The sequence below is a fragment of the Desulfonatronum thiosulfatophilum genome (assembly GCF_900104215.1).
GTDB classification, from domain to species: domain Bacteria; phylum Desulfobacterota; class Desulfovibrionia; order Desulfovibrionales; family Desulfonatronaceae; genus Desulfonatronum; species Desulfonatronum thiosulfatophilum.
Genome location: NZ_FMXO01000013.1, coordinates 1 through 57,671 on the forward strand (window position 1 = coordinate 1; position 57,671 = coordinate 57,671).

A 57,671-nucleotide genomic window follows, 5' to 3' on the forward strand; every position below is an offset into this window, starting at 1 on the left:
AGGCCTTTACCCCACCAACAAGCTAATGGGACGCGGACTCATCCATTGACGGCAGCTTGAAACAGAGGCCGCCTTTTCTCACACATCTCCAAAATGCGTAAGCTTATCCGGTATTAGCAGCGGTTTCCCACTGTTATCCCGAATCCATGGGTAGATTATCCACGCGTTACTCACCCGTGCGCCGCTCTACTCAGGGACCGAAGCCCCCTTTCTCGCTCGACTTGCATGTGTTAGGCACGCCGCCAGCGTTCATTCTGAGCCAGGATCAAACTCTCCACTTAAAAATACTCAAAATGAAGCATGGCTTTAAAACCATGTTCTTTCTCTCCCCCTCGCTATTCCATTGTCAAAGAACTCACTCGCCGCTGTTGCGCTTCATCGAAGCGCCGTGATGCGCGGCGAAGAAGCAGGTTCTATAGATACCCCTGCTCAGTGTCAACAAAAAAAATTATTTTTTTTAAAGTTTTTTTTGTCATGGAAATTCAAACAATTGAAGCATAGCATGTCTTGGTGTTTTTCGATGAACACCAATACGTTTCAACAAGCTGAACACAAGATAAATTTTAGAAAAGAAATCCAGTCGGTTAAAGAGACAATGCAGGCAAACTAGAGACAACCAATTAATATAATGTAACTTATTTTCAACGTTACAGCGACCCTTCTTGATTTCAGCAGCAAGGCTCCGAAATATGGCCTTTAGAGCACTCGGGATTATCTGGGTTCGCGTTCATCCCGCCCTGTCGTTTCCGATCCTCTGGAGTTGTATCGAATTTCAACCGGCAATATCCAAAAGCATGTTGTCGCGATGCACTGCCTCGGAATAGGGGCACTGCCCCAGGACCGATGCGATTTCCGAACTTTTGCGACCCATGACGCGTTTCAGTTCCGCGGCCTTGTAGTTGGATAGGCCGACCCCAATGGGGCGGCCCTCAAAATCCATGATCCGGACCAGGGCGCCGACACCAAAATTTCCCGACACGTTCACGATTCCGGCCGGCAACAGGCTTTTCCCCCCCTGCCGCAGCGCTTTGACGGCGCCGGCATCAACCCATAATTCGCCGTCCGTCTCCTGATTATAGGCCATCCAGAACTTGCGTCGGGAAATGCTTTTTTCCTGCGGCACGACCCATGTACCCAGCATTTCTCCGTCGAATACCTTTTCCAGGCTGAACTTTTCCTTGCCGGAGACAATCAGCGTCGGCACTCCAAGCTGGGCGGCCCGTTTTGCGGCCAGCAGCTTGCTGTACATCCCGCCGGATCCGGCTCCGGTCTTGCCGCGACACAGCTTTGCCGGCTCAAGGGTCAAAATGTCCGTGATGCATTCCAGGCAACCGGCATCAGGATTATCGTCCGGATTATCGTCAAAAACTCCTTTTGCCGAGGTCAGATTGATGAACAGGTCCGCCTCGACCATATTCAGCAACAGGCTGGCCAGGCTGTCGTTGTCTCCAAACTTCAGCTCCTGTACGGCCACGGAATCGTTCTCGTTGACGATGGGTATGGCCCGCCATGTCAGCAGCGTCTGAAATGTATGCCTGGCGTTCAAAAACCGCGACCGGCTGCGCAGATCGTCCTTGGTCAAAAGAATCTGGGCAGTAACCTTGCCGAACCGCTCGAACGCCTCATCATAGGCGTGCATCAATCTGCTCTGCCCGATTGCCGCGGCGGCCTGCTTCTCCGGCAGATGCGCTCCAAGACACAAACTTGAGATGACTTTTCGGCCGGCGGCCACGGCTCCTGAAGAGACCAGAACCAGATCCAGCCCGCGATCGTGCAGCGACGACATCTGGTCAGCCAAACGCGATACAACACGCAGATCGAGACCTTGTTCCGACGTCAACACGGCACTGCCCACCTTGATCAGCACCCGTTTGGCGTTCGCCAGCACCTGACGGCGATGTTCCTTCCAATCACTCATAATTATCTTCCTTGGCAACTATTCAGCATTTTGATCACAAGACAAGAACTAGTCCGGCATGTCCTGATTTTTCGGCCTCGAATATTGACTGAGCTAACTTCGTCCATCCTGTTCATCCCTATGCATGCCGATGCCGTTTTAAGCACTTCGGGATAGGCGCAAGGGTTCAAAAGGTTGGAGAAGGAGTTCGTGAAGTCGCAAAATCATTCGCCCTGCCGCAAAATTGAAAATACAAAAGTTTTTCGCGGCCATTGATGACTAGGATGCCTTAACGACGAAACCGTGAATACTCATTGAAATGCCGGATGAAAAGCCCTTGCATTGTGCAGCCGCTCCCCCTCCCGATCCCGGATACGAAAATAATGCAACCGGAACGGATGGAATTTCTTGCATCTCACAAGACTGAATAAACAAAAAAAGGAACACCACCTTCGTGCTGCTCCCTGATTTTGTTGGCTTTTTAATTGAAAAAAGATGATTGGTGGAGGCGGCGGGAATCGAACCCGCGTCCGAGAACGGTCCGCCAGCGACGTCTACAGGCTTAGGACAGGTTTAATTCTCGTCTTGAAAGCTGCCCCTGTCCAGGCGGCTCCAAGGCCAGTTCGTCTGTGTCTCGCTATGATTCCCGACGAACAAAGGAATCAAGCCAGCCTGAGGTGTCGTCGCTTCTATCGGCTTACCAGGCGATGGGCCGTAGAAGCGCTGGCTGTCTTAAGCAGCCAGGGCGTATTCGCGATCGTTGGCAGTTGAATGCCTGCTGCGTGTTTAACGAGGCCTCGCAGCACCTCGGCCTGCAGCCGTGGTTTCATCATCCCCGTCGAAACCAGGGCGCCCCCATGTGCGGAAGAACACTATTATATGTTTTGAGACTGATTTGGCAAGTGGCATTGGAATAGTAAAAACTTGAATGTGTGAGTGCTGCATTTTCATCAAATAGAGGCATGTCGAGCGCCAACGACCCATATCACAAGTTTGACCTTGATTCGGCATCGGATGGTGTTGGGACGGGTTTCGTCATCAGATCATTGCCGGACACACTCACGCAAAAGCTGTTCATTCACGCAAGGATACGATGATAGACGGCGGGAGAATGAATTTTCGACCCCCAAATAACCGGCTTACCTCTGCTCAAACGCCCTTCGAGGTTGTTTTCAGAGCCTCGAAGCTTACTTAACTGATTACAAATCACAGTCACAGGCTCTTCACTCAGGGCACATCGGCCAACTGCGGCAACAATTTTATGTCGCCCCAGTTCCTGGAACTTAAACATGATGAACAAATACGCGTGCCTGCTTTCGAAGACACGGATCCACGATTTACAACATGAAGGCCGTCACCATTAAGCGACGATAAAAAATGGATGACGAGTCCGCGGGGGCTGTTATGATCAACGGTGTTTCCATGAAGCAGTTCGTGCTTGATCTCAACCAGGAGATCAACAACGACAATGTCTACAACGGCGCCGCGGCGCTCGGGTACTACCTGACGCTCGCAATTTTTCCGGGCATAATCCTTTTGATGACCATTATTCCCTATCTGCCCATCGACCGGGTAGATGAGGCGATCATGGATCTTCTGGGGCAGGCCTTGCCGGAAGAGGCCTATGACATGGTAGCCGGGGTAGTGACCGATGTTACGGCAAATCGGCGCGGGGGCCTCCTGTCCTTCAGTCTTCTCGGAACTATCTGGGCGGCCTCCACGGGGATGTACGCAATCATGCAGCAGCTCAACATCACCTATGGCGTCAATGAGGCCCGCAGCTTTATTCGTGCTCGAGCCACGGCGTTGATACTCAGCCTGCTTTTCGGCCTGCTGGTCGTAGGGGCATTCTCACTTATCGTTCTCGGCGGCATTATTGAGGACTGGATGGGGACCCGTCTCGGAATGAGCGACACCCTGATTATGGCCTTTGCCGCCTTCAGATGGGTGGTTATTGTGCTGGCCTTGTTTTTGGGGTTCGCCTTGATCTACCGTTATGCGCCGAATGTTGAACAAAAATTCAAGTTTATCACCTGGGGCAGCGTGTTTGGCGTGACCATGTTGATCATTGTTTCTTTAGGCTTCTCCATCTACACTAGCAATTTTGCCGACTACGACGCGACCTATGGCAGCATTGGCGCGGTTATCATTTTGATGTTATGGCTCTACGTCGCAGGACTGGTGATCCTGGTCGGTTCGGAAATCAATGCCGTGCTTGAGCACTACAGTTCACACGGCAAGCGCAAGGGTGAAAAAAAAGAGGGGAATCACAAGGGCAAGAAACTAACGGACCGATAGCAAGGAGATGGTTCCAGGAACCGAGGGGCAGCAATCAGAGCAGCCACTCAATGGGCAACCTGGAAAGAATCCAAATCACGGACCGTTGCAAAGTGGTCGTGCCCGGTTCGACATCATGGCGAATCAATTTGCCTTCTTGCAATTCAAGCCAGTAGAGATGCCCCTCGTCGTTCAGCCGCACTTCATATGCGTTGGCCGGTATGGTCGTTTCAAACGCGTTCGATATTTTCTCGGCCAAAGATGTACTGTCGATGACGAAACCAAGTTCTGTGTTCAGCTTGGCGGAACGGGGATCAAAGTTGAACGAGCCGACAAAAACGCGTGAGGCATCCACGGAAAACGTCTTGGCGTGCAGGCTCGCCCCGGAGCTGCCGAAGGGACCGGCCTTGCCCGAGTATGGCTGCATCGTGGACGAAAGCTTGAACTCGTAAAGTACGATGCCGGAATCGAGCAGATCCTTGCGGCGTTTGGCATAACCGGCATGGGCTGGAAAAACATCGGTGGCCTCCAGGGCGTTCGTCAGGACCTTGATCTGAACACCCTTTTCGGCCATGGCCGCAAAAGCCGCCACCCCTGTTTTGGTGGGTACGAAATAAGGTGAAATCAAATCCACTTCCCTGGTCGGAACACCGACGACATCCCGGAGTTGGGGGATGATTAAATCTTCGGGAGCACTTTTTTGCAGCACCTTGTCCGGGTCGTCACTGACCATGCGAACGTTCGTCCACTCCAAGGCCAAATTTCCCGCTGCCAGATCACTCATAAACCGGGAATCGCGCACAGCGTCCAAAAAATACTCCACTTTCGCGCTTTTGTCGGGATCAAGTTCCGGCATTCCCACAACGGCCGCGTCTGCCTGGGCCACGATGGCTTCCAGCGGATAGGCCGCCCTGCTGTCCCAGTAGCGATCAAAATTAGCGGACACTTCGCGGACAACGTAACCGACTGTCAAGACGTCCAGGTCCGCGAAGAGGTTGTCGTTGGTCGCTCCGAAATACTCATCACCGATGTTCCGCCCACCGACAATGGTGACCATGTTGTCCGCGGTGAAGGACTTGTTGTGCATTCGACGATGGGCACGTGAAAAGTCCAAAATGAAGTCTAACGCACGGAAGTTGCGGAAGACGAAGGGGTTGAACAACCGCACTTCTAAGTTGGGATGCGCGTTCAATGCCGCCAGGGTCTCGTCCAGACCGGCCGTGGGCAGGTCGTCCAGCAGCAGCCTGACCCGGACTCCACGTTCGGCGGCATGATGCAATGCCTCAAAGAGCAGGTTCCCGGTCAGATCATTGCGCCAGATATAATATTGAACGTCCAGTGTCCGCTCCGCGACCGAAGCCAGAACAATTCGCGCCGCAAATGCGTCCTTGGCTGTTTGCAAAGCGAAAACGCCGCTCACTTCGGGATGCGCGTCAAGCAATGGCCCCACAGCCTTGCCCAAAGGCGTTGCCAGTGCCTCGTCATACGTCAATGCGGAACTGCTGGTTCGCGAATCCAGTGCCGGCAAGGAACTGCATCCCCCTCCCCAAAGGCCGGCCAGGAGGATCAGTCCCAGAAAGACACGTTGCATGAAGCGGGACGCTCGCTGAGTTGGGCGCGACTCCGGAATGACAGGAAAGGCTTGAGAAGCTTCGTTGTTATGGCGCAAACGCATCATTTAAAAATTCTCGTAACACACGATATTCAATGCAAAAAAAGGTTGGTGCGGCTTGCCTTGATTTTGCGGTCTCGCATATTTGATCGAGAGCCAGGATTCGTTCATCGAACCATTGCACCACATTCGGACAAAATGATGTATCACGTAATGGTTCGATGTTTTGAGGCCGAATAAGAAGTTTGCGAGTTCGCAAGCGCAAGGCAGGATAAGCTGGATCACAGCTGAATAGTTATCAATCCTCTCGGGTCAAGTCAGAATCAACGAAGTATGAGACGGGTTGAGGGTTAAACCTGGTGACGCATGTGGATGCGTAACTGAAATTATGAATCTGGCAACTTCTTGGAAACAGCCACGGCTTTTTCCAGGGCAGCATAGACTTTCTTCAGGGAAAAAGGCTGCTCCACGACATCGACCATCATCAACCCTCCGGCCCAGTAAGGAATCTGGGTCGTGTATTGCGAAAGCCAGACACAAGGTACTCTGTCCAACGCCTGCAATGTTTTCAGTGATAACTCATCCGGTCTGGAAATGGAGCAGATGAGAACATCCAGATTGGTTGAAGTCTCAGGGGAACCATTCACCACCATTGGCCGGTAACCTCGATCCAGAAGAACGTCTTTGAGCAAACGGCGCAAGGAATCGTCAGGACAAAGCACGCCGACATTGCATTTGTCGCCCTTGATGTTCTCCCGAAACCTGCATGCAAGTTGCGCCAAACGTTTTCCCTTAAGAGCCAGATCATCCGAAAGTCCAGAGATGAATGACAAGTCTTTCGGCTCAAGTTGCTCCAAATGTCTGATGCCAAACTCAAGTGATTTGATTGTCTCCACTGGAGACTGCCTCTTGCCGGATGCAATGGCTGGAGGCAAAGTCCCACTGGCTCCTTGTTCTTCCTCAGTTCCAACGCCGGTGGTTCCCTGCAGCAGATGCACCAGCGACTCGCTCCAGAAGTCGCTGGCTTCGCCTTGCAACACGTTCAAATCCGTTCTGCCGCTCAACAGCGAGGCGACTCGTTTTAACGCACTGGCTCCGGGGGACGTCCCGGACATGTTCACCGGCAATTTCTGATGCGCCGCCGCCGCGCGAAAAACAGGATCATCCGGCACGACCCCAAGCGTGAGAAGACGGAGCTTCAGATGCTTCTTGCAGACAGCGGCAAAACGTTCCAGAAGCAGTTGATGGTTGAAATGCGGTAAAACCCGATTCAGCAGAATGTAAGGTGGTCGTCGCAGTCCGTTCTGATTGAGAACCTTGATCAGGGCATAGGCGTCGGTGACCGAGGACGGCTCGGGATTGATCACGATAATATGCTCTCGGGCGGCCAGACAAAAAGAAATGACCTGACGATGAATGCCCGCGGAATTGTCCAGCAGCAGGAAGTCATAGCCGTTCAGGGTTTTGATTTTTTCAATAAAGGCCCTGCGTTGGTCGCGGCTCAAGTCGGTCAAGGCGGCGATGCCGGAACCGCCTGAGATCACGTCCAGCCCCGGCCTGACCGGTGTCAGAACATCTTGCGCGTTCAGATCATTCACCAACAGGTCGCTCAAGGTGTATCTGGGTGTCAGCCCGAGCAGGACATCCACATTAGAAAGCCCAAGATCAACATCCACGAGACAAACTTTCTTGCCGTTTTCAGCGAGTATCCAGGCAAGACTCGCAGCCAGGGACGTCTTGCCCGCTCCGCCCTTTCCGCTTGCAATGGCGACAACTCGGGTGCGTGGGGTGCTCATGATCAAGTACGCAGACGATCTTGGACTTCAGCCAGAAGGCTTTTGATGTGAAAGGGTTTGCGAAGACACTTGCAGCCGTGTTTCCCGGCTTCCTCCACCTCTTCCCGCGAGGCCATGCCCGTAATTGCTATGACAGGCAAGGTCGCCCCACTGCGGCGAACCTCACGAAGGAGGGTCAGACCGTCCACAAAGGGCATTTTGATATCCATCAACATGAGGTCGAAACTGCCCTCCGCCAGGCGTTGCAGCCCCTCCCTTCCGTTTTCCGCGGTGACCACGATCATGTTTTCGTTCTCCAGGGCTTCCTGAAGAACCCGGCGGATGTGTTCCTCGTCGTCCACCACCAGAATTCTGGGACGAACAGCCATGATTAGCGGGCAAGAAGGTCCCGAGGTGGAATTCTCCGGGCGCAATGCCGTGATGTCCACCGGCAACTCTACGGTAAACGTGGTTCCTTTACCAACTTCGCTTTCTATTTCGATCTTGCCGAAATGATTGTTAACGATGCCTATGGATGTGGAAAGTCCCAAACCGGTTCCCTTGCCCTGCTCCTTGGTGGTGAAAAACGGGTCGAAAATCTTTTTGAGATTGTCCTTGGAAATACCAACGCCCTGATCCTGAATCTTGACGAGAATGCCTCGCCCCTCACGAATCATTTGTGTGGAAACTGTAAGGTCGCCACCGGATGCTTCCATGGCATGCTGGGCATTAATTGACAGGTTGAGGAAGACCTGTTCCAACTGGTTGGGATCGGCCTTGATGGGGATCATCTGGGGATCATAGTTCTTGCGGATGTTAATGGCATGCTTTCGATATCCAGTATTCATCAGTTCCAGCACCCGATCCAAAACAGCATGAACGTCAACGGATTGCAGCTTCGGCGGACAAGGCCGGGCAAAGTCCATCAAATTAGTAAGAATTTTACTGATTCTCTCGATTTGTTCGGAAATCAGGGCTAGCTCGCCTCTGCGTTTTTCATCCTGCTCCTTGCATTCCATCAGCTGAGCCCGGGCGGAGATGATCGCTAAAGGATTGTTAATCTCATGGGCGGCTCCGGCTGCCAACTGCCCTACAGCGGCCAAACGTTCCGCCTGAATGAGCTGGAGATTAACCTGTTGATTATTCCATAAAGCCAGGGCCAAATCTTCCTGCTTGGCCTGGAGACGTTCCAGAAGCATGACGTTTTCAATTGTTGATCGGAGCATCTGGGCGATCTGTAAAAAATTCGTCCAGACCTCCCCACCCTGGTCCTGTGCATCTTGTTGCAGGGAAATGACCAGTTCTGCAAAATATGTTTCAGGATCTCCGAAACTGTAGATTGTGAACGGAGAACAGGCGTTCGGGGTGATAGTCCGCGTGTCCAGCATTCTCAGTTTATAATTCGCCAAGACTCTGCGCAGTTCAGCAGGCAAACTCTGATCTTCATGCTCCCATACGGGTTCCCCGTCGTGGTTGGTGAAGCAGAGCAATTTCCGACGTCGACCACCGTCGACCCAGACTATGCCTTCCAATTCATGAGTTTGATGGTCAATGGCATAAAAGATGCCGATAGGGACGGAGGAAAAACCTTTAAAAGCTAGGGCCACCTCTGAGAATAGTTCCTGTCTGGTACGCACGGTCCCAAGCTGGATCCCTAATTTTCGGGATAACGTCAGACAAGAATTCAACTTGGAAAGCGTCTTGTTCTTGGAGTCAAGGTCAAGGCCCAGCTGGGACAGCTTGCGATTCGCACCCTGTATAACGTCATGAAAAATCATGTCCAAATCGTTTTCCAGGTTGAAAAAAGCGGCCTTTCCTTCATATTCCCGGATCGCCTCCTGCTTGATGCCAGCGAAGTCCTCCTGACTCAGATCGAGTGCGTTCAGTAATGTTGAAGACATTGTTTTCATATCGAGCCAGCAGGGCTGCTCACAAAACAAATCCCTGGCTACGGAGTTGGCCAAAGCAATGATATTTCGGATTTCCCAGTTCAGGGAAGCTGTGTTCGTGGCGTAAAACTTGTCGTGATGCATCCAGATACAATCCACCAGCGAGTTCGGCAGGTTCCATGACTCCGCGAGAATTTTTCCCGCCAAACAGTGGGTTGTCCCCAGAACCAGTTGTTCGGCTTCCTCTGAAGACAGGCGTTTTTCATCACGAACCTCTTCAATACTCAGGGCTGCATCCGGAAAAACATCCATGATCACCACTTTTCCGATATCATGCAGCAAACCTCCGACAAAGGCCGTCTCCTGAAGCTCGGGAAAGGTTTTTTTGGCCAGCAGCCGAGCTATAATCCCGGTCATCAGGCTATGAGTCCAGAGCGATTTAAATTCGGCTTGTACCCGTTGGGAAACATCCGGGAGGTACTCTCTGATCAAAACACCTAAGAGAGCACATCGAACCTGGGTTAACCCGGCCAGGGCCACGGCTTGATTGACCGTGCCGACCTTGCTGCGCAGGCCGGTCTGAACGTTGTTCACCAATCTCAAGATCCTGGCCGTAAGCACCGGATCGGATTCCATGATCCGAGATAATTGCCCAATGTCGGCATCGTCTTGCATGGAAAGGGTCAAGGCCTGAACGGCCACGGTGGGTAACGTGGGCAATTCTTCGATTCTGCGAATCATCGAGCGCATGCCGGCCGGGTCCGCCATGGGATCGTCCTTCTTCATACGTTCATGAAGCATATGTGAACTCCAAATCCAATAGGTGAGATGGGGTCGTCAATTCAGCATCGACACGAGCTTTGCCACCGCCACTTTCCCTGATGTGATTTCAATTCACACACCATCAGCCAATGCTCATCTTCCGCAAAGCCTGATACAGAGCCTGGGTGCCATCACGACCATGCCCCAAAGCCGAAGCCTCTTTATATATCCGTTCCACCAGATCCAGACCCGGCAGACGGATGCCCATGCGCCGGGCTTCTTCTAGAGCGATGCCCATATCCTTGATGAAATGATCGATCATGAAGCCCGGAGCAAAGTCACCCTTGAGGATGCGGGGCGCGAGATTTTCCAGAGACCAGCAGTAGGCGGCGCCCTTGGTGATGGACTCCAGCACCTTGGTGGGATCAAGTCCGGCTGCCGCTGCATAAACCATGCTTTCGCAGACGCCGATCATGGTGCCGGCAATGACGATCTGGTTGCACATCTTTGCATGCTGCCCGGCCCCGGCCTGTCCCTGATGGACGATGTTCCCCCCCATAAGCCGGAACAGCGGCAAAACCGCCTGAAACACCGCGTCGTCCCCTCCGACCATGATGGACAGCTTGGCATTTCGCGCTCCCACATCCCCTCCGGAGACAGGCGCATCCAAAGCAAAAGCCCCCTGCCCGCGGGCGGCATCGGCAATCTCCACGGCCAGACTTGGACTTGTCGTGGTCATGTCCACGCTGACCGCTCCTGACTTCAGACCCCGCAAGACCCCCTGCTCTCCAAAATAAACCTCACGTACATCCGGAGGAAAGCCGACAATGGAAAAAACCACGTCCGAATTATGGGCAACTGCCATTGGGGATTCGGCCCAAACCGCGCCTTTGTCCAGCAAAGCCTTGGCTTTGGACTTGGTCCTGGTGAACACGGAAACTTTAAATCCGGCATCCAGCAGGTGCCCGCACATGGACAAGCCCATCACTCCCGTCCCGATCCAGCCGATCCGGGTGATTTCATGCGATACGGGCGTCAACTTATCCGTCATGTTTTCCTCCTTGAATGAAATTCAGCCCAGCATGGAACAGACGCCAGGCCAAAAACAACCCATGCTCCAGATGCATGTGATAAACAGCTACCCATGAAAGCAGTTACCCTTGAAAAGAAAACGTCCAGACCGCAAACGATGCAGCCTGGACTTGAAAAACGGCAAGGTAAGCTATGAACAAGATGGTATGCCCCAAACCATATATAACCCATTCGCCGTGTAAGCTTGACGAGTTTATGGATAACTGATCAAAAATTTGCGGCAATGGCCTGGATACCCGGTCGCAGGCATGATGTGCTTGAAAAAGCTTACCCATTGAAGTCATTCCCGCGAAGTCGGGAATCCAGTTTAAGGAAATTCGCAGGCTGTGCCCGACTTTTTGAAGCAGTTACGCTTCAGGCTATTCCTTGCCTGTTTCTCCGGACGCCTCGGCCATGGCCAGAATTGGCTTAATGATTCGATTCATGGCCTGGGCAGTGGGGCCCTCCTGGTGCACGCGCAAAAACGCGAACCCTTCGTCTCCGGCCCGTACCACCTCCGCATCCAGGGGAATGCGGCCCAAAAACGGCACGCCGGTCTCACGGGCAAGGGCTTCTCCCCCGCCGCTACCGAACACGTCGTCAACCTCTCCGCATTTGGAGCAGATATGACCGCTCATGTTTTCCACGATGCCCAGGACCGGATTGCCCACATCCGCGCAGAAGGTCACGGAACGGCGCACGTCGTCCACAGCCACACCCTGGGGCGTGGTGACGATCAAGGCCTTGGCTTCGGGACCCAGCAACTGGAGCACGGAAAGAGGTTCGTCGCCGGTTCCCGGAGGGCAGTCCACCACGAGAAAATCCAAATCGCCCCAGCGCACGTCACGGAGAAACTGCTTGATCATGCCCATCTTCACCGGACCGCGCCAGATCACCGCCTCCCGGTTGCTGGGCAGCAGGAACCCCAGAGACATGACCCATAGATTAGGGCCCGCATTGATCGGTTCCATGCGGTCTGCATCGACCCGCGGTCGTTCTCCTGACAGGCTGAGCAGCCTGGGAACGCTGGGACCATGCACGTCCACATCCAACAACCCGGTTTTCTTACCGGCCATGGCCAATGCCTGGGCCAGGTTCACCGCTACGGTGCTTTTTCCGACGCCTCCCTTGCCGGACAAGACAACGATCTTGTTCTTGATCCGGGCCAAGTTAGCCTGTAAAATCTTCTCTTCCTCGCTCGGACCGCTGCAATCCTTGCCCGAACAGGATCCGCACGCATGATCGCCCATGTGCCATACTCCTGAAGTCAGATGTTAAAGTATTCGATGCTTATGGCTGAAACCATTCACCTGAAATGGATGAGTCTCAACCATCAAGCTTCAAGTGCCGGTCGCGCCGTGGCCTACCGTGCCATTCGTGTCCCAACCCGTTGTCATAGTTGCCAAGCCACGAATGCGGCGAACATACGGCAGGCTATCGGATACGTCCAGAGCAAAAAAATTACCTATTCAATCAGTGTGCAACCTTCAACTGCCGTCAACAAGACAGGTCAACCCTACGTCAAGAATTGAGGCGATATCGCCGAAAAATTCACGGACTTGGTAGATTCGTGCAGTTAATGATAATCTTTGCTTTCTCATTTTCCGAAAAAATTGGCCCATCATGCTCACTGAAGGTACATCATGATGAGGTTTGGCTTTCAATGAGATTACGCTTGACATTACGGAAAAAAAACAGTGGGAAAGGTGGCGGCGCTTCATTGCCGATAGTTCGGGAATGATATAATACAAAGTTCACAACAGGACAGAATCACATCATCTTTCCTCAACAAGGAAGTCCCTTTCGGGAGGATACAAAAATCATGACGTTTCCCAGTTTATCTTTCGGGGATATGATTGCCAAAACGCCAATCGTACAAGGCGGGATGGGCGTCGGCATTTCCCTTTCCGGTCTATCATCGGCCGTGGCCAACCAAGGCGGCATTGGCGTCATCTCTGCCGCCATGATTGGCATGAACGAGCCTGACCTTGCCAAGAATTACACCCAAGCCAATATCCGGGCCTTGCAAGATGAGATTCGCAAGGCCAAGGCAATGACCAAGGGGATTCTTGGCGTGAACATCATGGTCGCTCTGAGTAATTTTGCCGATCTGGTCCGCACCTCTATCCAGGAGCGTATCGACATCATCTTTTCCGGAGCCGGGTTGCCCTTCGACCTTCCGAAATATCTCACGGAAGATTCTCACACCAAACTTGTGCCCATTGTCTCCTCCGGCCGCGCAGCCGCCATTATCTGCAAGAAATGGATATCCAAGTTCAACTATGTTCCGGATGGCTTTGTCGTCGAAGGCCCCATGGCCGGCGGCCACCTGGGCTTCAAGGCGGAACAGCTGGACGATCCCGAGTTCCAGCTCGAAAACTTGGTTCCCCAGGTCATCGAAGCGGTGAAGCCTTTTGAAAGAGAACATAACCGCTCCATCCCCGTGATCGCGGCCGGAGGCATCTTTTCCGGAGCGGACATCTGCAAGTATCTACGAATGGGCGCCGCCGGCGTCCAGTTGGGAACCCGCTTTGTCGCGACCCACGAGTGCGATGCGGACATGGCCTTCAAACAGGCCTTCATCGACGCCAAGGAAGGCGATGTGACCGTGATCAAAAGTCCGGTGGGCATGCCTGGACGGGCGCTGAAAAATGTTTTCCTGGATGATGTGGATGAAGGCAAGCGCAAGCCCTTTAAATGCCCCTACCACTGCATCGTCACCTGCGATATCAAGAAAAGTCCGTATTGCATTGCCCAGGCTCTGGCCAACGCCAAGAAAGGGCGCATGAAACTGGGCTTCGCCTTTGCCGGTCAGACAGCGCACCGGGTGGACAAACTGCTCTCGGTCAAGGAATTGATGGATTCCCTGGAAGCCGAATACAACGAGGCCTGCGCAGGACCGGCTCCTACCGGAAACTGAGCGCCTCAACCAGATCAACCTGAAGACGATTGTTCAAGCCTTTCTGAATGACGGGCTTTCTTTTAGTTCTGAGTTTCTAAAAAACATCAAGACGGGGGACTGGTCCCCCGTCATTTTTTTCGCCGGGGCCGACGTATGTTGCACTAAGCATGTGAAGCCGACCCGGTGGACGCAGAGTTTTGCCTCTTGTATTCATAGAGGAAAAAAGATAGAGCCGCGTTGAGCTTTGGCGGCGCTTTCCCCACAGTTCAGAAATTTGCCGTTGCGAACCTTTACTGGGAGCACTCGGCACAACTTCATGCAAACAATAATTACGTCGGCTTTTTCGCCGGTCTTGACGGAGCCAATAAGAAATGGACGATGGCAGTAGTAGTACCCGAAAATCTCAACCTCCCTCAGCCTTGCCCAATGGTCCTCAAAGGACGCCGCGCCACGCTGGAACGTTCCACTTGTAAATCTTAGATCGTTCCTGTCCGGGTTTACCTCCGCCGCGTCCCTCATGACCACGGGCTTGGAGGCAACCCATGAAAGATCCTCTCCTCATCAATACTCTGCGTGCGTATATTGACGCCGAAAATCCCATAGCACTGCGGGATTACTCTGCGTCCCTGCACCCGGCTGACTTGGCCGACTCTCTGGATGAACTGACGCCGAAAGACGCGTCTTACGTTCTGGAGACATTATTTTCTCATCAGAGCGCGGAAGTGCTCGGCCAGCTAGATTCGGACCTTCAGATGGACATCGTACTCCGGATGTCCGACCCCCGACTGGCGGATATCATCACGAACATGTTCTCCGACGAGCGGGTGGACCTGATCCAGCTCCTGCCGGAGGAACGGCGCCAGAATGTTCTGCGTCTGCTGGCCAGGGCCGAACGTGAAGACATCATCCGCCTGGGAGCCTACGAGGAAGGGACTGCCGGGGCGATAATGACCTCGGACTATGCGGTGCTCAAGCCCACGCTGACCACCCGCCAGGCGCTGGACAAGCTGCGCCTGGAAGCTCCCGACAAGGAAACCATCTACTATGCCTATGTAATTGATGAACAACGTCGATTGCTGGGCCTGATCTCCCTGCGCGATTTGATCATGGCCACGCCGGAAAGGAAGGTCGAGGAGATCATGCGCCGCGATCCAGTTCGCGCCAATGTCGCCGACGACCAGGAAGACGTGGCCAAGACCATGGCCAAATATGACATTCTGGCCCTGCCGGTGACCAACGGCAACGACGCCCTGGTCGGCATCATCACCTTTGACGACGTGCATGACGTCATTGAAGAGGAAGCCTCGGAAGACTTTCACCGCATGGGATCCATTGCCGAGGGATTCGGACCGTCGGCATCCGACCTGAGTGGGTTCAAGCCGGCGGATATATATTATCTCTTCCTGAAGCGCGTGCCCTGGCTGCTGGCCCTGGTCTTCGTGAACATCTTTTCCGGCGCCGGCATTGCCTTTTTTGAAGATACCATCCAGGCTGTGGTTTCCCTGGTATTTTTCCTACCGCTGTTGATCGGAAGCGGCGGCAATGCGGGTTCGCAGTCCGCCACGTTGATGGTCCGCGCCCTGGCCACGGGTGAGGTGCACATGAAGGATTGGTTCAAGCTGCTCGGCAGAGAGATCATCATCGCCCTTGCCATTGGCCTGTGCATGGGCTTTGCTGTCTCCCTGATCGGCATATTTCGGGTCGGTCCGGATGTGACCGTAGTGGTCGCCTTGAGCATGATTACCATTGTGCTCATGGGCTGTCTGATGGGGATGTCCCTGCCCTTTCTGCTGACCCGCCTGAAACTGGACCCGGCCACGGCCAGTGCTCCGCTGATCGCCTCCCTGGCCGACATCGCCGGCATCGTGATCTACTTCGGCATCGCCACCTGGTACCTGGGCCTGCAGTACTGACCGCGGATTCCCATTCGACGCAATCTCAATCGCAATCGCAATCGAAATCGAAATCGAAATCGATTGTACCACGAAGACCACGAAGTAACACGAAGGCTGGAGTCAATGAAGATTGAATCCACCCTTCGTGGTGAAAAAACGCCATGTGATCAAGCAATAACTTGATCACGCCGCATTCCGGCGCGGTGCTTTACTTCTCGAGGAAATACATGCCGCCACTGGGGTGCGGCGGTCCCGGAACCATACATCAGACACCTCGGCTGGGCAGTTGCAATTTCGAACTCGATTTCGATTGCGATTTCGATTGCGATTTTTGTTCGTTACGGCTTACTGTTAGAACGGCGGAGAAGCGCTGGTGTAGAGGTAGCGCTTGATTTTGTGGGTTGGGGTTTTTTCGAAGGGTTCGGTTTGTTCGATGACCTTGGTGATCCGGGAGAAGGATGAAAGACCGGCATTGGTTCGGGTCCGGATGTCCTCAAGCAGGGTTTCCAGCTGTTTGCGCGCGTCGAATTGGCTCATGCCCCGCCACGCGAAGACCTCGTCCAGCCGGTCGTAATCCAGGAAAACCCGGGCCGCGACCTTGCCGTCAAGTTCAAAGACCAGTGATTCCAGCACAAAATCCTGTTCATTCAGGGCGATTTCAATTTCTTCCGGGTAGATGTTCTCACCGCTGGGACCGAGGATCATATTCTTCAGCCGTCCGCGGATGAACAGATAGCCGTCATTGTCCAACACGCCCAGATCACCTGTTTTCAGCCATCCATCCGCGGTGAAGACCTCCGACGTCAGTTCCGGCTCCTGGAAATAGCCTTGCATCACGTTGGGACCCCGGACCTGGATCTCGCCCACGCCTTCTTCACCGGCCTGCCGGACGCCTTGGTTCTCCTGCCCGGCTCCCTGATCAACGGCAATGCGCACTTCCACGCCGCTCAACATACGACCGCAGGAACGCCGGCGGACCGAGGCCGGACCGGTGCCGGTCACCAGGGGGGAGGCTTCGGTCAGTCCGTATCCTATGGCGTAGGGAAAACCGGCATCACGCAAGAACGCCTCGGTTTCCACGGCCAGAGGCGCTCCGCCGATGCAGAAGCCTCGCAGACAGCCGCCAAAGGCCTGGAGCAGTTTCTTTCCGGCTGCCTTATGCAGAACTTTTCGACCCGGGGCAAAGCGGTACAACATCCGGCCCACGGCACTTCCCGTGAGTTTTGGCTGGATGCGGCGCTTGAATATCTTTTCTATCACCAGAGGCACGCTGAGCATGAAGGTCGGTTGCACCTTGCCCAGGGCGTCCATCAGGGCCTGAGGCGAAGGCACGCCCTGCAGATAGCGAATCTGGGTGCCATTGATCATGGGGAACAAAAAGCCCAGGGTGAACTCGATGGTATGGGCCAGAGGCAGAATGGAAAGCATCCGGTCCCGCGGGCCGAGGTCGACGAGCTCCCGGGTCATCCAGGCATCGGATATCACGTTGCGATGGGTGAGCATCACTCCCTTGGCCCGACCGGTGGTGCCCGAAGTATAGACGATGGAAGCCAGGTCATCCTCTCCAGGTTCCGTGGGCACGGATTCACCGGTCAGATGCCTGGCCAGGGACTGCAGGTTCTCCCGATCCTTGAAGCTGGAACGGATGACTCCTTTCACTCGTCCGGCCAGGGATTCCGGAGGCAAAATCCGGTAATCATCAAGAACGATCACGGTCAGGTGTTGTTGGTTCAATCCCTCCAGCTTGCCCAGACAGCGCTCCGAAGCCAAAAGAACCTTTGCCCCGCTGTGCCGCAGGATGTGATGCACCGCGGACGGGTGAAACTCCGTCAGAATCGGCACCGCAACCGCGCCCAGAAAACTTGCCGCGAAGTAGGCCACGGCCCAGTCCGGACGATTTTCACAAAAAATCGCCACACGGTCCCCATGCCCCACGCCCAATTGCGCCAAGGTTTCGGAATGCTCCTGGACCTTTGAATACAGTTCGGAATAGGTGAGCGCGTCTCCCCCCACATCTCCGACAGCCGGACGATCCGCAAAAAGGACCGCACCACGGGACAACACCTCGGGCACGGTTCGTGGAGAAACATTGACGTCAAATTCTACTTTCATTTTTTTCGGCATGGTGGTCATGGCGATTTCCTTAAAGTTATTGAAATATGATTTGCTGCGGGATACTCATCCCGGCGTCTCCCCCATGTATTGTTGATCGTACAACCGCTTGTAGACGGCGGAGGTCAGATACAATTTTTCATGATCGCCCTTGTGTGTGATCTGCCCGCATTCAAAGAGAAAAATACTGGAAGCCAGACGGATGGTGCTGAATCGATGGGCGATGATCAGCACGGTCTTGTTCCGGATCAGTCCGGACAGGGCCTGCTGGATCATCTCTTCGCTGGTGGCGTCCAAAGCCGATGTCGCCTCGTCCAGTATCAGAATCGGGGCGTTGCGCAGGAAGGCCCTGGCCAGAGCCAGGCGCTGTTTCTGTCCCCCTGAGAGCCGCATGCCCTTCTCCCCGACAACGGTCTCATATCCATGCGGCAGATCCCGGATGAACTCATGGGCAAAAGCGCGCTCCGCCGCATGCTCCACGGCTTCGGGAGACGCGTCCAGGTCTCCCGCCATGATGTTGTAACGGACGGTGTCGTTGAACAGCACGGGATCCTGGGGCACGATGGCCATGGTTCGGCGCAGATCCTCCTTGCGAAGGTTGCGTAGGTCATGGCCGTCGATCCGGATTTTTCCGGCGGAAACATCGAAGAAACGAGGAATCAGGTTCGCAAAGGTCGTTTTTCCGGCCCCGCTCGGCCCTACCAGCGCGACCACCTCGCCCGGAGCGATCGTCACATTGATGTCTTGCAGCACCGGAATGCCCTGATCATAGGCGAAAAAAACCCGCTCGAACCGGATCTCCCCTCGCACCTTTTCCAGGGGCAGCGATTCCGGAACATCAGGATCGGGCACGCTGTCTTCGGTGGACAAGATATACTCCAGACGCTCCAGCGACGCCTCGCCCTTGCGGATTTCATTGTGAATCCGGCCCAGTTTTTTGACCGGCTCGTAGGACATGTACAGCGCGAAGATCAAAGGCAGAATTTGATCCAGGCCGACGCCCCTGGAGGACGCATAAAAAACGGCCCCGGCAACGCCGAATGCCGCTACGACTTCAATGGTCGGCGAGAGAATGTGCGAATACTTGACCACCTTCATGGCCCGGCTGAACAGTTCCCTGGCCGCGTGCTCGAACTTTCGGATCTCGCGATTTTCCAGGCTGAAAGCGCGTATTTCCTTGGTGGCCGTAAGATTTTCGTTGAGAATGGTGGTTAAGTCGGCGGTCTGCGCCAGGAAAGCGTGCGCCCGGTGCAACAATTTCTTGCCGATGATCCGGATGGGCAGGATGCAGACCGGCACCAACAGCAAGGTCAGTAAAATGAACAACAAATCCTGCTGCTTCAACGATAGATAGACAACCGCGCCCACTGCTCCGACAAAGGTCAGGGGCTGCTTGATCAGATCATTGGCCACGTTGGTCACGACGCCCTGCAACTGGCCGGTGTCGTTGATCACCCTGGCCAGCAGGTCGCCGCTTTTATTCTTCTGATAGAATGCCAGGGGCAGAGTCTGGAGCTTGATAAACACCCGCACTCGCAGGGCTTCCAGAACCTTGCCGCCGCAATAGTGAATCAGATAGACATTCAGGAAGCCGCTCACGCTGCGAAGCAGAAAAACCGCGGGAATGAATGCGGTCACGGCGATCAACACCGACAGGGGGGGCGGTTCCGGTCCGAAAATGATCGGGAAGACGCGGTCAGCCATGAACGGCAACCCGAATCCACTGGCTACGCCGAAAATGACCCCGAAAAAAATCGCCGCGGCAAACTGCTTTCGGACCGCCCCCAAGAGCGAAAAGTAGGGCAGAAAGCGTTTGAACAACCCTTCGTTTTGCTTTACTCGCATCAGGAGGAAACGCTCCTCCGGAAAAATCCTTGACCGGGGATGTCCATCCCAGACATCGTTCCACACCCAACAGGCACTTCAACACAAAACCGTTCCATGAAAACTCCCACTTTTCTCATCATCAAGCCGTCATCCCTTGGAGATATTGTTCACGCCCTGCTCGTGGCCCAGATGATCAAACGTGGATTTCCCGAATCCCGAATCGACTGGGTCTGCCGGGACATTTTCGCCCCGTTGATCCACGCCTGTCCCTTTGTGGACAATGTATTCCTCTTTGAACGGCACGGGGGCATTGCCGCTTTCCTGAGACTGATCCGAACTATCCGGCGACAACGCTATGACTGGATTCTGGACATGCAGGGCTTGGCTCGCAGCGGACTGATCACCGCGCTGAGCAGAGCCGAAACCTCCATCGGCCGATCCGACGCCCGGGAAGGCGCCCGGTTCGTCTACACCATGCGTGCTCCCCTTCCGCCCACGGGCGTTCAATCCCATGCCGTGACCATTCTTAGTGAGTTCCTGCCCCTGCTTGGCCTGCCCAGAGATGTCGTCCCCCGTCTCGCCATCCACCCTGACAACGTGGACTTCCGTAAAGACTTGGCAATGCCTTCCGCTCCGATACTTTTGTTTCCCGAAAGCCGCCGCGTGGAAAAGAACTGGCCTTGTTTTTCCAGACTGACACGCGATCTGCGGGAAAGCTTTCAGGACGTCCCGGTGGCCTGGGCCGGCGCCGAGGCCATGCCTTCCCCTTCGGATGCTTCTGAAAGAAATTTCCGCAACCTGACCGGCAAGACATCGCTCCAGGAACTGCTCAAACTTCTTTCTGAAGCCCGCCTTGTGATCGGCAACGACAGCGGGCCCTTGCATCTTGCCGCGGCCTTGGGCGTGCCCACCCTGGCCCTCTTCGGCCCCACGGACCCGGCCCGCTATCGCCCCTACCCCGGCGACGACCGGCTAAACCGCATCCTGCGTGCCCCCGAGGGCGACTTTCACCGCCTTCAGCCGGAAACGGTCCTGGAAGCCATACGGGAAATTCTCACGTAGTTCTTCACAAGCAACGGATTCACGAGGTGCCTACTCAGCTTGAGCAAGTAAAGGTGGCTTTTCAAAAACTTGTGGCAAGCATGACCTGGATTCCCGCCTTCGCGGGAATGACTTGATTTTCCAGAGCCGTCTTTGAGTCAGTCATCCCGCAAAGTGGGTTATCCTGTCCGTTTCCTCGGATGAGCTGCATGGTTACTACCAGACACATTCTGATCGAAAGCGAGAACTGGTACGGCTGAGAGTTGCCCGCTCCCCCTAGCTGATGTCATGTCTCAGGATCACCGCCCCGTCAGTTCATCGAGTGCGGTCAGTGTTCGTTGCGCCGCGCCCTTGCCGGATTGATGCCACCGCCTTGCTGCCCGTCCCCGCTCCTCCCGCGCCGCCTGGTCCTGGAACGAAGTACGGACCCGGTCTGTCAGCTCCTGCTCTCCACGTACAACCTCCCCTGCTCCGGCCGCTGTCATGGAAGCTGCAATGGCCCTAAAATTCTGCATGTTCGGTCCGAAGAGCACCGTCTTTCCCAGAGCCGCGGCTTCGATAGGATTCTGCCCTCCCCGATGGGGATCCATGCTCTTACCCACAAAAACCACATCGGCAATCTGCAGCAGCGCGACCATTTCCCCGGTGGTATCAGCCACGGCCACGTTCACGGCGGCTGTTGCCGGACCGTCAGTCCGAAAGTGAACACCCCCTTCCCTCCAGGCAAGCATCTCCCGTAGAGCGTTGCGACGCTCAGCGTGCCGGGGAATCAGCAGCAGTTTGCACGGCTGCCCGTGCTCGCGCAGCGATGTCGCCACCCGCAACAGCATCTCCTCCTCCCCGGGCCATGTGGAGGCACCGGCCAGGACAAGCGGCTGCCCCGCGTTTCTCGTTTCCCAAAAACCCAGCTCACGGCGCAATTGATCCAGCTCATGGGCTTGTAAAAGCGGTCGGGGAGTGAAATCCAGCTTGAGATTGCCGCTGACCACGATTCTGTCTGCAGGCGTACCAAGTCCGGCATAGCGTCGGCCATCCTCCTCCGAAGCGGCCACGACCTTGTCCAGCATGGCAAACGGCTTACGGAGACACCTTGGCAGGACTTGCCAGCGCACAAAGGAACGCTCAGACATCCGGGCATTGATCAAGGCCACGGGAACGTTTCGCTGCCGGGCCTGATGGAGATGTTCCGGCCAGATTTCGCTCTCCATCAGGACGCAGAGATCCGGTTGCAGCCGTTTCCAGACGCGATGGCTGACAGGCCAGAAATCAAGGGGAAAATATCCGAGATGGGTCACATCGGCGCCGTATTTTCGCTCAGCCAGAGCATGGGCCGTGCTGGTAGTTGTGGTGAGCACGATCTGAACGGATTCGTCCTGGCGCAACAATTCCAGCAGCGGTGCCAAGGCAAGTATCTCCCCGACACTGACCGCATGGGCCCAGATACGCCGCTCGCCGTGTCGTTTGGGTGCCAGCACGGGAACCATTCCCAGGCGCTGCGCAAAATGTTCGCCGTAGCCGCCGCGCCGCAACATCCTGGGAATATAAAACGGCAGAACCAAAAAAAGGGCCGGCAGAAACAGCAATCGGTAAAACAGCAGCATCACGCCTTCCGGTTATCGGACTCGTCCGCGGCAACAGCCTGTGCGACAGCCTGTCACGACGAAAGGGTTATGCCGTTGTCCCGCAGGTCCTGGATCAAGAACTGCCGCATCCGTTTGCTTACCGGTCCGGGGCGAACGTCGTGAATGGGCTTTTTATTAAAGCGAACCACGCTCAGGGCGTCGATGGTCGTCCCCAGCAGGATGACTTCGCGGGCCAGGTAGATGTCATTTTCGGTAACTTTGCGAAATAGTACGGGCATGTCTCCCGTTACCGCATCCAGAGCGCGCATCAAGGTCGTGCCGGTCAGTGCATTGCTCAGTTCGGGAACGATTACGCGCCCCCGATCGTCGACAATACAAACGTTCTCCACGGCGCCTTCGGCCAGAAAGCCCTGGTCGTCGAAGCACAGCGAATAGTCGCAGCCGGACTCCACCGCCTCACGTTTCATGAGCACATTGGGCAGGTAGTTGACGCTCTTGATCTTGGCCATCAGACCGTTCTTCGCGGGCATGGAACAGCGGGAGGCCGTGACTCCCTTCTTATAGGCTTCCTCGGGTCGTGGATGCAGTTTGTACACCACGATGTACAAGCTGGCCCGGGGACATTCCCGGGCATCGATTCCGAAGCCTCCAGGGCCGCGACCGAGCAGAACCCGGACCATGCCCTGTTGGGCGGATGCCGCACGGGACACATCCACAATCATCGTCTTCAGTTCATCCCAGGTACAAGGCGGTTCGAGAAAAATCGACTGTGCCGAGAAGGTGAGCCGCTCCACATGCGGTTCCATCTGATACAACTTGCCGTCCACGAATTTCATGGTTTCAAAAACACCGTCCCCTCGGTGGACCATGTGGTCGTCCAGCGGCAGAAGCATCAGCCGCGGGTCGGTGCCGACAACCCCCACGCGGTGATCGTAAAATGCAAGAACTTCATCAATACCGGGACGCGGTGCCTGCAGCAGACGTTGCATGTAGGCTTGCTGGTCTTTTTCTATGGATAACAAAGGAATATCTCCTTAAACAGATACAGTTGAGGCCCGGCACCCTTGGAGGATTGCCGGGCAAGCCTGGATAAAAGGATTACAGGGCGTCATCCACTCGGATCAAATCACGATCCAAAAGCACCTCAGCGATCTGAACAGCGTTCAAGGCAGCGCCTTTGCGCAGGTTGTCCGCCACGATCCAGAGATTCAAGCCATTGGGGATGGATTCGTCTTCGCGGATCCGGCCCACAAAGGTCAGATCCTCGCCAGCGGCGTGAATGGGCATGGGATAGATTTTTTCCCTGGGATTGTCCAAAACCTGGACGCCAGGAGCCTGACTCAGGATCACCCGGGCTTCGGCGGACGTGATCTTCTTCTCGGTTTCCACATTCACGGACTCGCTGTGCCCGTAAAAAACCGGGACCCGAACGGTGGTGGCCGTCAGGCGGATAGTCTCGTCCCCCATGATCTTCTGGGTCTCGAGAACCATTTTCATTTCTTCCTTGGTGTAGTCGTTGTCCAGGAAGACGTCGATATGGGGCAGGCAGTTGAAGGCGATCCGGTGTGGGTAGACCTCGGGCTCGGGCTCCTGCATGTTGAACATCTGCCGTACCTGGGATTCCAGTTCCTTGATGGCCTTTTGCCCGGTCCCTGAAACAGCTTGGTATGTGGAAACCACAACACGCTTGATCTTTCCCGCGTCATGCAGCGGCTTCAACACGACAACCATCTGGATCGTTGAACAGTTTGGGTTGGCAATGATCCCCCTGTGTCGAGAAAGGTCGTCCGGATTCACTTCCGGAACAACCAGAGGCACCTCGGGATCCATGCGCCATGCGCTGGAGTTGTCCACCACCACGCACCCGGATCTGGCCGCGATGGGGGCGAACTTTTCAGAAGTGCTTCCACCGGCCGAAAACAGAGCCAAGTCCAAGTCATTGAAGGAGTTTTCATCCAGTTCCTCCACCACCAAATGCCCGCCCTTGAATGGCAGTTCCTGCCCCGCGGATCGTGACGAGGCCAAGGCCTTGACCGTGGTAGCCGGAAATTCACGCTGCTCCAATATCTTGAGGATCTCCCGCCCGACAGCTCCTGTCGCTCCGACAACGCCGATTCGCAGTTCCCTGGTCATATCATTGCTCCTTAATATTGTATGAATGTTGTCTATCCGCAGGTTCCATCAATAAATCTGCTTGTCTGCGGATAAGACGGTTATTGTTCAACCTGCTCCATGATCCGCAAACATCCGTCCGAGCGGTTCATGGTGTAAAGATGCACTCCGGGTGCTCCGTTGTGCAACAGGTCCTGGATCTGTTGCGCGGCATGCCGGATGCCCACTTCCTGCACCGCGGCGTCTCCGCCCCGCGCGTCCGCTTGTTCCAGATCCTTCAGGAACTGCTCCGGCAGCGTCGCGCCGCACATGGAGGTGATGCGCTGAATGAATTTGAGACTGAAAATGGGCATGATGCCGGGAATGATGGGTTTGACGATCCCGACGTCGCGGATTTTCCGCATGAAATCCCAGTATGCCTTGTTGTCAAAGAAAAGCTGGGTCACGGCAAAGTCTCCCCCCAAGTCCAGCTTTGCCTTCAGGAATCGGAGGTCCTCCTCCAGCCCAACGGCTTCCGGGTGGCCTTCCGGATAACCGGCCACGCCGACCCCAAAATCCTGATAATTTTTGGCAATGAAACCAACCAGATCTGATGCATGCTGAAACCCATCGTCAGAAGGGGTGAACGTGCTCTCTCCCTTGGGAGGATCGCCGCGCAGGGCCATGATGTTGGAAACGTCGGCGCGCACCAGATCATCCAGAAACTCACGCAGGCCTTCAGCGCATGCACCGACGCAAGTCAGGTGGGCCATGGGCTCCATGTCGAAATCCCGTTTCAGGGTGGACACAATGTCCAGAGTGGCAGCCTGGGTGCTGCCGCCGGCACCGTAGGTCACTGAAACGAAAAGCGGATTTAAGGATCGTAGCCGCTCCACTGTTTCAAAAAACTTCGGCCACAGCGCCCGATCCTTGGGGGGAAAGAACTCCAATGAAATCCTGGATCGATCAGGCTGCTGCAGCATATCCTTGATTTTCACTGCTAATCTCCGATGTTTTATGATTGAAGATGATCTGGGCCGGGGCAATGCACCGGTTGCGCCATCATCAGCATTGCTTGTTCTAAAATTTCGCACGGACCTTTGAAAGCAATTTACAGTCTTCAAACCAAACGCTTTCGATTTCGATTTCGATTTCGATTTCGATTTCGATTTCGATTTCGAGTGAAGGCAGATAATTTATTGCTTGCGGTGTAAACTACATGATCGTCTCGCCGATTTGGAAGATGGGCAAGTACATGCTGACCACCAGACCGCCGACCACAACCCCGAGAAAGACGATCATCATGGGTTCCAAAAGCGAGGTCAGCGTCTCCACGGCTATATCCACTTCGTTGTCATAGAAGTCGGCGACCTTGGCAAGCATGTGATCCAGGTTTCCGGTGGTTTCGCCGATGGAAATCATCTGGATCACCATGGGCGGGAAGACACCGGTCGCTTCCAGGGGGTCGGCCAGATTCTGCCCCTCGGAAATGCTCTTTTTGGCGTCGAGTACACCGCGTTCCACGGTCTTGTTGCCGGATGTCTTGGCCACGATGTCCAGAGCGCCCAGAATGGGCACGCCGCTGGATACCATGGTGCTCAGGGTGCGCCCGAATCTGGCCACGGCGACTTTGCGCAAAAGTGGGCCGAAAACCGGCAGGGTCAGCACCCAGTAATCCACCATGATCTGCACCCGTTCGATCCGGTACAGGCGCTTGGCAATGATTGCAAACGCCACGGCCCCGCCGACCATGTACATAAGATTGTCCTGGGTGAAGCGGCTCAAATTGATGACGATCTGGGTCGGCATGGGCAGTGCAGCGCCAAAATCCGCGAACATGGTCTCAAATGTCGGGATAACGAAAATGAGAATGATGGCGATGACAGCTACAGCCACGGTGACGACCACGGCCGGATAGACCATGGCTGACTTGACCCGGGCCTTGAGCTTCGCTGCCTTTTCCAGGTAGTCGGCCAACCGAAGCAGGATAATGTCCAGCACGCCTCCGGCCTCGCCCGCGTTGACCATGTTCGCGTACAGGTCGTTAAATATCTTGGGATGCTTGCGCATGGCGTCGAAAAGGGAGCTGCCGCCTTCAATATCATTGCGGACGTTGTACAGAACCCGACGCAAGAGCTTGTTTTCAGTCTGTTCGCACATGATCTGCAAGGACTGCAGGATCGGTACGCCGGCATTGATCATGGTCGAGAACTGGCGACTGAAAATAACCATGTCCCGGTCCGTGACCCTGCCTTCGAGAAAGGTGCCTTCAAGGATGTCCTTAGGCTTGGGCTTGACCGTAAGCTGGGTAAACCCTTTGCGCCGCAGAGCATTTTCGGCCATTTCCAGGGTAGGAGAATCAAAATCGCCTTTGATCCGGCGACCTTGCCTGTTTTTGCCTTTGTATATGAATATGGGCATTCAATATCCTAAATGCTCTTGATGCGAATGTGACGGAGATTCAGCGAAAGCGCCTATTGGCATCTGATTCGACCTGGATGCACTCCGTCTGTGCTGGCGGCTTTAAAAGCGGATGAACGGGTCATGAGCGCAAACGGTTCGAAGCCTTACTGCAGGAAGACGATTATGGGACGTCAAATCGTGACGAATCACGGCAATCAGCAGGTGCGGGCATGGTTGCCAATTCGGCGACGATCTCCAGATCGCCCGGCAAGAAAGGAAGATTGGCCGCGCCCGGCAGAATCCAGGCCAAGTCTTGATTCTCTAGTGGCACAGGCATTCCCTGGAAGGAAGTAACCCAGAAAAAATATAGATGAACATGAAAATCTGGGTATTGGTGTTTTTTTTCACGCCAGGGAAAAAAATTTTCGGGAGTAATTGCTAGTTCCTCACGCAACTCCCGCACCAGCGCCTGTTCCAGAGTTTCTCCCGGCTCCACCTTGCCACCGGGGAATTCCCAGAAACCTGCCATGGGTTTGCCTTCGGGCCGCTGAACAGCCAAATACCGCCCCTCTCGCCAAGCCACCGCGGCAACAACTTTTATGGATTGCTTTTGCTTCATACATCACACCGGCAAAGTGGGTCTCTTAGCGCAAAGAGATGCATTTGACCAGAACGAACAGACAACATGCCGGAGACACTCTCCTCCGGCAGACAGATTTTGGCGACATAACGGCGACCAAATATTGTCACTGCTCCTTGATTGAATGAATTCACGGCATGAAGCAATCATGGCATTGATACCGTGAAACCGGAAAAGAATCTCCCTACCATCACCAACACCTTGACGCTTCGACAAAGAGCACATAAACAGATTCCCATGCGCCCGTAGCTCAGCCGGATAGAGCGTCGGACTTCGAATCCGCAGGCCGGGAGTTCGAATCTCTCCGGGCGCACCAAAGAAAAACAAGGGTTTACGTCAAAAGCGTAAATCCTTTTTTTTATTCTAAACTCCCAAAAAATTATTTGGGTTCCCCTGGTTCCTTGGTTTTGAAAAAGGTGCTGATCTGTCCAGGCTGCTCACATAATGAACATTTGGGTAACGGCTTCCAATCGCAGACACGGAAATGCAATGTCGCATATCTAACCGGCTGATTCAAAAAAATTTCGGAATCCAGGGCCACTCAAGCTCGAAAGTTTTGACCTTAATGAGCCGGAACATCTTTCTCCAAGGCAGAAGCCCGGAAAATGCTCAGCTGAGGACATAACGATTCCGCCTCGCGGTCTGTGGCATTTCGTCGCAACTTTAGACGATTGGCCACCCCAGATCACACCACTCCACACCATCTTGTCCCGCTCCATGGCGGACAACTCCGCACTAAAAATTCCTGAGCCGGAATAATCTTCAAGGCCAGAGTTCATCGTCTTAACAGGCGAGGGATCATCCCTCATTATAAGTGCAAGCGGTCGTACACCTGCAGTAATAGTCAGGATCTGCCTGCTAAGAGTTAGCTGTGGATCAACAAGATCGCCGAAGTTCCTTTTTCCGCCAAGCATGCACTACAATCTAATTGACCTCCTGGGAGGCACAGCCATCTGACAACCTGTCACGGCGCAACCGACTGCGGCTGTCAGCATTTTTTACAAGGGCCGTCGGTTTTCTTTACACCATGCATAGTGAATTCACTTTCATCTTTTCCCTCAAAACTTTTAGATTGTCCGCACGATTCTCTTATCACAATTTTTTTTTAAATTTATTATTACAAGAAGATAGCCGCAGAGAATATTTCTGATCGAAAACAGAAATGAGTAGCTTTCGCTAGATCTTTAATGGGTGTTTATGTCGATTTTTTTTACACTTTGTCCAAACCGACAGACACCAATCCCCAAGACATTGAAATACAAAGATTATCCCAAGAAAAAGCTTGGCACGTTCTGTGAATATTACAAATCAAAGAACATGCTGTCACAGGTACTCACAAACCCTCAACCTCAAGTCCAGGAGCGCGACTTGTTAGGAGAAAAGAGATGATTTCACACAAAAAATTTTTTGCATCCTGGTTATTCATGTTAATTTTGATTTCTAATACTGCATTTGCGTTAAATTATACCGAAATCGAAAAAACAAAAGTGATCGATGACATCATTAGCTATATGGGCAACTATCATCAAAGCAATTTTGAACGTGTTACCGATGACGTGGATAAGCACTGGCTTAAGATGATCGAAACAAATATCGGGTACACGAATGACTTCAAGCTGGAAGGAAGAATCTTGGCAAGTCATGCCGGGTACGATAATGAATTCGGCTATATTAACAACAATGGAGATTTTATTCAGCTCTTTGATGCTCCGCAGACGAAGTGGCAAATTGTGAATTCAAATTCTCTTGAGCAGACCCCTTTTATCGAATTTGAGATGACATTGCCTAGCGATATGGTTCACCTCGCAATCAGATCGGAGAACGAGAAAAATTACCCTTGGATATGGACTTCTAATCCAGATCTTAACGATGATAGCCTTGACCACATGGTGACCTGGATAAATAGTTTAAACCCTTTGCATTACATCATTGGTTTTGAAGACCTTCATGGTTTCAAAAGAAATTCGGATTGGGATTTTAATGACCTTGTTGTCGAACTAAGGTATATATATACTGGTTCCGGTCCCATACCAACACCAGAACCTGGCACTCTGCTGTTACTGGGTCTTGGCTTGTGCGGGCTTTACCTGACAAGAGTGAAGAGAATGATTTAAGAGTTGATCACGACGTTACTTGAACGAAAAAGCCGATGGACAGGATAATCGCTGTCCATCGGCTTTTCTGATTCATCATTAACGCTAAAATCTCCTGACCGTGGTTCTCCTAATATCCTGATCTGCAAACAAAATGGAAGCCAATGGCTTCCATTTTGATATCCGACATTTCTGGCAAAGTGCGACGGCTACGATCCAAGCTCCCTGCTGCGCTGTTCGGCCTTGTGGACTGCGTCAATGACCGCTCCACGCGTCGCTGTCCTGTCCAGATGGTTCAGGGCGGCGATGGTGGTTCCAGCTGGAGAGGTGACCATATGCTGCAAGGTAGAGAGGCTCAGGCCTGTTTCCGAGGCCAGTTTGACCGAACCTTCCAGGAGGCCGGCAACCATCTGCTCGGCAAGGGGGCGGCTCAGCCCCGCGGAAACGCCGGATTGGACCAAGGCGTCCATAAAGTAATAGACATAGGCCGGCCCCGAGCCCACCAGGGCCGTGAAGGCATGAAAATCCTTCTCAGCCAGGACGTGCACCTGGCCCAGCAGGGCCAGCATTTCCAGGACGATCTCCTTCTGCGCCTCGGTCAGTTGCGGATCTTCGAAGCAGACCGCGGTGACACCGGAACCGACCATGGCCGGCGTGTTCGGCATCACCCGCACCACGGCGCAACGCCGCTCGGACCAGTTTTGCAACTGCTCCAGGGTGATGCCCGCGGCAATGGAAATGATGCAGGTTGCGGAGCGCAATACTGGCTTGGCATCTGTCAGCACCCGGGACATGATCTGCGGCTTGACTGCCAGAAAAACAAAATCCGCGTCCTGAAGCACCGCTTCCATCGAGGACGCGGCGGAAAATCCCTCTGTCGATTCAAGTTCACACGCCTTGTGCACATCTGGATCAAAACCGCGGATGGTGGTGTCCGGAAGGTGGGATAGAGCCTTGATCAGGGCCGCTCCCATGTTTCCCAGCCCGATGCAGCCGACACGCAGAGTGCTCACCCTTGCAGCTCCATGGCATTGAAGAAGTAGGGAATCTCCTGAGCAGCCGTTTCCGAAGCGTCGGAACCATGCACCGTGTTTCGCTCCACATCCAGTGCCAGATCCTTGCGGATGGTGCCCGCGTCGGCATTGGCCGGATTGGTCGCGCCCATCAATCCCCGCCAGACCGCAATGGCGTTTTCACCCTCAAGAACGGCCGCGACAATGGGGCCGGACGTCATATAGTCCACCAAGCTCTGGAAGAAGGGACGCTCCTTGTGCACGGCATAGAACCCCTCTGCCTGGGCCTTGGTCAGCCGCAGCTTGCGCAGGGCCACGATCCGTAGACCGGCGGACTCGATCCGGGTCAGGACGTTGCCGATCAAATTGCGTTCCACGCCGTCCGGCTTGATCATGCACAGTGTTCGTTCAGTCATTCGATTTTCTCCATTTATATAATAAAGTTTAAGGTACAACCGGGACAGACTCACACCAACAACATCTTGTCCGAAGAAAAAGCTTCCTTCTTTAAACTATAAAACCGGGCCAACAGATCATCCACTTTCAGGCGGAATTTTTCTTCGCCGGTGATGTCCAGAATGATCTCACCCCGGTGCATCATGATCAGGCGGTTGCCCATGCGCAGGGCCTGATGCATGTTGTGCGTGACCATGAGCGCGGTCAGTTCCATGCTTTCCACAAGCCGTTCGGTCAGTTCCAGAATCTGCTGACCGGTTTTCGGGTCCAGGGCCGCGGTATGCTCGTCCAGAAGCAGGATATCCGGGCGAACCAGCGTCGCCATGACCATGGTCAAAGCCTGGCGCTGACCACCGGAAAGCAGCCCCACCGGATCCTGAAACCGGTCTTCCAGCCCCAGATCCAGGAGCCGCAATTTTTCCCGGAACAGATCCCGGTCCAAGCGGCGCACGCCCGAGCCAAGTCCCCGGAATCGTCCGCGGCGTAGGGCCAGAGCCAGATTCTGCTCAATGCTCATGGAGGCGCAGGTGCCCAGCAGCGGGTCCTGGAAGACGCGACCGATGAATCTGGCCCGCTTGTACTCCGGCCAGCCCGTCACGTCCTTGCCGTCCAGCAGGATGCTCCCCTGATCGGGAAAAAAACTGCCGGCCAGGCAGTTCAGCATCGTGGACTTGCCCGCTCCGTTGGATCCAATGATCGAGATGAAATCGCCGCGCCGCACGTCCAGGGAAAGGTTTTGCAGAGCCAGAACCTCGTTCACGCTGCCCCGGTAGAAATACTTGGTGATTTGCTTCAGGGAGAGCATCATGAGAAAAATCGTGCCTTGAGTTTGGGTGCCGTAAGGGCGAGCACCACCAGCACGGCCGTGATCAAGTTCAAATCGCTGGGAGTGAAGGTGAACGTGCCCACCTTCATGCTCAAGGCCATGGCGATGGCCGTGCGGTAAAGGATCGACCCCAACAGAACGGCGATCACGGCGCGCATGATCCCGCCTCTTCCGAAAACCGTCTCGCCGACGATGACCGAGGCCAGACCGGCAACGATGGTTCCCACGCCCATGTTCACGTCCGCCGCGCCCTGGTTCTGGGCGATCAACGCGCCGCTGAAGGCCACCATGGCGTTGGAAAAGCCCACGCCGAGAATGATCACCGTGTGGGTATTCACACCCTGGCTGGTGATCATCCTGGGATTGTCCCCGGTAGCCAGCATGGTCTGCCCAAACTCCGTGTGCAGGAACCAGACGAGAAAGACCACGATGCCGATCCCAATTCCGACAAAAAGAATGATCGAGGAAAGATATCCGGGCAAACCGAGTCCCATCAATGGATCCAAGACCGTATTCCGTCCCAGCAGCGAAACATTGGGACCGCCCATCACCCGAATGTTCACGGAATACAGGGCGATCATGGTCAGGATGGAGGCCAGCAGGTGCAGGATGCCCAGTTTGGTGTTCAAAAACCCCGTGACCATCCCGGCCAGAAAACCCGCGCCCATGGCCAGAAAAAGGGACAAGAACGGATCCATTCCCGAGCTGATGGCCACGGCGCAGACCCCTGCTCCCAGCGGCAGACTGCCGTCAACTGTCAAGTCCGGAAAATTGAGGACACGGAAGGTAAGGTACACCCCCAGGGCCATGATCCCGTAGACCAGGCCCTGCTCCACGGCGCCGAGCAACGCATACCAGCTCATGGCCGCCTTCCGGGCCGAACAGGATTGGCATAGGAGTCGACGATGCTTGCGTTCAGAAAAATGCCGATTAATAAAATTTCATGCATAAATGGTTGTGATAGTTTCATTAGGCCGAGCAAGGTGAACCGGATTCCCAATCGGTACTTATGCTTGAGAGCACGACCAAAAAGATGGGACATCACGTGCGGAACTGGCCAAGTGAAAGGAATCCTGTTTCTGATGGTACCGCGGGCACAATCCGTGCCCGCGGTTATGGAATTGGTTTATTCGTGGATTTTCGCGGCTCGTTCAAGCAGAGATTCCGAGAGTGTCACTCCCATGGCCTTGGCCGCGGACAGGTTGACATGCAATTCCAGATCCTGCTGCATCTCCACCGGGGTGGTCGCCGGATCAGCACCCTGGAATATGCGTCCGGCCATGGCGCCGGTTTGGCGGCCGTGCTCGTAATAATCGAATCCAAGGGCAGCCACGGCGCCTCTGGGCACGGAGTCCACGTCCGCGGCATACAAGGGCAGCTTGCTTTCCTGGCAGACCTTGGCCAGGGCCTCGAAGGCCGAAACCACGGTGTTGTCCGTGGGCACGTACACGGCCTGCACTCGACCGACCAGACTCTTGGCGGCCTGGAACACGTCGCTGGAACGGGCCACGGTGGCTTCGACCAGGGTTATGCCGGCCTTGGCGGTTTCGGCCTTGAGCAGATCGGCCAATGCACGGGAGTTGGCCTCGCCGGAGTTGTAGATCACGCCCAGGGACGTCAATTCAGGATGAATCTCCCGGATCAGTCCCAGATGGCGATCCATGGGGGTCATGTCCGACGTTCCCGTGATATTGCCTCCGGGATTCAGCAGGTTCGGCACCAGTCCGGCGCTGACCGGATCGGTCACCGCGCTGAACAGGATTGGGGTCTTCTGCATGGAGGGATTTTTCCTCACGGTCTGGGCCATGGCCTGGGCCGACGGCGTGGCAATGGCCAGAACCAGTTGGGGGCGCTCCCCGACGATCTGCTGCGCGATCAGGTTCGCGGTGGCCATGTTCGCCTGGGCGTTGTGCACGCGAAAATCCAACTCAAACCCATCCTCGCGCAACTGATCCTGGAAACCGCGCAAAACGGCATCCAGGGCCGGATGCTCCACAAACTGGTTCACAGAGACGATGCGGGGCTGCTCGGACATGGCCGGAGCGGCAAGTCCGAAAACGAAAGCGATAAGACATGCAAGCAACATGATTTGTTTCATAATGCTTCTCCTCGAAAAAAGGGATATGAAAAAAACGCTTTTTCTTATATAAAAAAATCATGGAGGACAAGAAATATCTGCCGCCCGACGTCCGGCGCCGGGTGATCGTTTGCCTCCCTTCCCAGCTTTCTTGACATGCTGACGGTATTGGGAAAATAGAGTTCTAATCGAACACAAGGAGAACCCTATGCTCAAAGTTAAAGACCTGATGACCAAACAAGTCATCTCCCTGCAAGAGCACGACAACGTGCAGACCGCCCGCTCCATCATGAACCTGGGCCGAATCCGGCATATCCCCATTGTCGACAAACAGGGCGACTTCGCAGGCCTGCTGACCCACAGAGACCTCCTGGCCGTAACCATCTCCAAGTTGGCGGATATTGAGGCCGAAGTTCAGGATGAAATCGACGCCTCTATTCCCATTCATGAAATCATGCGCCGTGACGTGACGGCCATTGATCCGGAAATGGACCTGCGTGAGGCCGCGGAGATTCTCCTGCAACATAAGTACGGTTGCCTCCCGGTGGTGGAGGACAAGATGCTTGTGGGCATTCTGACCGAAGCGGATTTTTTAAAGCTGACCATCAGCCTGATGGATGCGCTGGACAAGATGGAAGCGTAGCAAGATTCGTCGTGAGTGATGCGTGAAGTGTGGTTAGTGAAGTGCGAAAGTGTTGATATGCCGAGTTTTTGTCAATCGATGTCTATGATTGAGCGGCAGGCTCGGGTGTTTGCCTTGGAGGAGATGCGGCAGTGCAAAAGATGACGACGGCCAGGCTCTCGGAAATGAAGAGCAATGGCGAAAAAATTACCGTGTTGACGGCGTATGACTGGGCCACGGCCAAGCTTCTGGACGAATCAGGAGTTGACGTTCTTCTGGTGGGCGACTCTTTGGGCATGGTCGTGCTCGGCCTGGAGAACACCCTGCCGGTGACCATGGACGACATGATTCACCACTGCAAGGCAGTGGCCAGGGGATCGCAAAGAGCCCTGCTGGTGGGCGACATGCCCTTCATGAGCTATCAGGTTTCTCCGGAACAGGCCGTGACCAATGCCGGACGGTTCCTGCAGGAGGCCGGAATGCACGCCGTGAAAGTGGAAGGCGGTCGGGAGATGTTGCCGGCTGTACGCAGGATGACCCAAAGCGGCATTCCGGTGCTCGGCCACGTCGGCCTGACTCCGCAACACGTTCACCAGCTTGGCGGGTACAAGGTCCAAGGGCGAACAGAAGTCGCGGCCCAGCGCATCCGGGAGGACGCGATTGCTCTGGAAGAGGCGGGCGTCTTCGGCCTGGTGCTTGAATGCGTGCCGGAATCCCTGGCCCGGACCATCTCTCAGCAACTCGCCGTTCCGACCATCGGCATCGGCGCCGGCCCGGACTGCGACGGTCAGATTCTGGTTTTTCACGACGTGGTGGGCCTCTATGACCGCTTCACTCCGAAATTCGTCAAAAAGTACGCCCAGGCCGGGGCTTTAATGCGCGAAGCCGTGCAGCAGTATGTCCGTGAGGTCAAATCCGGCGATTTCCCCGCCCCGGAACACACCTTCAAATAGCCATGCTCTGACTTCTGACTTCTGACTTCTGACTTCTGATCTCTGAGATCTGACCTCTGTCCTCAACCCTCCGCCTACTCCGGCTGCACCGGAAAACCCTTCAATGGTCCGAGGTTGAATCGATCCCGCCAGACTACCGGCTCGGAGAGCATGTAGGCGGCAATCAGTTCCGTCGTTGCCCGTAACGATTCGAAATGGGTCCGCTCGTAGCCGTGCGTCCCGTCCACCCCGAAACAGACCAGCGCGGTGCGCAAATCGTTGCCCGCCTCCACGGCGGATGCCGAGTCGCTGCGGTAATACCGGAACACGTCGCGGCGATGCAGGATATCGTGCCGGCGGCATAATTCCAGCAGCCGGTGGGTCAGGTGGTAATCGAAGGGGCCGCTGGAATCCATCATGGCCACGCTGACGCCGCGTTCACAGAGATTATGGCCGCCATGCAGCGGCGCCGTGTCAATGCTGACCATTTCCGCGACATCTCCGTGCAGGGTCACCGAAGCTCCGGTCCCCACCTCCTCGGCAATGGTGAACAATAAATGGCAGTCCAAAGGCGGCTTGATTGAGCTTTCCAGGATCGCCTTGGCCGCGGTGAACAGAATCGCCACCCCGGCCTTGTTGTCCAGATGACGAGAATTGATGTATCCGCTGGGCCGGATCTCGCACAGGGGATCCACGGCCACCCAGTCCCCCACATGAATGCCCAGTTCCAGCAGGTCGTCGATGCTCAGCGACGGCTCATCGATTCGCACCTCGATGTTGTCCCAGTTTACGGGCTGGGTGTCGATTTCGTCGCCGTAGACATGTCCCGAAGCCTTCAGCGGCAGAATGGTTCCGCGCAACGACTCAGTATCCGTGAAAATGGTCACCCTGGCTCCCTCGGCGAAGCGGCTGGACCACGTTCCGATGGACGCGATGCCCAGGCGTCCGTTGGGCTTAAGTTCACGCACCATGGCCCCGATGGTGTCCAAATGAGTGACCAGAGCCCGGTCCGGACTGCTGGTCCGGCCCTTGATGTCCGCCCGAATGGCCCCACGCCGGGTCAGTTCGAAGGGGATGCCCAATCGCTCCAGTTCCTCGCCGCAAAAATGCACGATCCGATCCGTGTATCCCGTGGGGCTGGGAATCTCCAGCAGCTGCAGAAGGATTTTCTTCAGGTACTCCATGTCCAGCGTAATCTTTTCCACTCATGTCCTCCGTTACTCTACTGCTCTTCCCGATGCTTCCTGGCGGCGGTCTGGGGAAAGAGCATATCGACGAACCGCTCGGCCGTGGGTTGCGGTTCGTGGTTGGCCAGGCCGGGACGTTCGTTGGCTTCAATGACCACATAATCCGGCCCCTGAACATCCGGAACAAGAAAATCGAATCCGACCACGGGAATGTTCAGCACTCCGGCTGCCTGCTCCGCGGCCTGGATCAATTCGGAATGCACTTGGTCCGTCACGTCGTGGATCGTTCCTCCGGTGTGCAGATTCGCGGTTTTGCGCACCACCAGAACTTCGCCCGCAGGGAGAATGTCCTGCATCTTCCAACCGCTCATGGAAACACAGCGTTCGGTCTCCGCATCCATGGGAATGCGGCTCTCGCCGCCGGTTGCTGCGGATCGACGCCGACTCTGCTTGGCGATCAGCCGTTCGATGGTATGCTCGCCGGTGCCTACCACCTGAGCCGGCCGGCGCACGGCCGCGGCGACGAACTTGTAGTCGATGACGATCATGCGTAAATCCTCTCCCTCCACGAACGATTCCAGCACCACCAGATCACAGACGTCCCTGGCCATCTCCACCGCCGTTTTCAGCTCCCGCGGCTCCCGGACGTCCACGCTGATTCCCCGGCCCTGCTCCCCACGCACCGGCTTGACCACCACCCGGCCATGGCGCTTCAAAAAACCGCTGTTCTGTTCGTCGTCAGCCGCGGCAACCTGTTCCGGCACCCGCAAGCCGGCACGCTTCAGAAGCCGCAGGGTCAGGCTTTTGTCGTCGCAGCGGCAAAAAGCCACGGCGCTGGTCATTTCGCTCAACGACTCCAGACAGGCAATGGTTCGCCCGCCGAAGACAAGCTGGAAATGCCCGCTCTGCTCGTCCAGCACCTCCACGTTGATGCCACGGCGTTGGGCTTCCCTGATGATGATCATGGCATAGGGATTCATGTTGGCCTGGGGCTGCTCCCCTACGAACAAAGGTTCGTTGATGGCATTCTTGTGCTTGACCGAGAAAACCGGAATGCGTTGAAACCCCACCTTTTCATAGAGCGCAATGGCCTGTTCGTTGTCATGCATCACGGACAGGTCCATGTAGGACCGGCCTCGAACCTGGAAATACTCCGCCAGGTAGCGCACCAGCGCTTCCCCCACCCCGGGCAGCGGGCATTGGGGTTCCACGGCCAGACACCAAAGGCTGGAACCGTTCTCCGGATCATTGAATACCTTGCCGTGGTCAATGCCCATCACCGTTCCCACCATCTCCCGGCTTGACAGATCTTCGGCAACCAGCGGAATCACGGACTTTGCATGGCGCTGCTTCCAGAGAAAATCCTCATTGGCCACCACCATGCCTCTTCCGGCATAGATGGCGTTCATCCGTCGACAGTCCTCTCTGGTCTGAATACGGCGGATCAGAATCTGCTTACCCAGCGACGGATCCGGCTGATACCGGTCCAGCCATAACCGATAGGCATGGGAAGGATCCATGAATATCTCCTGGGGCGCCATGGCCAACACGACATGGGGATCGCGCAGATAAAAGGCAATGTCCCGCCGTCCGGGGGATTCCTTCAGAATCGTCCGCACCAGTTCGCGTTGGTCGCTGAAGGTGTGCGCGAAAATCAGCCGCCCCCAACCGCAGTCCAGAACCACATTGGAGGGCAATTGCGCATGCCTGGGCGTTTCCCCCTGCATCCAGTTACGCAGGGAAGGAAGATTGGCACGATCAAATCGGTGTTCGGCTCTGTTTTTGATTTGGGCCATGGAAGTTCCTCCTCGGCGAATCATGCTATTCCATGCTCTTGCAGCCAGAGTTCCAACACGGCCACCTGCCAGAGTTTGGAACCGCCCAGCGGCGTGATGTGTTCCTCCGGAGCACGCAGCAGATCCGCAAGATAGTCTTCGCGGACAATGCCTCTGCTTCGGGCTTCCGGGCGCTGAAGAACTTCGACGACGAAGTCCAGAAACGGCCCCTGCAGATATTTCAGGGCCGGTACGGGAAAGTATCCCTTGGGCCGGTCGATCACCTCATGAGGGATGATGGACCGTGCCGCTTCCTTCAGAATGTATTTCCCGCCTTCGCGGATCTTCAGCTCCGCGGGCACCCGGGCGGCCAGTTCCACCAGTTCATGGTCCAGAAACGGCACGCGGGCCTCAAGTCCCCAGGCCATGGTCATGTTGTCCACCCGCTTCACCGGATCATCCACCAGCATGACCAGGGCGTCCATGCGCAGCGCCTTGTCGATGGCTCTGTCGGCGCCGGGCTGGGCGAACTGGGTGCGCAGATACTCCAGACTGTGATCGTCCCGGCACCACTGTTCCTCCACCAGCCTGGCATAGTCCGCATGGTCCCGGTCGCAGAACAGCCGCGCATAATCGGTCACGGCGTCTCGACTTTCCAGCATGGGCGGATACCAATGGTATCCGGCAAAAACCTCGTCCGCGCCCTGGCCGCTCTGCACCACCTTGACATGCTTGGCCACTTCCCGGGAAAGCAGATAGAATCCAATGTTGTCGTGGCTGACCATGGGCTCGGACATGGCCCGGACGCAGTCCAGCATATTGTCCAGGGTTTCCCGGGAGGAGACGGCGATCTTGTGGTGTCTGGTGCCGAACCGCTTGGCCACAATATCCGAATACATGAACTCGTCGCCGGTTTCTCCGCCCACGGATTCGAAACCGATGGAAAAAGTTTCCAGGTCCCGCACCCCGGCCTCGGCCAGAAGCCCCACCACCAGGCTGGAATCCAGCCCGCCGGAAAGCAGCACGCCCACGGGCACGTCCGCCACCATCCGGCGATCAACGGCCCGGCGAAGTGCGGCAAGTACTTCGTCACGCCATTGAGTTTCGTCCTTGCCCGGCTCCGGACTCCGGTACTCGGGCTGCCAGTAGCACCACTGCCGACGCGTGCCGTCCGCCTCGATCCGCATCAAGGTGGCCGGGGGAAGCTTGCGTATGCCTTGGAAGAGAGTATGCGGAGCCGGGACCACGGCATGGAAGGAAAAATAATGGTGCAAGGCTACAGGGTCTAATGTCGTGTCCACCTTTCCCGTTGCCAGCAATGCCGGCAGACTGGAGGCGAACAACAATCCACCCGGGACTTCAGCCAGATACAACGGCTTGATGCCCAGACGATCCCGGCCCAGCAGGACTGTGCCGGAATCACGTTCCAGCACGGCAAAGGCGAACATGCCCATGAATCGCTGCACGCAGTCCTCTCCCCAGGCATGATACGCCTTGAGCAGCACTTCGGTATCGCCGGAAGAAAAAAAACGGTACCCCATGCTTTCCAGTTCCAGACGCAGTTCCTTGTAGTTGTAGACGATCCCGTTGAATACGCAGGCCAGTCCCAGTTCCGAATCGATCATGGGTTGCTGTGACGCATCGCTCAGGTCGATGATCTTCAGTCTCCTGTGTCCCAGGGCCACACATTTCTGGACGAGTATGCCGCTTCCGTCCGGCCCGCGGGCAGCCATGGCCCTGGTCATCTCCTGTACATTGTCCGAAGTTGCCTGTTGCCGATCAAATCGCAGTTCACCACAAATACCGCACATTGGTTGGTATCTCCTTTAACGCATCAGAAAAATATCTGCCTTTTCATGTATTAAAATCAATTCTCAACAATCTAAATCACAACAGGAACAAAACTTAATGGTATTTGCAAACATTGATGTTCAAGAATACAGTCCACAAGATCACGTTTTTGAATTGATGCAAGGAAGACAATCCCTGCATGCCGATGCATCAGAATACTAATATTTATATACATTTTCATATATTGTCAATTTTTTATCATAATCTTCAATCATGAATCAGCTTTGATTAGATCTTTTCCGGCAAAAGAAACCGTTCGGGGACAGTGTCGGTCCCCCCTGAGCCATTGATTCATCCGCCAAGCCACGGTAGAAACATTCTTTCGACCATTTGAGACCTTCAAGGCTCGTTTTTTATTCCATTCGGGGCAGTTTTCGAACTGAATAGCCGCAGGTAGCGGCTCAAAGTCCGAGCAATCGAACCCCACGAAACTCCTGGATTCCGACTTTCACCGGAATAACGAATGAAATAAATTGCTGCATGTTGGCGTCATACCGGCGGAAGCCGGTACCCGTCCGTAGCCGTTTAAGAATTCTCCGAATTTTCATAATCAACGCAAAGGAAATAGCATGGGCTTTTTTTCCAAAGTCAAGAAATGGTGGTCCAAGGACGACGATCAGCAGCCCACGACAACGCAAGAGGTTGAACCGTCCGCGCCTCCAACCGAAGAACCGGCGCCCTCCGAGCCCACCGATGCAGCCCCGCCTGCCGGGCTTCCTCCAATTGTTCCCGATCAGGAACAAATCCAGCCGCAACCCGAGGACCAACCCCAGGTCCAGCCCCAGGATCAGCCAGAGTGGCAAGCCCAGGTTTTGCAGGCCCTGCGCGGAGCCGAGCCGAAATTAAGCGTCTGGCTGGAGCATACCCTGGCCGGTGTGGAAACTCCCGGCAACGAATTGTGGGATAGGCTGCGTTTTCTGTTCCAGGCGCTGCAGGCTCCTGCCGACGAAGCCGAGGAATTCATATCCAAGTTTCGCATCTGGCTGGAAGACATGGGGTATGAGCAGGTCGCGGAGTTTCGTTCCGAACTGCAGTACCGCCTGGCCCTGGCCCTGGATTTGGAGGATGAGGAAGACGAGCGGGATCGCCTTTTTCTGAAGCTTTCAGAGGGGCTGAACAAGACTCGGGAACAGCTCACAAAACGCATTGACGCCCTGCTTTCCGCGCACCGCAAGTTCGACGATCCGTTCTGGGAAGAACTGGAGGAAGTACTGATCATGGCCGACGTGGGCCATCAGTCCGCGGGCAAACTCCTGGATCGGCTCAAGGCCCGGGTGCGCAAGGAAAAGATCGAGGAATCCGAAGCGTTTCGCGAAATGCTGCGCCAAGAACTGGCCGCGATTTTTCCGGAGCCGAAAAGCGTTGCCGTGCCCCAGGGACCGGAAATCGTTCTCGTTGTCGGCGTCAACGGCGTGGGCAAGACCACCACGATAGCCAAGCTGGCCCACCGGGCGCAGATGCAGGGCCGCAAGGTCCTGGTGGCCGCCGGGGACACCTTCCGAGCCGCGGCCATTGAGCAACTCGGCATCTGGGCCAAGCGCACCGGCGCGGATTTTTTCACCAAAGGCGAGGGCGCGGACCCGGCCGCCGTGGCCTACGAAGCCGTGGACGCAGCCCTCAAAGGCGGCCACGACGTGGTTTTTCTGGACACCGCTGGTCGGCTGCACACCAAGGTCGACCTGATGGACGAACTGCGCAAGATCAAACGGGTTCTGGGCAAGAAACTGCCCGGCGCGCCCCACCGCTGCCTGCTGGTCCTTGACGCCACCACGGGCCAAAACGCCCTCTCGCAGACCAAGCTCTTCAATGAGGCGGTCACGGTGGATGAAATCATCCTGACCAAACTGGACGGCACGTCCAAGGGCGGCATTGTCGTGGCCATCGCCCTGGAACACAACATGCCCATCAGTTTCATCGGCCTGGGCGAAAAAATGGAAGATTTGCGGCCCTTCAGCGGCGAAGACTTCGCCAAGGCCCTGGTCAACTAAGGCAGGCAGCCTTCATCAAGGGACATCCAAGCAGGTTGCGCCTTTGATGAATATATTTCTTTGTCTCTCGCTCGCTTGAAGACTCGCTAGAGGGCGCGAAGAGCGCGGAGAGGAAGATACTTTTTGGCCTGCGGCCGGAAGAATTTCTCTGATCGGCGCTCTGCGCCTCAAGGCCCGTCGCGGGCCGGGCGAGAGATATATTCTTCGTGTGCGTGGCATCAGCCCGCAACCTGATCCGCGAAACTCCTCACCGCTTCCAGATTTCGCTCCAGTTGCGGCAGCAGTTCCCGTAATGCATCCAATTCGCCGTTTTTCCCCGCAGCTTCCATTGTTGCGGCTATGGCGGCAAGATCCTCGCAGCTGCAGTTCAGGGCCGCTCCCTTGACGCCATGGGCCTCCCTGCCGGCCGCCCCCGCATTGCCCTCTTCCAGATACCCCTTGATCACCTTGATTCTTTCAAAAGTATTTTCAATCAACACGTTTAACAGGACCTTGATCATGCTCTCGTCACCCATGACCCGGTCCAGAAGTTCCGCAACATCACAAACCCGGGAAAGCTCTTGCGAGGCCGACTCGCTTGACGTCGCGGCCTCGGCATCGCGTTTCCCAAACCGGTCCCCCAGCCAGAAATTGAGCTTTTCCACCAAGGCCTCAAATCGCAAAGGTTTTGTCAGGTAATCATCCATTCCCGCGGCCAAAAAACGCTCCCGGTCCCCTTTCACGGCATGAGCGGTCAGAGCGATGATCGGAATTCTGGAGTGCTGGAATGCTGGAATGCTGGGACGTTGGGATGCTTGTGCCGTTGGCGCACTATTCCCTCCTGATTGTTCAGCCGGGGCTGAGATCTTGGCACTTCTTTCCGCCTTCTCAATTCCGTAATGCCAAGATTCCAGCATCCCAGCAATATTATCGTCTTCTAATCTTCTGATTTCCGCCGTCGCATCCAGGCCGTCCATGACCGGCATTTCGATGTCCATCAATACCAAGTCATATCGCTCTTTCCGTACGGCGGCGACAGCTTCCACGCCGTTTACGACCATGTCCGGAGAAATGTTCACTTTTTGGAGCATCTTATGGGCAACCAGCTGATTGATTTGATTGTCTTCCACCAGGAGCACTCTTGCATCAAGTGGAATACGGGGTCGTCGGCAGCTTGGCCCCGGAACCCGGAGAGCAGCGGACTCGTCGGCGCCCCCCTCCCTCACGACCGCAAAACCGACCCTGAACCAGAACGTGGAGCCCTGGCCCACCGTGCTCTTAACTCCGATGTCGCCGCCCATCATCTCCACCAGCCGCCTGGATATGGCCAGGCCAAGGCCGGTGCCGCCGAATCGGCGGGTCGTGGAGGCGTCTACCTGGTGAAACAGGCTGAACAGACTTTCCACCATGTCTTCCGGAATGCCGATGCCCGTATCTCGAATCGAAAAACGTAGATATTCCATTTCAGGGTGTTTTACGGAAGCCCTCCCTGTCTGGATAGGTGAATCGCTTTCTCGCCGGACGCTGATCTCCACTTGGCCGAACTCGGTGAATTTGACTGCATTGCCGCCCAGATTCAGAAGAATCTGCCGCAGCCGGAGTGGGTCGCCTCGAAGGTGGACCGGGATCTCGGGATCGATCTTCCAGTCAAGCTTCAAGTGCTTGTTCCGGGCGGTCACGGAGAGCAGGCGGACGGTTTCCTCGAGAATGTTCCACAGATTGAATGAGGCTTCTTCCAACTCAAGCTTTTCCGCCTCGATCTTGGAAAAATCCAAAATATCATTAATCAGGCTGAGCAGAGCCTGGCCGCTGGACTGAATCACCTGAGCGTACTCCCGCTGTTCATCGTCAAGGGAGGTGTCCATCAGCAGTTCCGTCATGCCTAACACGCCATTCATGGGCGTACGGATTTCATGGCTCATGGTCGCCAGAAAGCGGCTTTTGGCGATATTGGCCCGCTCCGCCTCGCCCCTGGCGGAATGCAATTCGGCCTCGCGATGTCGGCGGCGATGTACGTTGACCAACAGTTCGGCCAGGACCATGAACAGCTTGATCTCCGTGGTCGTCCATTCCCGAACACGCGCCACCGAGTCGAACCCCAGAAAACCGATGCACTCCTGTCCGGTCAGCAGCGGCAAGGTGAGAACGGAAAGGATTCCATGATCCAACAGGTATCCGCGCAGAGGATCCGCAACGGGAAGATCTTCCACGCTGTTGATGTAGAACGGTTCACCGGCCTTGTGGCGGATGATTTGTTTCCGAACAGCGTTGAGGCGAACGTTCTGCAGATGGTGAATTTCGGGTTCAATGCCCGAAGCGCACCACTCATGGGTATTGTGCATCATCTGCCGGGCGAAGTCATAGGAAAAGATGTACGCGCGGTCCGTTTGGGTGAATTCTCCAACTCTGGCCAAGGCTTCATGCAATGCATCATCCAGAAATTCCGTCGGAACATTCAGAAATATCAGGGACAGATCCATGAGCAGATGCTGCAGACTGATCTGGTACTGGATCTGCTCACGCGCGAACACGCGTTCGCTGATGTCCACGAACACGCCTTGTTTGATGGTCTGACCGTCAACCTCGATGATGGTGGACAGAATCTGAACATGCTTTGTCTCTCCGGACCTGGTAATGATTTCAGCTTCGAGGGAATGGTTGTTCCTGTCCCGAATGTTTTCCTTGAATATCCCGTCATAATGATCGGAATTCTCCATTGGATACAGCTCGGAGTGGTGCAGCCCCAGCAATTCGTTGCGTTTTCTTTCAAACAAGTCTTCGGCGGCCTGGTTGCAGCGAACCAGGAAACCGTTGACGTCGGCCCAGAGAATGGCATCCTTGTTGTTGTCGAAAAGCAGTCGAAACTGGCGCTCGCTCTTGGCCAGTGCGAGTTCGATCTGCTTTTGTTCCGTAATGTCCCGAAGCACGGAGAGGATGTAGGGTACACCCTGAAGGTGGACGATCCTGCCGGAAAGCAAGGTAGTGACTAGACGGTCGCCTTTGAACCGGAATGTGATCTGTGAATTGACGCATGAGCCGTGCTTCGACAGAAGATCGACAAATTTTTGCCGATCTTCCGCCTTCTCCCAGATCCGCAGTTCAAGCGTGCTTTTGCCCAAGATTTCGTTGCGCGCGAAGCCGCTGAGCGCCATGTATGCCTCATTTACCTCAGTGACGACTCCGTCTTCATAGCGCGACAGGATTATGGCATCCGGCGTTGTCTGAAAAAGAATCTGGAAACGTTCCCGGAACTCGCGCAGATCTTGTTCCATCCAGTGCCTGTCCGTGATGTCCATGCAACTCAGCAGCACCCTGTTCCGTCCTTCGACCTTCAGCCGAGCCGTGGCGACCAGCAGAACCACTTCCCGACTGGAAGGGTTTCGTCGCAATGTGGTTTTGAATTCGATCTCCTGATAAGCGTCGCCTGTCCGCAGGGTGCTTTGAATGGCGCTGTCCAGTTCGCAATGAACGCATGCATCCGTAAAACCGCAACCCCGCGCGTCTTGGCCGGCATTGAAGCATCCCAAAAAATCGCCTGCCCGACCTTGACTCAATTCATCCGCGGACATGTTCAGAAAAACACGCATGGCCTTATTGGCAAAGATCACCTGCCGGCGTTCATCCAGAACGCACAACAAAACGGGCATGCCGTCAAAGACGGCCATGACGTCCACGCCGTAGGTGGACATCACGTTGCCGCGGGTATCTCGACCGAATTCTTCCACGATGCGGACCCGAGCCATTGAGCGAGAGTCTGCCGGCATCTCCAAAGTCATGGAAATCCGAGCCTGAAACGCGGAGCCATCGCCGCGGATCAGACGAGCTTCCAGGTCCTGCGGCGTTTTCAGAGCAAAAAGACGACGCAGCGCGTCCGTGAAGGTAATTTCATCGGCGCTGTCAACGTAGTTGTTCAGGGGAAGGTCATGCGGTATGGAGTGATTCCGGGTCAGCATCAGAACGGCGCAGGAATTTGCCTGACGAATCAGTCCGTCTTCGGTCACGAGCAGGCTTCCCAGAGGCAGCAACTCATGCTGGTCCGCGATGTACCGCCGGTAATCCTCCAGTTTCTCGCGCGCCTGATGCAACTCCTGCGTCAACTGCTCAAGATGCTCCGCGTACGAGGCGTTCCCATCGGAACCCTCTGTCGGAACAGCAACCGGAGCATTGCCCGACGCGTCGAGTCCCGATGCAGTCATTTCCGATGCGGTGTTTGAAGACGTGTCAGACATAAGATGTGGATGTTTGCGTGATACAAAACGGTGACGGATGGTATTACGGATTGCGAGGCATTATCACAGACAACCGGACCAAGAAATACGGATGCGGTTGCGATAATTTTCGATGGACAGTACGTAAAGGTCGAGTTCGAAGCAAGAAGTCCTGCAACGACTCAGCTGAGGTCTGGCATGCCTTGATATACTGCCGCACAAACCCCTTCGCCGGCTTCGCAACATCTGAACCATTACTTGAATAAATATCGTTTTGTGCTCCACAATGCGGCAATGGCTCGATGAACGAATCCTGGCTCAGTCAAACATGCGAAACCTCAAAATCAATGCAAGCCGGACCAATCTTTCGCACGAAATCCTGATCATGCCGGGAACCCATGGGAACCCTGCGTAGCCGGACAAACACCCCATGCTCTTCCGTTTCCCTGAAGCCCTGAAAGTCATCCTGCTCATCGGCCTGTGCGGCGCGTTGGGAGCGCTGGCCAGGTATTGGCTTTCTCTGGCCGTATATACTTTCTTGGGACGTAATTTTCCCTGGGGAACTTCCGCGGTCAACATCCTGGGCTGTTTCCTCTTCGGGCTGGTCTGGGTTCTGTCCGAGGAACGAGGTTTAATTCCACTGCAACTGCGGTTCATACTCCTCGTGGGTTTCATGGGCTCCTTCACGACGTTCTCGACATACATCTTCGAAAGCACCGTTCTGCTTGAACAGGCCCAGTGGTTCAAGCTCGGCCTGAACCTGCTCGGCCAGAACATCCTCGGATTCACCGCCCTGTACCTCGGCTTTCTGGCCGGTCGGGGATGGTAGAAAATTATATGGTTATCGGTTGATCCGATATGGTTGATACTTTGACGTACTGAGTCTTGCATTCGTAAAGAGCCCCGCATTTTATCGGGGGCAGGCACCGCATATATCTACTCGTTTTATTCAATAAAATCGGCCTGTTACGGCAGCTTGAACCGGAACAGGCCGTTACCCGTCTACCATTTTCCCTTGAACCGATAGATATCCCGGACCGTTTTCTGAATCGATTTCCAGCGTTTCTTTTCCTGGATCCGCAACAGGACGTCCTGCTCCCGCTGATGGAATCTGATTTCCTTGCATTGCCGCAGCCAGCTCTCGTAACGTTCCATATCCAACAGGCCCTCCGAAAGGGCCTGCTGGACCGCACAGCCCGGTACCCCAGCATGGGAGCAGTCCCGAAAACGACATGCAGCGGCCAATTCGGCAATGTCCTCGAAGGAAACGTCCAGGGCCTGCTCGTCGGCCAGAAGCTGGATCTCCCGCAACCCCGGCGTGTCGATCAGGATCGCACCGCCAGGCAGGATCATCAGCTGCCGGTGCGTGGTGGTGTGGCGGCCCCTGCCGTCCGCCTCGCGTACGGCGTTGGTTTTCCGGGCATCCAGGCCGATCAGGGCGTTGATGATCGAAGACTTGCCCACACCGGATGAGCCAAGCAGCACCCCGGTCCGGCCCGGCACGAGCAGGTCCCGCAATTCGCTCAACCCTGCGCCGGTCACGCTGCTCATCACAAGTACCGGAACATGCTGCGCAACGTTCTCAACCTGCAGTCTCGCTGATTCCGGATTCCCGTGAAGATCAGCCTTGTTCAGGAGGATGACCGGGTTCGCGCCGGAATCATATGCCAGGGTCAGATAGCGCTCGATTCGCCTGAGATTGAAATCCCGGTCCAGTCCGCTGACCAGAAAGGCCGTGTCCGCATTGGCCGCGACAATCTGACCCTGGCTTTTCCCGCCGGGCATGCGGCGGATGAACGCCGACCGTCGGGGCAGCACGGCGTGAATGATGGCCGGGGAGGGCATACCCGCCGCTTCCGCCGCAACCCAGTCTCCCACGGACGGGTAATCGGTCCTGTTCGCGGATCTGTGACGGAACTTTCCGCTCACTTCGGCTTGAACGCGGCCCTGTTCCGTCAAAATGGTATATGCTCCCCTGTCCTCGCGGCAGATCCGCGCCGGAACGCACCTAGTTTGCGACCACTCGGCAAATCCATCGGCCAGGTCGGAAGTCCAGCCCAAGGCATGGAGGTTCATGATTGTACCTCCTCGCCGTCGGACAGGTCCTGTCCGCCGCTGACCATCCGCGGCAACAGGTCCATGGGAAAGGGAGGCCTGCCCAAGGGGCGAACGGCCAGGGAGAACAAGGCCAACGGGTTGTCGTCGCCGGCGATGCGGTTCATACGGATCAATCCGCAGGATTGGCAGCGATGGAGCAGTGCCCAGTCCCCATCATAGCGCAAGCTGACGCCGATGGGTTCCATCCGGCCCTGACATCCGCTGCGGCGATCGCCGGTGCGCAAGTCGACGTGAAGGCTCCAAAGGCAATGAGGGCAATGATTGCGGTGCCGGGTGCCCGGAGCTTCTCCGGGAATGGTGGAATTGCAGTGCGCGCAGAGAAAAGCGCCTTGAGAAGGTGCAACGCCGTCAGGGCGGCGCTGGTCGAATCTGGTTCGCATTGTGGTGTCCTGTAAAGTCGTTGATGAATACAGCGGCGCCCGCAACCAGCCGTGGCGGCGGTCGTAACGGTGCACGCATGCCCGGAAGAACCGGGCATCCCTATGAATCGGGAGTATCAGTGACGCAATGGGTCGGACGACCCGGAATGGGCAGGATCAGACGAAAAAACCAGGAAAACGCGGCATCGGTTGCCTGACCTAAGCTGCTCCCGCCACTGCGACACTTTCTACGACGAACGCGGACATGCAAACCCTTTATGTATGGATGTTAAAAAAAAACGGCTTATTTCATGCATTCCCACAGGCTGTCAAGAAAAATAATGTAACCGTGTTCATTGCTATTATATTCATACGTATGTATGAATTTCTTCCTCCGCAACAAACCGCAAGGATCAATCATGAGTACAAGCACACCGGACCGCATCCTGGATGCCGCAGAACGCCTTTTTGCACGGGACGGCTACCATGCCACCTCCATGCGCAGACTCACCGGCGAGGCCGGTGTAAACCTGGGTTCGGTCAACTATCATTTCAGCACCAAGCACGGTCTGATGGAGGCGATCATCCAGCGGCGTCTGTCCGGGCTCAACAAGCAGCGCCTGGGGATGCTGAAATCGGCGCTGGCCGCGGCCGAAGCCGAGGACAGGCGCCCTACGGTCCTGGAGATCCTGCGGGCTCTTCTCGAGCCGACCCTGCGCCTGCTGGAGGAGGATTCCGGCAACACCCACTTCATCATGCTCATCGGCCGCGTATTTTACGAATCCGACGACACGGTCCGCAAACTGTTCATGAAGGCCATGTCTCCGGTGATCGGCCGTTTTTTCGAGGCGTTGTGCCTGTCGCTGCCGGACATCCCCAGACCGGTTCTGCTGCGGCGGCTGCTCTTCACCCTCGGCGCCATGGGCAGCACTTTGAGCCTTACAGGCCGCAAAGCCGATTTCGCCTTTCCGGGAGCATCACTTGACTGGAACGCCGAACACCTCCTGCGGCAACTGCTCGCATTTGCCGTGGCCGGCATGGAGGCTCCATGCTCAGATTGACCTGTTGGCTTCCCCCCTCCTCGGCGACGCTTGCAAACCTGCTCCCGGCCGCGCTCCTGCTGCTGGCAGCGCTCCACCTGACCGGGTGTGCCGCCCACACGCCCCGAACCGTGCAGCCTCCACCGGGCATGCCCAGCGCGTTTGCCGGAGACGTCACCGAAGCGACGGCCCTCCCCGGCATGACCCACTGGTGGAACGCCTTCGATGACCACAGGCTCGACGCCCTGATGCAGGAGCTGTTTTCCGGCAACATGGACCTTCGGGCCGCGACATCGCGCCTGGAACGCGCTCAAGCCGCGGCGGACGTCGCGGGCGCGGCCCGTTCACCTGGCCTGAACCTGGAGGGGGCGGGCGGCAGGCAGCGCCAGGCGCTTCCCTTGGGTCCGCAAACCGACGATGCATACCGTCTCAGTGCTGCCGCCGCCTATGAACTCGACCTCTGGGGCAGGCTGTCCTCGCGGGAGCAGGCGGCGACCACGGACGCACAGGCAGCGGCCGAGGACGTGCGAGCCCTGCGGGTCAGCCTCAGCGCCACTCTGGTCGACCTGTACCATTTGGCCGCCGAGGCCCAGGCCCAGTTGGAGTTGAATGACAGGGCCGCGAGCCATGCCCACAACTCCCTGGAGTTGACACGAAATCGCTACCGGGAGGGCCTCGTTCCCCTTTTGGATGTGCACCAGGCCCAGCAGAACCTGGCCCGGATCAGAGCTCAGCGCCCGACCCATGAAGCCCGGCTGACCCAGTCTCGCAATGCCCTGGACGTTCTCCTGGGAAGATATCCTGGCGAACAACCATCCATTTCCATCCCTGCCCTGCCCGTGCCCCCGGACATTTTCGCCGCTGGCTTGCCCTCGGAGCTCCTGACGACACGACCCGACATCCGCGCGGCCCAGCATCGGCTGCAGGCCGCGGACGCCCGCGTAGCAGCAGCCGTGGCCGACCGATTTCCAACCTTCTCCCTGACAGCGGTCTATGGCGGCGCCAGCACGGACCTGGGGGCGCTGCTGGCCTCGAGCAACATCTTCTGGAACCTACTCCTGAACGCGGCCCAGCCTCTGCTGGACGGCGGCCGGCGTGAAGCCCAGGTCAGGGTTTCCGAAGCTGAATTCCAGGAGTTGCTGGCCCGTTATCATCAGGCCGTGCTCCAGGCCTTCGCCGAGGTGGAGGACGCCCTGACCGCCAACGAGACCACGGCCCGACGCGTCCTGCTGCTGGAAGACCATCGCACCGCCGCGCAGCGAACTCTGGATACGGCCCTGTGGCGGTATCAGCACGGCCTGAACGATTACCTCCCCGTGCTCCAGGCCCAGACCGTGCTGACGGATACAGAGTCGGCCCTGCTCACGGCTCGCCGTCAGATCCTGGCCGATCGTGTTCAGTTGGCACGAGCTTTGGGTGGGGCTTTTTAGAGGGCATAGCAAGATTCAATAGGTCCTTATAGGGCCATAGGACTTATAGGACCCATGACCAATTCAACGACCCGCGAGGTCCAGCCATGAACTTCCGTACCATCCTGAAAATCATCTTTCCCCTGCTTATCCTGGTCGTGGCCATGTTTGTCGCTGCCAGGCTCATTACCGACCGTCCTCAGCCGGAACCCGTGGCCCGCGAGGTGCCGGCCGTGCTGGTGGAGACCATGACCGCGATCCGCGAGGACAAGACCGTCATCGTCCGGGCAACGGGCACGGTGCAGGCTGCCCGGGAGGCCACCATTGTGCCCCAGGTCGCCGGTCGGGTGGTCTGGGTAGCCGAGGAATTCACGGCCGGAGGTTTTTTTAGTCAGGATGATCTGATGCTGACCCTGGAGGAAGACGACTATCGTCTGGTCCTGGAGCGCTCCGAAGCCGACGTGGTCCGAGCCGAGGTCGAGCTGACCAAGGTCGAGGGCGCGGGCCGGGTGGCCAGGCAGGAATGGGAGCGTTTCGGACCGGATCTGGGTGATGGCGCTCCCCCGCCCGGCCAAGAACCCAATCCTCTGGTGCTCTATGAACCCCAGCTTCGCCAGGCGCAGGCCGCGGTCCGGGCCGCCCGCGCCGCCCGGGATCAGGCCAGGCTGAACCTCGACCGGACCAAAATCTCTGCGCCGTTCAACTGCCGCATCCGTTCGGAAAACGCTGCCTTGGGGCAATTCGTGCCTTCCGGCTCACCCGTTGCCGTGGTCGCGGACACGGACAGCGCCGAGATCCGCCTGCCCGTGCGGGTCGAAGACCTGGACTGGCTGCGGGTTCCCGGCGCCAGAGCCGTGATCCGAATGCCGGACCGGCCTGAGCAGGTCTGGCATGGTCAAGTAGTCCGCTCCCTGGGCGAGGTGGATCCGCATACGAGAATGGCCACCCTGGTGATCTCCGTAGCCGATCCGTACGGCCTGGAACGCACCGAGGATCTTCTTGTGTCCGAAAACGCGCCTCAGTCCCATCTGACTCCGGGCCTTTTCGTGGAGGTGGATCTGGAAGGCGTCGAGCTTCCCGGCGTGGTGGTCATCCCCCGACGGGCCCTGCGGGAACAGTCCACGATCTGGCTGGCTGAAAACGGCGCCCTGCGCATCCGCTCAGTCTCGGTGATCAGGGCCCAGGGCGAGGAACTCTTCGTGCTGGCCGGAGTCGAGCCGGGCCAGAGAATCATACTGACTTCACTCACCGGCGTGGGCGAGGGCATGGCCGTACGCACCACGGACGAGCCCCGTCAATGAACGCCATGATCCGCTGGATGGCCCATCACGGGGTGGCCGCAAATCTGCTGATGCTCTTATTCATGGTCGGCGGACTGGTGGTCGGCCTGAACATCAAGCAGGAAGTTTTTCCGGAGATCGCTCTGGACAAGATCCAGGTCAGCGTGACCTATCCCGGCGCCGCGCCCGAGGAGGTGGAGGAAGGCGTGCTCCTGATCATCGAGGAGAACGTCAGCGGTCTGGAAGGCATCAAGAAAATGACCTCCCAGGCTGTGGAAGGCCGGGGCGTGGTCACGGTGGAACTGCTTCCCGGAGTCGATCCGGACGTGGCTCTTCAGGACGTCAAGGCCGAGGTGGACCGCATCGATACTCTGCCCGAGGAGGCGGAAAAGCCGGTCATCACCAAGATGGTCAATCGAGTGGAGGTTATCTCCCTGGTGGTCTACGGCCAGACCTCCGAACGCAGCCTGCGCGAAACCGCGGAAATGGTTCGCGACGAACTCCTGGCTACGCCCCGGATCACCCAGGCCGAGCTCGGCGGGGTGCGACCCTATGAAATCGCCATCGAAATCACCGAGGAGAACCTGCGCCGTTTCGGCCTGACGTTGGAAAGCGTGGCCCAGCGGGTGCGCCATGCGGCCCTGGATCTACCCGGCGGGGAAATCCGCACTCAGGGCGGGGAGATCCTGCTGCGTCTCAAAGAGCGCCGCTACCACGGCCGCGACTTCGAGGACATCGTCATCCTGCGCACTCCGGAAGGAGCCCAGGTTCGCCTGAGCGACGTAGCCTCGATCCGCGACGGATTCGAGCAGACCGATGAATTCGCCTTGTTCGACGGTCTGCCCGCGGCCATGGTCACCATTTACCGGGTGGGCGACCAGAAGCCCGGGGAGATCGCCCGGGCCGTCCTGGACTATGTGGCCGCCAAGGGACCGGCCCTGCCCCCGACCATTCATCTGGCCACCTGGAACGACACCTCGGAACTGCTCCAGAGCCGGATCGACCTGCTCCTGAAAAACGCCCTGCTCGGCCTGACCCTGGTCTTCCTGGGGCTGAGCCTGTTTCTGGCCATGCGTCTGGCGCTGCTGGTGATGCTATGCATCCCCGTGGCTTTTTTGGGTGCCTTGTTCCTCATGCCCGGCCTGGGCGTGACCATCAACATGATCTCGCTCTTCGCCTTCATCCTGGCTCTGGGCATCGTGGTGGACAATGCCATCGTTGTCGGCGAGAACGCCTTCGGCCACCGCTCGCGCGGTCTGCACCCGGACCAGGCCGCGGTTCTGGGCGCCTCGGAAGTGGCCGGCCCGATCATCTTCTCCGCCCTGACCACGGTGGCCGCGTTCCTGCCCTTGCTCTTCGTGGCCGGCACCATGGGCAAGTTCATCGGCGCCATCCCCCTGGTGGTCATCCCGGTGCTGACCATCTCGCTGATCCAGTCACTGTTCATCCTGCCCGCGCATCTGCGCAAGGGTCTGGCCCGGCAGCGAAAGCGGGAATACTTCCTCAAGCGGTTGCAGAACCGTGTCGGCGCCGGCCTGGAGCGCTTCGTGGCCGGCCCCTATGCCCGGCTGCTGGGAGTGGCCCTGGAATACCGCTACGCCACCGTGGCCCTGGCCCTGGCCGCCCTGATCCTCAGCGTCGGCCTGGTGGGCGGGGGCAAGGTCATGTTCCGGTTCATGCCCGAAGTGGAAGCCGATGTGATCACCGCCACCCTGCAAATGCCCCACGGCACTCCGGTGGAGCAGACCGCCCTGGTGGTGGAGCATCTGGTGCGCCAGGCCGGCGTGGCAGTGGCTGAATTCGATCGAAACCTGCTCCCTGATCACCCCACGGGCGGGACGGTGATGCGTCATATCTACGCCCTGGTGGGCGCGCATCAGATTCCGGGCGGCGGTCCACAAGGCGCAAGCAGAATCAGCGGCGGGCATCTGGCTAACGTGGCCCTGCAACTCCAGCCGGGAGAGGAGCGTGACGTCTCCTCGGATGTAGTGGCCCGGCGGTGGCGGGAGCTGACCGGCGAGGTGGCCGGGGTGGAGTCCCTGACCTTCAAGGCCGACCTGATGCGCTTCGGTGCGAACATCGACGTGCAGCTCTCCCACGCCGACTTCGACGTGCTCATCCCGGCTGCGGAGCGGCTGAAGGCGGCCCTGGCTGATTACTCTGGAGTCAGCGATATCGCGGACAATCATGCCGCGGGCAAGGAGGAGATCACCATCCGGCTCCGGCCCGAAGCTGCCACCCTGGGACTGACCGAGGAGGAGCTGGGACGGCGCGTACGCGCCGCGTTCCACGGGGCCGAGGCCCTGCGCCTGCAGCGCGGGCGCAACGAGGTCAAGGTGATGGTCCGCTATCCGGAAAATCGGCGCGCATCCCTGGCGGACCTGGACGAACTGCGCGTGCGCGCTCCGGGAGGGGTGGAACTGCCCCTGGCTATGGCCGCCCACCTGCAGCAGGATCGTGGGTACAGCGCCATCAACCGCACGGACCGCAAGCGGGTGATCAACGTCACGGCCACGGTGGACGCCCGCGCCGGCAACGTCCAGGACATTCTCCAGGAGCTGCGCCGGACCGTGCTCGCGGACCTGACCGCGGATCATCCCGGCCTGGGCTTCGACCTGGAAGGCGAAGAGCGCGAACGCCGGGAATCCTTCGGCAGCATGGGCCAGGGCTTTCTGATGGCCCTGTTTATGATCTACGCCCTGCTGGCCATTCCCTTCCGCAGCTATGCCCAGCCTCTGATCGTCATGGCCGCGATTCCCTTCGGCATCGTCGGGGCGATCTGGGGACACATGATCATGGGCATCAACCTGAGCATGCTCAGTATTTTCGGCATCGTGGCCCTGTCCGGAGTGGTGGTGAACAGTTCCCTGCTGCTCATCGACTTCATCAATTCCGGCCGCCGCGACGGCATGACCGTGCGCGATGCGGTCATGGCCTCGGGCCAGCGTCGCTTCCGGCCCATCATCTTGACCTCGCTGACCACCTTCTTCGGCCTGATGCCCATGATCCTGGAACGCAGCGTCCAAGCCCAGTTCCTGATCCCCATGGCCGTCAGTCTGGGATTCGGCGTCCTCTTCGCCACAGGCATCACCCTGCTGCTCATCCCGGCCCTGTACATGGTCCTGGAGGATTGGCGCGGTTTAATGGGGCTAAGAGACGAGACCGCTTAAAGTCATCGGTGACGCCGCCCACAGCTTCGGTAACCACGCAAATTGCTCGATGAAGACATTGGATCTTTATCTGCCTTTATGACATGCTTTTACATACCCTGCATACAGAGCCGAAAATTTACAGGAGAATCATCATCTGATTATGCTTTTCACCAAACTTGCAGCATCTCCTCTCCAAGTACTGCTGATCTGAGCTTGCGACTTCGCAATCCTTGCCAGCTACTGCCTCGAACCATGAGAAGACGAAGATGTCCATGAATCACTCCCTCCATGCCGGCAGACTGACCGCCACCTCGCGCTTCGCGGTTATTGCCGGGAAACTCATCAAGTATGGCTTCGGCAGCTTATTGGCCCAGCTCGGGGTAAGCCGCTTTCCCTGGAATTGCCGCCGGGCCTGCACTCTTTCCAAGGACATGACGCCCTCGGCTCGATTGCGGCGGGTGATCGAGGAACTGGGGCCGGCTCCGGTGAAGATCGGGCAGCTATTGTCCATGCGCCCGGATCTGATTCCCCTCGAATTGTGCGACGAACTCAAAGGATTGCAGGAGGATGTCCGGCGCGAGCGGTTCGAAGACGTCCGCGCGGTTGTTGAAGAAGCCTATGGCACTGCCCTGGAAAACCTGTTTATCGAGTTCGAGGCGGAACCCGTGGCCGCGGCGTCCTTGTCCCAGGTCCACCGGGCACGACGCAAGGACACCGGCGCTTTGGTGGCGGTCAAGGTGCAGCGGCCGGGAATCCGCAAAATTCTGGCCGCGGACCTGGAGATCATGGCCTTCCTGGCCGGACTGGCCAACGAACGGATAATCTCCCTACGTACGGCGCGGTTGCCCGACATTGTCGCGGAAGTCCACAAGTCCATCCTGCGGGAGTTGGACTTCACCAATGAGGCCCGGAGTATGCTGCTCTTCAACCAAATTTTTGCGGAAGAGCCCCGGGTTTTCGCGCCCGATGTGCACCCGGATCTGGCCCGGGAGAGCGTTTTGGTGATGAGCTTTGTCCAGGGCCGCCGCCTGGACATGTTCCACGGCGATCCGGAAACACGCAGGGACTTGGCCCTGCTCGGTCTAAACGCCACGGTGCGCCAGATGCTCGAGTACGGCTTTTTCCATGCCGACCCGCACCTGGGCAACCTGAAAATCGTGGATGAGGACAAGATCTGCTTTTTCGACTTCGGCATGTGCGGCCGCCTGACGCCGGACATGCGCTCGGCCCTGGTGGACTACATCGTGGCCCTGGCCAAGAATGACCCGACCAGGGTGGCCCAAGTGGCCATGGACATGGCGGTCAGCGTGCCTCCGTTGATGGACGAGCAACGGTTCGAGGCCGATGTCATGTTCATCCTGGAAGGCATGCATGTCCCCCTGGGCGAGGTCAATCTGGGCCGCTTTCTGCTGGACTTGACCAATCTATGCCGCGATTACGGAATATTCCTTCGCTCGGACTACATCCTGATGGCCCGAGCCCTGCTTTCCATCGAGGCTGCCGGGCGTGTGGTCGACCCTGATTTTGAT

The 57,671-nt window shown here is 56.5% G+C and carries 39 protein-coding genes, 1 tRNA gene, 1 rRNA gene and 1 other RNA gene (1 of these 42 running past the window's edge); 15 read left to right on the forward strand and 27 right to left on the reverse strand.

The window, feature by feature from the left end; all coding sequences use genetic code 11:
• The 3 genes from BLP93_RS11370 to ssrA form a co-directional block, all read right to left on the reverse strand.
• Positions 1-281: ribosomal RNA gene (locus tag BLP93_RS11370) — 16S ribosomal RNA — on the reverse strand; the annotation flags it as partial.
• Between the two features lie 491 nt (positions 282-772).
• Positions 773-1,918, reverse strand: coding sequence for a glutamate 5-kinase (gene proB, locus BLP93_RS11380; protein ID WP_092121597.1), 1,146 nt, complete (start codon positions 1,916-1,918; stop codon positions 773-775).
• Positions 1,919-2,397: 479 nt separating this feature from the next.
• Positions 2,398-2,754, reverse strand: a transfer-messenger RNA (tmRNA) gene (gene ssrA / locus BLP93_RS11385).
• A 520-nt stretch (positions 2,755-3,274) separates the two neighbouring features.
• On the opposite strand from ssrA, the gene BLP93_RS11390 reads away from it, so the two are divergent.
• Positions 3,275-4,195: a YihY/virulence factor BrkB family protein gene (locus tag BLP93_RS11390; protein WP_092121600.1), complete on the forward strand. Its 921-nt coding sequence runs from the start codon at positions 3,275-3,277 to the stop codon at positions 4,193-4,195.
• Positions 4,196-4,229: 34 nt separating this feature from the next.
• Here BLP93_RS11390 and BLP93_RS11395 read toward each other — a convergent pair whose 3' ends face one another.
• From BLP93_RS11395 to BLP93_RS11415, 5 genes are all read right to left on the reverse strand, one after another.
• Positions 4,230-5,765: a phospholipase D family protein gene (locus BLP93_RS11395; protein ID WP_092121601.1), complete on the reverse strand. Its 1,536-nt coding sequence runs from the start codon at positions 5,763-5,765 to the stop codon at positions 4,230-4,232.
• Positions 5,766-6,172: 407 nt separating this feature from the next.
• Positions 6,173-7,582, reverse strand: coding sequence for a nucleotide-binding protein (locus tag BLP93_RS11400; RefSeq protein WP_092121602.1), 1,410 nt, complete (start codon positions 7,580-7,582; stop codon positions 6,173-6,175).
• Positions 7,583-7,584: 2 nt separating this feature from the next.
• Positions 7,585-10,251, reverse strand: a complete 2,667-nt coding sequence (locus BLP93_RS11405; RefSeq protein ID WP_092121606.1) for an HDOD domain-containing protein — start codon at positions 10,249-10,251, stop codon at positions 7,585-7,587.
• Between the two features lie 103 nt (positions 10,252-10,354).
• Complete coding sequence (locus BLP93_RS11410) at positions 10,355-11,263, reverse strand: NAD(P)-dependent oxidoreductase (protein ID WP_092121616.1); 909 nt, start codon at positions 11,261-11,263, stop codon at positions 10,355-10,357.
• Between the two features lie 400 nt (positions 11,264-11,663).
• Complete coding sequence (locus BLP93_RS11415) at positions 11,664-12,533, reverse strand: Mrp/NBP35 family ATP-binding protein (RefSeq protein WP_092121617.1); 870 nt, start codon at positions 12,531-12,533, stop codon at positions 11,664-11,666.
• A 572-nt stretch (positions 12,534-13,105) separates the two neighbouring features.
• Here BLP93_RS11415 and BLP93_RS11420 point away from each other — a divergent pair.
• Both BLP93_RS11420 and mgtE read left to right on the forward strand, forming a co-directional pair.
• Positions 13,106-14,203: an NAD(P)H-dependent flavin oxidoreductase gene (locus BLP93_RS11420; protein WP_092121618.1), complete on the forward strand. Its 1,098-nt coding sequence runs from the start codon at positions 13,106-13,108 to the stop codon at positions 14,201-14,203.
• Positions 14,204-14,727: 524 nt separating this feature from the next.
• Positions 14,728-16,098: a magnesium transporter gene (gene mgtE, locus BLP93_RS11430; RefSeq protein ID WP_092121620.1), complete on the forward strand. Its 1,371-nt coding sequence runs from the start codon at positions 14,728-14,730 to the stop codon at positions 16,096-16,098.
• A 333-nt stretch (positions 16,099-16,431) separates the two neighbouring features.
• Here the strand turns inward: mgtE and BLP93_RS11435 are convergent, their stop codons facing one another.
• Positions 16,432-18,213 carry an AMP-binding protein gene (locus BLP93_RS11435; RefSeq protein ID WP_244148730.1) on the reverse strand — a complete coding sequence of 594 codons (1,782 nt, stop codon included), beginning with the start codon at positions 18,211-18,213 and terminating at the stop codon, positions 16,432-16,434.
• 45 nt (positions 18,214-18,258) lie between these two features.
• Positions 18,259-20,037 (reverse strand): ABC transporter ATP-binding protein, encoded by a 1,779-nt coding sequence (locus BLP93_RS11440; protein ID WP_092121621.1) that lies wholly within the window; start codon positions 20,035-20,037, stop codon positions 18,259-18,261.
• A gap of 96 nt (positions 20,038-20,133) precedes the next feature.
• Between BLP93_RS11440 and BLP93_RS11445 the strand changes: the two genes are divergently transcribed.
• The gene (locus BLP93_RS11445) at positions 20,134-21,081 is read left to right on the forward strand and encodes a glycosyltransferase family 9 protein (protein WP_161946303.1); all 948 of its coding nucleotides are present in this window, start codon (positions 20,134-20,136) and stop codon (positions 21,079-21,081) included.
• Between the two features lie 278 nt (positions 21,082-21,359).
• Here BLP93_RS11445 and BLP93_RS11450 read toward each other — a convergent pair whose 3' ends face one another.
• The 6 genes from BLP93_RS11450 to BLP93_RS11475 all read right to left on the reverse strand — a co-directional run bounded on the left by BLP93_RS11450 (position 21,360) and on the right by BLP93_RS11475 (position 27,756).
• The gene (locus tag BLP93_RS11450; RefSeq protein ID WP_092121623.1) at positions 21,360-22,661 is read right to left on the reverse strand and encodes a 3-deoxy-D-manno-octulosonic acid transferase; all 1,302 of its coding nucleotides are present in this window, start codon (positions 22,659-22,661) and stop codon (positions 21,360-21,362) included.
• Positions 22,662-22,714: 53 nt separating this feature from the next.
• A complete protein-coding gene (locus BLP93_RS11455) occupies positions 22,715-23,632 on the reverse strand; it encodes an aminotransferase class IV (RefSeq protein ID WP_092121916.1) in 918 nt (305 codons plus the stop codon).
• Positions 23,633-23,741: 109 nt separating this feature from the next.
• Complete coding sequence (locus tag BLP93_RS11460; RefSeq protein ID WP_092121625.1) at positions 23,742-24,776, reverse strand: aspartate-semialdehyde dehydrogenase; 1,035 nt, start codon at positions 24,774-24,776, stop codon at positions 23,742-23,744.
• Between the two features lie 80 nt (positions 24,777-24,856).
• On the reverse strand, positions 24,857-25,732 hold the full coding sequence (metF, locus tag BLP93_RS11465; RefSeq protein WP_092121628.1) for a methylenetetrahydrofolate reductase [NAD(P)H]: 876 nt from the start codon (positions 25,730-25,732) through the stop codon (positions 24,857-24,859).
• Between the two features lie 217 nt (positions 25,733-25,949).
• Positions 25,950-27,155 carry a type II secretion system F family protein gene (locus tag BLP93_RS11470; protein ID WP_092121631.1) on the reverse strand — a complete coding sequence of 402 codons (1,206 nt, stop codon included), beginning with the start codon at positions 27,153-27,155 and terminating at the stop codon, positions 25,950-25,952.
• A gap of 163 nt (positions 27,156-27,318) precedes the next feature.
• On the reverse strand, positions 27,319-27,756 hold the full coding sequence (locus BLP93_RS11475) for a (deoxy)nucleoside triphosphate pyrophosphohydrolase (protein WP_092121633.1): 438 nt from the start codon (positions 27,754-27,756) through the stop codon (positions 27,319-27,321).
• 260 nt (positions 27,757-28,016) lie between these two features.
• On the opposite strand from BLP93_RS11475, the gene BLP93_RS11480 reads away from it, so the two are divergent.
• Both BLP93_RS11480 and BLP93_RS11485 read left to right on the forward strand, forming a co-directional pair.
• Positions 28,017-28,093 (forward strand) — tRNA-Arg (locus tag BLP93_RS11480).
• A 1,069-nt stretch (positions 28,094-29,162) separates the two neighbouring features.
• Entirely contained in the window at positions 29,163-29,891 is a 729-nt protein-coding gene (locus BLP93_RS11485) for a DUF4114 domain-containing protein (protein ID WP_092121641.1), read from the forward strand.
• Between the two features lie 188 nt (positions 29,892-30,079).
• Here the strand turns inward: BLP93_RS11485 and proC are convergent, their stop codons facing one another.
• The 5 genes from proC to BLP93_RS11510 form a co-directional block, all read right to left on the reverse strand.
• Positions 30,080-30,883, reverse strand: coding sequence for a pyrroline-5-carboxylate reductase (gene proC, locus BLP93_RS11490; RefSeq protein ID WP_244148731.1), 804 nt, complete (start codon positions 30,881-30,883; stop codon positions 30,080-30,082).
• The gene (gene ndk / locus BLP93_RS11495; protein ID WP_092121643.1) at positions 30,880-31,299 is read right to left on the reverse strand and encodes a nucleoside-diphosphate kinase; all 420 of its coding nucleotides are present in this window, start codon (positions 31,297-31,299) and stop codon (positions 30,880-30,882) included. The genes proC and ndk overlap by 4 nt, the downstream gene beginning before the upstream one ends.
• Positions 31,300-31,349: 50 nt before the next feature.
• Positions 31,350-32,144 carry an ABC transporter ATP-binding protein gene (locus BLP93_RS11500; protein WP_092121922.1) on the reverse strand — a complete coding sequence of 265 codons (795 nt, stop codon included), beginning with the start codon at positions 32,142-32,144 and terminating at the stop codon, positions 31,350-31,352.
• Positions 32,144-33,028, reverse strand: coding sequence for an ABC transporter permease (locus tag BLP93_RS11505; protein ID WP_092121645.1), 885 nt, complete (start codon positions 33,026-33,028; stop codon positions 32,144-32,146). Before BLP93_RS11505 ends, BLP93_RS11500 begins: the two co-directional genes overlap by 1 nt.
• 263 nt (positions 33,029-33,291) lie before the next feature.
• On the reverse strand, positions 33,292-34,263 hold the full coding sequence (locus BLP93_RS11510) for an ABC transporter substrate-binding protein (RefSeq protein ID WP_092121648.1): 972 nt from the start codon (positions 34,261-34,263) through the stop codon (positions 33,292-33,294).
• A gap of 187 nt (positions 34,264-34,450) precedes the next feature.
• Between BLP93_RS11510 and BLP93_RS11515 the strand changes: the two genes are divergently transcribed.
• Entirely contained in the window at positions 34,451-34,885 is a 435-nt protein-coding gene (locus BLP93_RS11515; RefSeq protein WP_092121651.1) for a CBS domain-containing protein, read from the forward strand.
• 140 nt (positions 34,886-35,025) lie between these two features.
• Positions 35,026-35,817, forward strand: coding sequence for a 3-methyl-2-oxobutanoate hydroxymethyltransferase (gene panB, locus BLP93_RS11520; protein ID WP_092121925.1), 792 nt, complete (start codon positions 35,026-35,028; stop codon positions 35,815-35,817).
• A gap of 74 nt (positions 35,818-35,891) precedes the next feature.
• Here panB and BLP93_RS11525 read toward each other — a convergent pair whose 3' ends face one another.
• Genes BLP93_RS11525 through BLP93_RS11535 form a run of 3 tightly spaced genes read right to left on the reverse strand, consistent with a single transcriptional unit; the run spans position 35,892 to position 40,569 of the window.
• On the reverse strand, positions 35,892-37,001 hold the full coding sequence (locus BLP93_RS11525) for an osmoprotectant NAGGN system M42 family peptidase (RefSeq protein ID WP_092121655.1): 1,110 nt from the start codon (positions 36,999-37,001) through the stop codon (positions 35,892-35,894).
• Between the two features lie 17 nt (positions 37,002-37,018).
• Complete coding sequence (ngg, locus tag BLP93_RS11530) at positions 37,019-38,779, reverse strand: N-acetylglutaminylglutamine synthetase (protein ID WP_092121928.1); 1,761 nt, start codon at positions 38,777-38,779, stop codon at positions 37,019-37,021.
• A gap of 20 nt (positions 38,780-38,799) precedes the next feature.
• Positions 38,800-40,569: an N-acetylglutaminylglutamine amidotransferase gene (locus tag BLP93_RS11535; RefSeq protein ID WP_092121658.1), complete on the reverse strand. Its 1,770-nt coding sequence runs from the start codon at positions 40,567-40,569 to the stop codon at positions 38,800-38,802.
• Between the two features lie 609 nt (positions 40,570-41,178).
• Here BLP93_RS11535 and ftsY point away from each other — a divergent pair.
• Positions 41,179-42,597 (forward strand): signal recognition particle-docking protein FtsY, encoded by a 1,419-nt coding sequence (ftsY, locus tag BLP93_RS11540; RefSeq protein ID WP_092121661.1) that lies wholly within the window; start codon positions 41,179-41,181, stop codon positions 42,595-42,597.
• 218 nt (positions 42,598-42,815) lie between these two features.
• Here ftsY and BLP93_RS11545 read toward each other — a convergent pair whose 3' ends face one another.
• Positions 42,816-46,772 carry a PAS domain S-box protein gene (locus BLP93_RS11545; protein ID WP_161946304.1) on the reverse strand — a complete coding sequence of 1,319 codons (3,957 nt, stop codon included), beginning with the start codon at positions 46,770-46,772 and terminating at the stop codon, positions 42,816-42,818.
• 442 nt (positions 46,773-47,214) lie between these two features.
• Here BLP93_RS11545 and crcB point away from each other — a divergent pair, with 442 nt between their 5' ends.
• Entirely contained in the window at positions 47,215-47,613 is a 399-nt protein-coding gene (gene crcB, locus BLP93_RS11550; RefSeq protein ID WP_092121667.1) for a fluoride efflux transporter CrcB, read from the forward strand.
• A 173-nt stretch (positions 47,614-47,786) separates the two neighbouring features.
• Here the strand turns inward: crcB and rsgA are convergent, their stop codons facing one another.
• Positions 47,787-48,860: a ribosome small subunit-dependent GTPase A gene (gene rsgA / locus BLP93_RS11555; RefSeq protein ID WP_092121670.1), complete on the reverse strand. Its 1,074-nt coding sequence runs from the start codon at positions 48,858-48,860 to the stop codon at positions 47,787-47,789.
• Entirely contained in the window at positions 48,857-49,282 is a 426-nt protein-coding gene (locus tag BLP93_RS11560; protein ID WP_092121673.1) for an RNHCP domain-containing protein, read from the reverse strand. The genes rsgA and BLP93_RS11560 overlap by 4 nt, the downstream gene beginning before the upstream one ends.
• A gap of 398 nt (positions 49,283-49,680) precedes the next feature.
• On the opposite strand from BLP93_RS11560, the gene BLP93_RS11565 reads away from it, so the two are divergent.
• From BLP93_RS11565 to BLP93_RS11585, 5 genes are all read left to right on the forward strand, one after another.
• Entirely contained in the window at positions 49,681-50,322 is a 642-nt protein-coding gene (locus BLP93_RS11565; protein ID WP_161946305.1) for a TetR/AcrR family transcriptional regulator, read from the forward strand.
• The gene (locus BLP93_RS11570) at positions 50,310-51,731 is read left to right on the forward strand and encodes an efflux transporter outer membrane subunit (protein WP_092121679.1); all 1,422 of its coding nucleotides are present in this window, start codon (positions 50,310-50,312) and stop codon (positions 51,729-51,731) included. The genes BLP93_RS11565 and BLP93_RS11570 overlap by 13 nt, the downstream gene beginning before the upstream one ends.
• Positions 51,732-51,817: 86 nt before the next feature.
• On the forward strand, positions 51,818-53,011 hold the full coding sequence (locus BLP93_RS11575) for an efflux RND transporter periplasmic adaptor subunit (protein ID WP_092121682.1): 1,194 nt from the start codon (positions 51,818-51,820) through the stop codon (positions 53,009-53,011).
• Entirely contained in the window at positions 53,008-56,160 is a 3,153-nt protein-coding gene (locus BLP93_RS11580; RefSeq protein WP_092121685.1) for an efflux RND transporter permease subunit, read from the forward strand. The genes BLP93_RS11575 and BLP93_RS11580 overlap by 4 nt, the downstream gene beginning before the upstream one ends.
• A gap of 254 nt (positions 56,161-56,414) precedes the next feature.
• Positions 56,415-57,671 carry the 5' portion of an ABC1 kinase family protein gene (locus BLP93_RS11585; RefSeq protein WP_161946306.1) on the forward strand. 402 nt of this gene lie beyond the right edge of the window, so 1,257 of the gene's 1,659 nt are visible here — the first part of the coding sequence; the start codon lies at positions 56,415-56,417; its stop codon lies beyond the right edge, outside the window.

What these genes read in the sequence shown, in the direction of transcription:
- ngg (WP_092121928.1), bottom strand. Translation starts at nt 38,779, where the DNA reads ATGGCCCAAATCAAAAACAGAGCCGAACACCGATTTGATCGTGCCAAT.
- ndk (WP_092121643.1), bottom strand. Translation starts at nt 31,299, where the DNA reads ATGACTGAACGAACACTGTGCATGATCAAGCCGGACGGCGTGGAACGC.
- BLP93_RS11535 (WP_092121658.1), bottom strand. Translation starts at nt 40,569, where the DNA reads ATGTGCGGTATTTGTGGTGAACTGCGATTTGATCGGCAACAGGCAACT.
- mgtE (WP_092121620.1), top strand. Translation starts at nt 14,728, where the DNA reads ATGAAAGATCCTCTCCTCATCAATACTCTGCGTGCGTATATTGACGCC.
- BLP93_RS11400 (WP_092121602.1), bottom strand. Translation starts at nt 7,582, where the DNA reads ATGAGCACCCCACGCACCCGAGTTGTCGCCATTGCAAGCGGAAAGGGC.
- BLP93_RS11455 (WP_092121916.1), bottom strand. Translation starts at nt 23,632, where the DNA reads ATGCAACGTCTGCTGCAGGCACCGCGTCCCGGTATTGATGAAGTTCTT.
- BLP93_RS11435 (WP_244148730.1), bottom strand. Translation starts at nt 18,213, where the DNA reads ATGACCACCATGCCGAAAAAAATGAAAGTAGAATTTGACGTCAATGTT.
- BLP93_RS11475 (WP_092121633.1), bottom strand. Translation starts at nt 27,756, where the DNA reads ATGAAGCAAAAGCAATCCATAAAAGTTGTTGCCGCGGTGGCTTGGCGA.
- BLP93_RS11500 (WP_092121922.1), bottom strand. Translation starts at nt 32,144, where the DNA reads ATGCTCTCCCTGAAGCAAATCACCAAGTATTTCTACCGGGGCAGCGTG.
- BLP93_RS11460 (WP_092121625.1), bottom strand. Translation starts at nt 24,776, where the DNA reads ATGACCAGGGAACTGCGAATCGGCGTTGTCGGAGCGACAGGAGCTGTC.
- BLP93_RS11420 (WP_092121618.1), top strand. Translation starts at nt 13,106, where the DNA reads ATGACGTTTCCCAGTTTATCTTTCGGGGATATGATTGCCAAAACGCCA.
- BLP93_RS11485 (WP_092121641.1), top strand. Translation starts at nt 29,163, where the DNA reads ATGATTTCACACAAAAAATTTTTTGCATCCTGGTTATTCATGTTAATT.
- rsgA (WP_092121670.1), bottom strand. Translation starts at nt 48,860, where the DNA reads ATGAACCTCCATGCCTTGGGCTGGACTTCCGACCTGGCCGATGGATTT.
- BLP93_RS11440 (WP_092121621.1), bottom strand. Translation starts at nt 20,037, where the DNA reads ATGCGAGTAAAGCAAAACGAAGGGTTGTTCAAACGCTTTCTGCCCTAC.
- ftsY (WP_092121661.1), top strand. Translation starts at nt 41,179, where the DNA reads ATGGGCTTTTTTTCCAAAGTCAAGAAATGGTGGTCCAAGGACGACGAT.
- BLP93_RS11565 (WP_161946305.1), top strand. Translation starts at nt 49,681, where the DNA reads ATGAGTACAAGCACACCGGACCGCATCCTGGATGCCGCAGAACGCCTT.
- BLP93_RS11405 (WP_092121606.1), bottom strand. Translation starts at nt 10,251, where the DNA reads ATGCTTCATGAACGTATGAAGAAGGACGATCCCATGGCGGACCCGGCC.
- BLP93_RS11570 (WP_092121679.1), top strand. Translation starts at nt 50,310, where the DNA reads ATGCTCAGATTGACCTGTTGGCTTCCCCCCTCCTCGGCGACGCTTGCA.
- proB (WP_092121597.1), bottom strand. Translation starts at nt 1,918, where the DNA reads ATGAGTGATTGGAAGGAACATCGCCGTCAGGTGCTGGCGAACGCCAAA.
- crcB (WP_092121667.1), top strand. Translation starts at nt 47,215, where the DNA reads ATGCTCTTCCGTTTCCCTGAAGCCCTGAAAGTCATCCTGCTCATCGGC.
- BLP93_RS11575 (WP_092121682.1), top strand. Translation starts at nt 51,818, where the DNA reads ATGAACTTCCGTACCATCCTGAAAATCATCTTTCCCCTGCTTATCCTG.
- BLP93_RS11580 (WP_092121685.1), top strand. Translation starts at nt 53,008, where the DNA reads ATGAACGCCATGATCCGCTGGATGGCCCATCACGGGGTGGCCGCAAAT.
- BLP93_RS11445 (WP_161946303.1), top strand. Translation starts at nt 20,134, where the DNA reads ATGAAAACTCCCACTTTTCTCATCATCAAGCCGTCATCCCTTGGAGAT.
- BLP93_RS11395 (WP_092121601.1), bottom strand. Translation starts at nt 5,765, where the DNA reads ATGCAACGTGTCTTTCTGGGACTGATCCTCCTGGCCGGCCTTTGGGGA.
- BLP93_RS11505 (WP_092121645.1), bottom strand. Translation starts at nt 33,028, where the DNA reads ATGAGCTGGTATGCGTTGCTCGGCGCCGTGGAGCAGGGCCTGGTCTAC.
- BLP93_RS11450 (WP_092121623.1), bottom strand. Translation starts at nt 22,661, where the DNA reads ATGCTGCTGTTTTACCGATTGCTGTTTCTGCCGGCCCTTTTTTTGGTT.
- panB (WP_092121925.1), top strand. Translation starts at nt 35,026, where the DNA reads ATGACGACGGCCAGGCTCTCGGAAATGAAGAGCAATGGCGAAAAAATT.
- BLP93_RS11515 (WP_092121651.1), top strand. Translation starts at nt 34,451, where the DNA reads ATGCTCAAAGTTAAAGACCTGATGACCAAACAAGTCATCTCCCTGCAA.
- BLP93_RS11510 (WP_092121648.1), bottom strand. Translation starts at nt 34,263, where the DNA reads ATGAAACAAATCATGTTGCTTGCATGTCTTATCGCTTTCGTTTTCGGA.
- BLP93_RS11545 (WP_161946304.1), bottom strand. Translation starts at nt 46,772, where the DNA reads ATGACTGCATCGGGACTCGACGCGTCGGGCAATGCTCCGGTTGCTGTT.
- BLP93_RS11470 (WP_092121631.1), bottom strand. Translation starts at nt 27,155, where the DNA reads ATGCCCATATTCATATACAAAGGCAAAAACAGGCAAGGTCGCCGGATC.
- BLP93_RS11560 (WP_092121673.1), bottom strand. Translation starts at nt 49,282, where the DNA reads ATGCGAACCAGATTCGACCAGCGCCGCCCTGACGGCGTTGCACCTTCT.
- BLP93_RS11410 (WP_092121616.1), bottom strand. Translation starts at nt 11,263, where the DNA reads ATGACGGATAAGTTGACGCCCGTATCGCATGAAATCACCCGGATCGGC.
- BLP93_RS11415 (WP_092121617.1), bottom strand. Translation starts at nt 12,533, where the DNA reads ATGGGCGATCATGCGTGCGGATCCTGTTCGGGCAAGGATTGCAGCGGT.
- BLP93_RS11390 (WP_092121600.1), top strand. Translation starts at nt 3,275, where the DNA reads ATGGATGACGAGTCCGCGGGGGCTGTTATGATCAACGGTGTTTCCATG.